The sequence below is a fragment of the Thermococcus prieurii genome (genome assembly GCF_054657655.1).
Genome location: NZ_BAAHYH010000002.1, coordinates 330,575 through 385,356, shown reverse-complemented (window position 1 = coordinate 385,356; position 54,782 = coordinate 330,575). Strand labels below are relative to the sequence as shown.

Annotated in this window: 57 protein-coding genes, 1 tRNA gene and 1 riboswitch (2 of these 59 running past the window's edge); of the genes, 27 read left to right on the top strand and 31 right to left on the bottom strand. The window is 56.1% G+C overall.

Features of this window, described 5'->3' with window-relative positions; all coding sequences use genetic code 11:
* On the bottom strand, positions 1–1,208 hold the start of the coding sequence (locus ACYQ04_RS05305; RefSeq protein WP_460129912.1) for an MMPL family transporter. The gene continues 2,842 nt to the left of window position 1, outside the view; only the first 1,208 of its 4,050 coding nucleotides appear in the window; it begins with the start codon at positions 1,206–1,208; its stop codon lies off the left edge, out of view.
* 100 nt (positions 1,209–1,308) lie between these two features.
* On the opposite strand from ACYQ04_RS05305, the gene ACYQ04_RS05300 reads away from it, so the two are divergent.
* The 8 genes from ACYQ04_RS05300 (at position 1,309) to ACYQ04_RS05265 (ending at position 7,111) form a co-directional block, all read left to right on the top strand.
* Positions 1,309–1,800: a PadR family transcriptional regulator gene (locus ACYQ04_RS05300; RefSeq protein WP_460127899.1), complete on the top strand. Its 492-nt coding sequence runs from the start codon at positions 1,309–1,311 to the stop codon at positions 1,798–1,800.
* A gap of 117 nt (positions 1,801–1,917) precedes the next feature.
* The gene (locus ACYQ04_RS05295; protein ID WP_460127897.1) at positions 1,918–2,328 is read left to right on the top strand and encodes an ArsR/SmtB family transcription factor; all 411 of its coding nucleotides are present in this window, start codon (positions 1,918–1,920) and stop codon (positions 2,326–2,328) included.
* Entirely contained in the window at positions 2,325–3,605 is a 1,281-nt protein-coding gene (locus tag ACYQ04_RS05290) for a hypothetical protein (protein WP_460127894.1), read from the top strand. Before ACYQ04_RS05295 ends, ACYQ04_RS05290 begins: the two co-directional genes overlap by 4 nt.
* Positions 3,606–3,686: 81 nt before the next feature.
* Entirely contained in the window at positions 3,687–4,343 is a 657-nt protein-coding gene (locus tag ACYQ04_RS05285; protein ID WP_460127892.1) for a DUF4097 family beta strand repeat-containing protein, read from the top strand.
* Positions 4,333–4,989 (top strand): DUF4097 family beta strand repeat-containing protein, encoded by a 657-nt coding sequence (locus ACYQ04_RS05280; protein ID WP_460129910.1) that lies wholly within the window; start codon positions 4,333–4,335, stop codon positions 4,987–4,989. The genes ACYQ04_RS05285 and ACYQ04_RS05280 overlap by 11 nt, the downstream gene beginning before the upstream one ends.
* A gap of 61 nt (positions 4,990–5,050) precedes the next feature.
* Positions 5,051–6,319 carry an MFS transporter gene (locus ACYQ04_RS05275; protein ID WP_460127891.1) on the top strand — a complete coding sequence of 423 codons (1,269 nt, stop codon included), beginning with the start codon at positions 5,051–5,053 and terminating at the stop codon, positions 6,317–6,319.
* A 53-nt stretch (positions 6,320–6,372) separates the two neighbouring features.
* Complete coding sequence (locus ACYQ04_RS05270) at positions 6,373–6,741, top strand: roadblock/LC7 domain-containing protein (RefSeq protein WP_460127890.1); 369 nt, start codon at positions 6,373–6,375, stop codon at positions 6,739–6,741.
* A 10-nt stretch (positions 6,742–6,751) separates the two neighbouring features.
* Positions 6,752–7,111 (top strand): hypothetical protein, encoded by a 360-nt coding sequence (locus ACYQ04_RS05265; RefSeq protein WP_460127888.1) that lies wholly within the window; start codon positions 6,752–6,754, stop codon positions 7,109–7,111.
* Here the strand turns inward: ACYQ04_RS05265 and ACYQ04_RS05260 are convergent.
* A complete protein-coding gene (locus tag ACYQ04_RS05260) occupies positions 7,104–7,619 on the bottom strand; it encodes a cob(I)yrinic acid a,c-diamide adenosyltransferase (protein WP_460129908.1) in 516 nt (171 codons plus the stop codon). The two genes, ACYQ04_RS05265 and ACYQ04_RS05260, sit on opposite strands and share 8 nt — an antisense overlap.
* Positions 7,620–7,708: 89 nt before the next feature.
* On the opposite strand from ACYQ04_RS05260, the gene ACYQ04_RS05255 reads away from it, so the two are divergent.
* Positions 7,709–9,562: a DUF4350 domain-containing protein gene (locus ACYQ04_RS05255; protein ID WP_460127886.1), complete on the top strand. Its 1,854-nt coding sequence runs from the start codon at positions 7,709–7,711 to the stop codon at positions 9,560–9,562.
* A 15-nt stretch (positions 9,563–9,577) separates the two neighbouring features.
* On the opposite strand, the gene ACYQ04_RS05250 is transcribed toward ACYQ04_RS05255, so the two are convergent.
* The 3 genes from ACYQ04_RS05250 to ACYQ04_RS05240 all read right to left on the bottom strand — a co-directional run bounded on the left by ACYQ04_RS05250 (position 9,578) and on the right by ACYQ04_RS05240 (position 13,091).
* Positions 9,578–10,405, bottom strand: a complete 828-nt coding sequence (locus ACYQ04_RS05250; protein ID WP_460127884.1) for a translation initiation factor eIF-2B alpha/beta/delta subunit family protein — start codon at positions 10,403–10,405, stop codon at positions 9,578–9,580.
* Between the two features lie 9 nt (positions 10,406–10,414).
* Positions 10,415–11,113 carry an RAD55 family ATPase gene (locus ACYQ04_RS05245; RefSeq protein WP_099210639.1) on the bottom strand — a complete coding sequence of 233 codons (699 nt, stop codon included), beginning with the start codon at positions 11,111–11,113 and terminating at the stop codon, positions 10,415–10,417.
* 130 nt (positions 11,114–11,243) lie between these two features.
* Positions 11,244–13,091, bottom strand: a complete 1,848-nt coding sequence (locus ACYQ04_RS05240) for a prolyl oligopeptidase family serine peptidase (RefSeq protein WP_460129906.1) — start codon at positions 13,089–13,091, stop codon at positions 11,244–11,246.
* A 163-nt stretch (positions 13,092–13,254) separates the two neighbouring features.
* Here ACYQ04_RS05240 and ACYQ04_RS05235 point away from each other — a divergent pair, with 163 nt between their 5' ends.
* The 5 genes from ACYQ04_RS05235 to ACYQ04_RS05215 all read left to right on the top strand — a co-directional run bounded on the left by ACYQ04_RS05235 (position 13,255) and on the right by ACYQ04_RS05215 (position 19,125).
* Positions 13,255–14,517, top strand: a complete 1,263-nt coding sequence (locus ACYQ04_RS05235) for a cytidine/deoxycytidylate deaminase family protein (RefSeq protein ID WP_460127881.1) — start codon at positions 13,255–13,257, stop codon at positions 14,515–14,517.
* On the top strand, positions 14,514–15,143 hold the full coding sequence (locus ACYQ04_RS05230) for a hypothetical protein (RefSeq protein WP_460127879.1): 630 nt from the start codon (positions 14,514–14,516) through the stop codon (positions 15,141–15,143). Before ACYQ04_RS05235 ends, ACYQ04_RS05230 begins: the two co-directional genes overlap by 4 nt.
* A 274-nt stretch (positions 15,144–15,417) precedes the next feature.
* Positions 15,418–16,578, top strand: a complete 1,161-nt coding sequence (locus tag ACYQ04_RS05225; protein ID WP_460129904.1) for a bifunctional 3,4-dihydroxy-2-butanone-4-phosphate synthase/GTP cyclohydrolase II — start codon at positions 15,418–15,420, stop codon at positions 16,576–16,578.
* Between the two features lie 12 nt (positions 16,579–16,590).
* Positions 16,591–17,064, top strand: a complete 474-nt coding sequence (gene ribH / locus ACYQ04_RS05220) for a 6,7-dimethyl-8-ribityllumazine synthase (RefSeq protein WP_460127878.1) — start codon at positions 16,591–16,593, stop codon at positions 17,062–17,064.
* Between the two features lie 213 nt (positions 17,065–17,277).
* Complete coding sequence (locus tag ACYQ04_RS05215; protein WP_460127876.1) at positions 17,278–19,125, top strand: hypothetical protein; 1,848 nt, start codon at positions 17,278–17,280, stop codon at positions 19,123–19,125.
* Here the strand turns inward: ACYQ04_RS05215 and ACYQ04_RS05210 are convergent.
* From ACYQ04_RS05210 to thiC, 4 genes are read right to left on the bottom strand one after another with little or no spacing between them, the layout of a single operon-like run.
* Positions 19,113–19,697, bottom strand: a complete 585-nt coding sequence (locus ACYQ04_RS05210) for an IMP cyclohydrolase (protein ID WP_460127874.1) — start codon at positions 19,695–19,697, stop codon at positions 19,113–19,115. The two genes, ACYQ04_RS05215 and ACYQ04_RS05210, sit on opposite strands and share 13 nt — an antisense overlap.
* Positions 19,694–20,626 carry a formate--phosphoribosylaminoimidazolecarboxamide ligase gene (locus ACYQ04_RS05205; protein ID WP_460127872.1) on the bottom strand — a complete coding sequence of 311 codons (933 nt, stop codon included), beginning with the start codon at positions 20,624–20,626 and terminating at the stop codon, positions 19,694–19,696. The genes ACYQ04_RS05210 and ACYQ04_RS05205 overlap by 4 nt, the downstream gene beginning before the upstream one ends.
* A complete protein-coding gene (locus ACYQ04_RS05200) occupies positions 20,623–21,282 on the bottom strand; it encodes a phosphoribosylaminoimidazolesuccinocarboxamide synthase (RefSeq protein WP_460127870.1) in 660 nt (219 codons plus the stop codon). Before ACYQ04_RS05200 ends, ACYQ04_RS05205 begins: the two co-directional genes overlap by 4 nt.
* 4 nt (positions 21,283–21,286) lie before the next feature.
* Positions 21,287–22,567 (bottom strand): phosphomethylpyrimidine synthase ThiC, encoded by a 1,281-nt coding sequence (thiC, locus tag ACYQ04_RS05195; RefSeq protein ID WP_460129902.1) that lies wholly within the window; start codon positions 22,565–22,567, stop codon positions 21,287–21,289.
* A 94-nt stretch (positions 22,568–22,661) separates the two neighbouring features.
* Between thiC and ACYQ04_RS05190 the strand changes: the two genes are divergently transcribed.
* From ACYQ04_RS05190 to ACYQ04_RS05180, 3 genes are read left to right on the top strand one after another with little or no spacing between them, the layout of a single operon-like run.
* Positions 22,662–23,414 carry a sulfide-dependent adenosine diphosphate thiazole synthase gene (locus tag ACYQ04_RS05190; RefSeq protein ID WP_460127868.1) on the top strand — a complete coding sequence of 251 codons (753 nt, stop codon included), beginning with the start codon at positions 22,662–22,664 and terminating at the stop codon, positions 23,412–23,414.
* Between the two features lie 4 nt (positions 23,415–23,418).
* Positions 23,419–24,702, top strand: a complete 1,284-nt coding sequence (gene thiD / locus ACYQ04_RS05185; RefSeq protein ID WP_460127866.1) for a bifunctional hydroxymethylpyrimidine kinase/phosphomethylpyrimidine kinase — start codon at positions 23,419–23,421, stop codon at positions 24,700–24,702.
* 39 nt (positions 24,703–24,741) lie between these two features.
* Positions 24,742–26,655 (top strand): ATP-binding cassette domain-containing protein, encoded by a 1,914-nt coding sequence (locus ACYQ04_RS05180; protein ID WP_460127864.1) that lies wholly within the window; start codon positions 24,742–24,744, stop codon positions 26,653–26,655.
* Here the strand turns inward: ACYQ04_RS05180 and mrtA are convergent.
* Genes mrtA through ACYQ04_RS05165 form a run of 3 tightly spaced genes read right to left on the bottom strand, consistent with a single transcriptional unit; the run spans position 26,623 to position 29,201 of the window.
* Positions 26,623–27,213: a CPBP family archaeomyxosortase MrtA gene (gene mrtA, locus ACYQ04_RS05175; protein ID WP_460127862.1), complete on the bottom strand. Its 591-nt coding sequence runs from the start codon at positions 27,211–27,213 to the stop codon at positions 26,623–26,625. The genes ACYQ04_RS05180 and mrtA overlap by 33 nt on opposite strands.
* Before the next feature lie 3 nt (positions 27,214–27,216).
* The gene (locus ACYQ04_RS05170) at positions 27,217–28,119 is read right to left on the bottom strand and encodes a hypothetical protein (protein WP_460129900.1); all 903 of its coding nucleotides are present in this window, start codon (positions 28,117–28,119) and stop codon (positions 27,217–27,219) included.
* 41 nt (positions 28,120–28,160) lie between these two features.
* A complete protein-coding gene (locus ACYQ04_RS05165) occupies positions 28,161–29,201 on the bottom strand; it encodes an FKBP-type peptidyl-prolyl cis-trans isomerase (protein WP_460127860.1) in 1,041 nt (346 codons plus the stop codon).
* Between the two features lie 111 nt (positions 29,202–29,312).
* Between ACYQ04_RS05165 and cysS the strand changes: the two genes are divergently transcribed.
* On the top strand, positions 29,313–30,743 hold the full coding sequence (cysS, locus tag ACYQ04_RS05160; RefSeq protein ID WP_460129898.1) for a cysteine--tRNA ligase: 1,431 nt from the start codon (positions 29,313–29,315) through the stop codon (positions 30,741–30,743).
* A gap of 28 nt (positions 30,744–30,771) precedes the next feature.
* Here cysS and ACYQ04_RS05155 read toward each other — a convergent pair whose 3' ends face one another.
* The 7 genes from ACYQ04_RS05155 to ACYQ04_RS05125 form a co-directional block, all read right to left on the bottom strand.
* Entirely contained in the window at positions 30,772–33,246 is a 2,475-nt protein-coding gene (locus tag ACYQ04_RS05155) for a hypothetical protein (protein WP_460127858.1), read from the bottom strand.
* Positions 33,247–33,268: 22 nt separating this feature from the next.
* Positions 33,269–33,535 carry a hypothetical protein gene (locus ACYQ04_RS05150; RefSeq protein ID WP_460127856.1) on the bottom strand — a complete coding sequence of 89 codons (267 nt, stop codon included), beginning with the start codon at positions 33,533–33,535 and terminating at the stop codon, positions 33,269–33,271.
* A 133-nt stretch (positions 33,536–33,668) separates the two neighbouring features.
* Complete coding sequence (locus tag ACYQ04_RS05145; RefSeq protein WP_460127854.1) at positions 33,669–34,247, bottom strand: hypothetical protein; 579 nt, start codon at positions 34,245–34,247, stop codon at positions 33,669–33,671.
* A gap of 121 nt (positions 34,248–34,368) precedes the next feature.
* On the bottom strand, positions 34,369–35,358 hold the full coding sequence (locus ACYQ04_RS05140) for an SPFH domain-containing protein (protein ID WP_460129896.1): 990 nt from the start codon (positions 35,356–35,358) through the stop codon (positions 34,369–34,371).
* Position 35,359: 1 nt separating this feature from the next.
* Complete coding sequence (locus ACYQ04_RS05135; protein ID WP_460127851.1) at positions 35,360–35,854, bottom strand: hypothetical protein; 495 nt, start codon at positions 35,852–35,854, stop codon at positions 35,360–35,362.
* 9 nt (positions 35,855–35,863) lie between these two features.
* On the bottom strand, positions 35,864–36,760 hold the full coding sequence (locus tag ACYQ04_RS05130; protein ID WP_460129894.1) for a hypothetical protein: 897 nt from the start codon (positions 36,758–36,760) through the stop codon (positions 35,864–35,866).
* Position 36,761: 1 nt separating this feature from the next.
* Complete coding sequence (locus tag ACYQ04_RS05125) at positions 36,762–37,754, bottom strand: hypothetical protein (RefSeq protein ID WP_460129892.1); 993 nt, start codon at positions 37,752–37,754, stop codon at positions 36,762–36,764.
* 195 nt (positions 37,755–37,949) lie between these two features.
* Between ACYQ04_RS05125 and ACYQ04_RS05120 the strand changes: the two genes are divergently transcribed.
* From ACYQ04_RS05120 to ACYQ04_RS05110, 3 genes are read left to right on the top strand one after another with little or no spacing between them, the layout of a single operon-like run.
* On the top strand, positions 37,950–38,261 hold the full coding sequence (locus ACYQ04_RS05120) for a hypothetical protein (protein ID WP_460127849.1): 312 nt from the start codon (positions 37,950–37,952) through the stop codon (positions 38,259–38,261).
* Entirely contained in the window at positions 38,258–39,052 is a 795-nt protein-coding gene (locus ACYQ04_RS05115) for a hypothetical protein (RefSeq protein WP_460127847.1), read from the top strand. Before ACYQ04_RS05120 ends, ACYQ04_RS05115 begins: the two co-directional genes overlap by 4 nt.
* A gap of 1 nt (position 39,053) precedes the next feature.
* Entirely contained in the window at positions 39,054–39,827 is a 774-nt protein-coding gene (locus ACYQ04_RS05110) for an oxygen-binding di-iron domain-containing protein (RefSeq protein ID WP_460127845.1), read from the top strand.
* Here the strand turns inward: ACYQ04_RS05110 and ACYQ04_RS05105 are convergent.
* The 3 genes from ACYQ04_RS05105 to serK all read right to left on the bottom strand — a co-directional run bounded on the left by ACYQ04_RS05105 (position 39,815) and on the right by serK (position 41,846).
* The gene (locus ACYQ04_RS05105) at positions 39,815–40,480 is read right to left on the bottom strand and encodes an HAD family hydrolase (RefSeq protein ID WP_460129890.1); all 666 of its coding nucleotides are present in this window, start codon (positions 40,478–40,480) and stop codon (positions 39,815–39,817) included. The genes ACYQ04_RS05110 and ACYQ04_RS05105 overlap by 13 nt on opposite strands.
* A gap of 40 nt (positions 40,481–40,520) precedes the next feature.
* Positions 40,521–40,952, bottom strand: coding sequence for a DUF835 domain-containing protein (locus tag ACYQ04_RS05100; protein WP_460127844.1), 432 nt, complete (start codon positions 40,950–40,952; stop codon positions 40,521–40,523).
* Positions 40,953–41,117: 165 nt separating this feature from the next.
* Complete coding sequence (gene serK, locus ACYQ04_RS05095) at positions 41,118–41,846, bottom strand: L-serine kinase SerK (RefSeq protein ID WP_099210699.1); 729 nt, start codon at positions 41,844–41,846, stop codon at positions 41,118–41,120.
* Positions 41,847–42,009: 163 nt separating this feature from the next.
* On the opposite strand from serK, the gene ACYQ04_RS05090 reads away from it, so the two are divergent.
* From ACYQ04_RS05090 to ACYQ04_RS05075, 4 genes are all read left to right on the top strand, one after another.
* Positions 42,010–43,155: a DUF763 domain-containing protein gene (locus ACYQ04_RS05090; RefSeq protein WP_460127842.1), complete on the top strand. Its 1,146-nt coding sequence runs from the start codon at positions 42,010–42,012 to the stop codon at positions 43,153–43,155.
* 72 nt (positions 43,156–43,227) lie between these two features.
* Entirely contained in the window at positions 43,228–44,355 is a 1,128-nt protein-coding gene (locus ACYQ04_RS05085) for a DUF2079 domain-containing protein (protein ID WP_460127841.1), read from the top strand.
* A gap of 163 nt (positions 44,356–44,518) precedes the next feature.
* On the top strand, positions 44,519–44,719 hold the full coding sequence (locus tag ACYQ04_RS05080) for a t26-17p (protein ID WP_460129888.1): 201 nt from the start codon (positions 44,519–44,521) through the stop codon (positions 44,717–44,719).
* Positions 44,716–45,201: a hypothetical protein gene (locus ACYQ04_RS05075; RefSeq protein WP_460127840.1), complete on the top strand. Its 486-nt coding sequence runs from the start codon at positions 44,716–44,718 to the stop codon at positions 45,199–45,201. The genes ACYQ04_RS05080 and ACYQ04_RS05075 overlap by 4 nt, the downstream gene beginning before the upstream one ends.
* 340 nt (positions 45,202–45,541) lie before the next feature.
* On the opposite strand, the gene ACYQ04_RS05070 is transcribed toward ACYQ04_RS05075, so the two are convergent.
* Positions 45,542–45,619 (bottom strand) — tRNA-Glu (locus tag ACYQ04_RS05070).
* Positions 45,620–45,706: 87 nt separating this feature from the next.
* Between ACYQ04_RS05070 and trm10 the strand changes: the two genes are divergently transcribed.
* Positions 45,707–46,816: a tRNA (guanine(9)-/adenine(9)-N1)-methyltransferase gene (gene trm10, locus ACYQ04_RS05065; RefSeq protein ID WP_460129887.1), complete on the top strand. Its 1,110-nt coding sequence runs from the start codon at positions 45,707–45,709 to the stop codon at positions 46,814–46,816.
* A 33-nt stretch (positions 46,817–46,849) separates the two neighbouring features.
* Here the strand turns inward: trm10 and ACYQ04_RS05060 are convergent, their stop codons facing one another.
* On the bottom strand, positions 46,850–47,437 hold the full coding sequence (locus tag ACYQ04_RS05060) for a ferritin-like domain-containing protein (protein ID WP_460127838.1): 588 nt from the start codon (positions 47,435–47,437) through the stop codon (positions 46,850–46,852).
* A gap of 110 nt (positions 47,438–47,547) precedes the next feature.
* Between ACYQ04_RS05060 and ACYQ04_RS05055 the strand changes: the two genes are divergently transcribed.
* Positions 47,548–47,928, top strand: coding sequence for a hypothetical protein (locus tag ACYQ04_RS05055; RefSeq protein ID WP_099210710.1), 381 nt, complete (start codon positions 47,548–47,550; stop codon positions 47,926–47,928).
* A 48-nt stretch (positions 47,929–47,976) separates the two neighbouring features.
* On the opposite strand, the gene ACYQ04_RS05050 is transcribed toward ACYQ04_RS05055, so the two are convergent.
* The 7 genes from ACYQ04_RS05050 to ACYQ04_RS05020 form a co-directional block, all read right to left on the bottom strand.
* Positions 47,977–49,797, bottom strand: coding sequence for a proton-conducting transporter transmembrane domain-containing protein (locus ACYQ04_RS05050; protein WP_460127836.1), 1,821 nt, complete (start codon positions 49,795–49,797; stop codon positions 47,977–47,979).
* Complete coding sequence (locus tag ACYQ04_RS05045) at positions 49,794–50,399, bottom strand: NADH-quinone oxidoreductase subunit B family protein (RefSeq protein ID WP_460127834.1); 606 nt, start codon at positions 50,397–50,399, stop codon at positions 49,794–49,796. The genes ACYQ04_RS05050 and ACYQ04_RS05045 overlap by 4 nt, the downstream gene beginning before the upstream one ends.
* Positions 50,399–51,604 (bottom strand): NADH-quinone oxidoreductase subunit D-related protein, encoded by a 1,206-nt coding sequence (locus ACYQ04_RS05040; protein WP_460127832.1) that lies wholly within the window; start codon positions 51,602–51,604, stop codon positions 50,399–50,401. The genes ACYQ04_RS05045 and ACYQ04_RS05040 overlap by 1 nt, the downstream gene beginning before the upstream one ends.
* Entirely contained in the window at positions 51,601–52,959 is a 1,359-nt protein-coding gene (locus ACYQ04_RS05035; RefSeq protein ID WP_460127830.1) for a proton-conducting transporter transmembrane domain-containing protein, read from the bottom strand. Before ACYQ04_RS05035 ends, ACYQ04_RS05040 begins: the two co-directional genes overlap by 4 nt.
* A gap of 4 nt (positions 52,960–52,963) precedes the next feature.
* Positions 52,964–53,581: a hypothetical protein gene (locus ACYQ04_RS05030; protein WP_460127828.1), complete on the bottom strand. Its 618-nt coding sequence runs from the start codon at positions 53,579–53,581 to the stop codon at positions 52,964–52,966.
* Positions 53,578–54,537: a respiratory chain complex I subunit 1 family protein gene (locus ACYQ04_RS05025; RefSeq protein WP_460127826.1), complete on the bottom strand. Its 960-nt coding sequence runs from the start codon at positions 54,535–54,537 to the stop codon at positions 53,578–53,580. Before ACYQ04_RS05025 ends, ACYQ04_RS05030 begins: the two co-directional genes overlap by 4 nt.
* Before the next feature lie 21 nt (positions 54,538–54,558).
* A riboswitch (Fluoride riboswitch) is annotated at positions 54,559–54,623 on the bottom strand.
* Positions 54,624–54,675: 52 nt separating this feature from the next.
* Positions 54,676–54,782, bottom strand: the final stretch of a protein-coding gene (locus tag ACYQ04_RS05020) for a hypothetical protein (protein WP_460127824.1). Its footprint extends 136 nt past the window's final position; only the last 107 of its 243 coding nucleotides appear in the window; its start codon lies off the right edge, out of view — the gene reads right to left on this strand; the stop codon is at positions 54,676–54,678.

Below are 54,782 nucleotides of genomic sequence, written 5' to 3'. Positions count from 1 at the left end.
ATCGAGACGTTTACGATGTAAGCAAGGGTCTTTGCGGGAACCTCGCCGAAGCCTGGAACGGTGTAGTTACTTCCTGCCATCTCGATGACCGTTGGCAGGTTCTTGAGCGCGTTGCTCGCTATCTCCTCAACGGGCCTGACCGCGTTCTCGCCAAGCTGAATGAGGGCGTAGTTGCTTCCGGCCTGCTCGTCAAAGGCCAGAACTCCCTGGTAGAACGCAACCGAGTAAGCCTCCGCGAGGTTCTTCTGCATCGGGTCGGTTATTTGGGTCAGAACCATAGCCTTCGTGACGTTGGCCAGGAACGCGTCGGTTATGGCCGTCGCCCCGTAGGCAGTGTAGGCAGGATAGGTCGCGTTGTAGACCGCGTAGACGAATTCAACGGGAATACCGAGTTTGGTCGCTATAGCCTGAGCAGTCATTTCGTTGAGTCCGCTCTGATAGGCTCCCGCCTGAACGAGTGCACCGTAGGTTCCGAGGACGCCAAGGTAGGTCTTCGCGTAGGCGTCGCTCAGGTTGTAGAGGCCAACGTTGAGGCTCGCTATCGTAGAGTTCAGGTTTTTCAGCTGCTCACTCGCCGTTGTGAGGTTCTGGTGAAGCCCGACGTAGGCAAGGTCAGTCTGATTAAGCGCCTTCCTGAGAGCGAGGCTCTGGTTGTAGAGGGTCGTTAAGTTGGTCTCGAGCGCAAGGTACGCCCTCGCCAGGTCTGGAACGGTATCGTTGAGGACCTTCACTTGGTTGGTGAGGTTCTCCACCTGGAGCACGGTCATTCTGTAGGCGTTGCTTGCGTTGAGGGCGGCGTTGTAGAATATTCCGGTGAGGTTGGCGGTTGTCTTCGTTAGGTTGAGTGCTATCTCGTAGGACTTATTGTGGAGCAGGTCGATGGCATCATAGTAGGACGTGAAATTGCTCCCATAGGGCTTCGCCTCGGTCTTAAACCTTTCATAGGCTTCCTTTGCCTTCGGACTGCCAACGTTTATATTGGTCACTATTATGTACGTCATGTTGTCATTCTGCGAGAATCCTGGGAAGTATTTTGTCATGTTGTTCTGAACCTCTATGCTCTCCACGTGCTTGGGCATGAACTGACTCATGCTGTAGTTGGTGACGTTGCTGAGCTTCATCGCCAGCGGTGTCGCGAGCACTATGACAACTATCCACACCGCGACGATGAGCTTTGCGTGCTTCACAACCCAATCGTTCCACGCCATGATAACCACCTATGTTGCCTTTCAACACTTCTTTTTTAAACATGTCTATTTTCGACATGTCATCTGAGGGAATAGTTTATAAAGGTTTTTGGTCATCCACATGTTAGGGGTGGTTACGACGGAGTTTGAGAGGAAAATTATAAAGGGCCTGTTCACAGTTCCGCTGAAGAACATAATCCTCGTCATCGTTGGATTGAAGGGAGAAACCCACGGCTATGAAATACTCAAGGAGTTGGAGAAGTTCACGGTTGGAATTTGGAAGCCGAGCCACAGCAACCTCTACACTCTCCTAAACAAGATGGTTGAAGAGGGCCTTCTCGAGCCGAGGGAGGAGTATCGGGGTAAAGTACGGCGCGTCAAGTACAAGCTCACGGATAAAGGGTGGGAGTACCTGAGGACATCGAACGACTTAGCTCTGCGCTCCCTTTACACCGCGATAAGCTACCATGAGAGGCTCAAAAAGAAAATTGAAAACATGGGGAGGGAGAGGAAAATTGACAAGGAAACACTGAAGGAGTACCTCGAGCTTCTAAAACAGATTAGGGACCTTCTCGACGATGAGATAAAGGCTGTTGAGTCGCGGCTCGAGTGAGTTTCATAATCCGAGCCGCCCAGTCCCTTCTTCGACATAACCGATAAACTTTTATATACCTTCATCGCAAGTTGAGTACAGAAAATTGTACTACAAAAGTCTGTACCTGGTGGTAGCATGGACGAACTGAAGGCCCAGCTTGAGGAACTGAGGAGGAAGCTGGCCCTGCTTGAGGAGAGCGTTGACCCCGTTGATGAGGTCATGCTGTCCATAAAGGAGAGACTCAGGAAGAAGCTGAGCGACGGCCAGCTTCCGGAGCTCGACGAGGAGAAGGCCGCAAAAACCCTCAAAGCACTCGCGAATCCAGACAGGATTAGAATCCTCAAGATGCTATCCAAGAGGCCGATGGGCTTCAAGGAGATTAAAGACGCCCTGGGGGTCGAGAGCCCCACCGTTTCCCATCACCTCAAGCTCCTTTTGAGGACGAGGATGGTCAGGAAAGGTGACAAGTACGAAATCTCGCCGGATGGACGTTTGTTTTTGCGCCTGCTTGAGATTATAACCGCACTTGAGGAGGTGGAAGAATGAGTTATCCGTTTTATGAGGAGAGCCCGCGCTTCAAGGCCGCGGAGTACCTAAAGAAGATAACGGCCGTTCTGCTGATAGTCTGGCTCTTCAAAGGGTATCTTGGACTCGAAAACTACAACCGCTACATTGTCTACTCGATAATCGCGCTGATATTCGCCTTCGAGCTCCTAGGCGTTGGCAAGTGGGTGGGGGTGACCGTTACGGGAATCGTCTTCGCGCTCGCCAAGGGCTTCCTGTGGACGAGTGTTTTTCTCTACTTCGGCGGCTGGCTTGGAATGCCCGGCGACCTGCACCGTTCAGCAGGGAGGGCCTTCGCCTACGCCGTCGTCCTATCGATAGCGGGACTGCTCATCGGGAAGGGTGAGGAAAAGAGGTTCACTTGGAAGGTCGAGAAGAAGGCCTACGAGTTTGGGGGAGCGAACTTCGGAGACGTGAGGCTGAAGGGGCGCGGGAAGGCATATCCCGTCAAATTCGGGAACAAGAGGGTTGGCTGGGCCATAGACGGTGAGGTGGAGGTCGAGGTAGAGACACCCCTCGGGACCATAAAGAAGGCCCTCTCAAGCCCCGTCGTGGTCTGGGGTGAGCTGACCGTCGGGAAGAAGACGAAGGCAGGTGAGGGCTTTGTCGCTGAAGTGAGCAGGCTAATCAACCCGGACAGGCTCTACAAGAACAAAAAGGGCTCAACGGCCGTGGACCTCGGCATCGTCAAGGTCTATGAGGGCGAGGACTTTGAGTATGTCAAGGTTCCCTTCGTGGAGGTCATCGAGACGCCCCACGGAGAAGAAGTGAAGATAGGACCCTTCAGAATCCGCGATGGAAGCCCGAGGAAACCGAGGGATATGCTTACGATAAGGGAGCTCCACAACGGCTTCCAGCTCACCAAGGTTGGAGACCGGCTGAAAATCCAGACCGACGAGTTCTCCATTGAAGTCGACGGGAACAGGGTTGTTTACAGGAGCGGAAACGAAACGCTCAGCCTCGGCGAAGCCGTCTCGCTCCGCTCCGGGGACATCTCAGTTACCGTCGGCAAGGGACGGGCAAAGATACGCATCGAGGACGTCGTAATCTCGGCCAAGAACGGGGTCGTCAAGATTAGGGCCGGCGGCAGAACCCACACTATAGAGAACGACGAAGCTTACCGCCTCGTGGTCAGGAAGGCGAAGGAGATAGTGGACGAGCAGAGCGCCGGCCTCATCGAGGGCCTCGGCGTTGACAGGACCATGCTCACGCGGCGCGTTAAGGAGCTACTCGACGAGCTGATGAACTACGTGGGGTGAGGGCATGGAGCCGGAGAATCGTCACAACGGCGCCGAGGAGGCCCTCTTTGACTTCCAGCCCGGGCCGCTGGAGGGATGGCTGTGAGGTTTGAGAACGTCGAAAGGGTCTGGATGAAGCTCGTCGATGCGGATGTGGAGGTAGGGCCTTCATCCGACGGAGCGGTTCACGTTGAAGCCGCGCCGGAATCGGCGTTTTCCCTGAAGGAACGCTCCGGGAAGCTCAGCATCCTTACATCCACGGAATGGAAGCTCAAAAATCTTCCGAGGAAGGACAAAGAGCGCGCCCGGCTGGTCATGAGGGTCCCAAAGGGCGTGGAAATAGCAGGGGGTATGAAGCGGGTCTCTCTGCACGCTGAGGCGGTGAGCTTCGGCTCCCTCGCGACGGTAGAGGCCGCCGTGGAGCTCAGAAATTGCGCTGTTAGAAAACTCGCAGTCGGCCCCACGAGGCTCAGCGGCTCCATATACGTCCTGGAGAAGACGGAGATAGCGGTCTCCATGGGGAGCCTTGAGCTCAAGGTGCTTGAACTGGAGGCACCAATCGACGCCTCGGTAGTCATGGGCTCCCTCAGACTGTCCCTGCCCGAGGACTGCGATGCAACTGTGGAGGTCGCGGGAAACGCTGACGGGGTCATCCTGAATTCGGGACGGCTCCTCGGGAGTGGTGAGCACAGGATTCGGCTCTCAAGCGCGAAAGGTGTCGTTGTGGTTGATACGTGGGGTGATGAGGATGATGTTTGAAAACGTCCGGGAAGTTGACCTGAAGGCCACGAACGGCCGGGTTGAGATTGAGGGCTGGGAAAACGACTACGTTGAGGTGAACTACACCGTCCACGGCGAGGTGGAGGTGATAATCGAGAACGAAAACGGGAAGCTCGTCATAAGGGAGGAGCCGAAGAGAAGGTTCAGGTTCGCGGGCGTCCTCAAAGCGGAGGAAGGCTGGGCCGAGATAGAGCTTAAAGTGCCAAAGGGCGTCCCGGTGAAGGCCAAAAACGTCAACGGGGAGCTCACGGCCAAGGGAGTTCGCTTCACGGAGGTGACCACGGTAAACGGGGAGATAACGCTCAGAAACTGCGAGGCCGAGCTGATAAAGAGCGTGAACGGCGAGATAGAGGCCCACCTTCCCGTCGCCGGCCCTCTGGAGGTTTCCACTGTGAACGGAGACATAACGGTAACGATTGAGGAGCTCGAAGGGGACGTCTCAGTGAGTTGTGTCAACGGGGATATAACCCTCCGTCTTACCGAATTCTGCGACGCGAGGGTTGAGGTGAAGAAGGTCAACGGCGACGTTGAACTGGTTGGGATTCCCGACGGCGTTATCGGAACCGGGGACTTCCTAATCCGGGTGAAGACCGTGAACGGCGACGTCCGGGTCGAGCTGATTTAATTCTTTAATCCTTTAATCACTTAATTCGACAACTAAAGAGTTAAAGAACACGGTGGTTGGTATGGAAAGCTCCAGAGGCCTCGGCCGGAACTTCTGGCTCTTCGCCATCGGTCGCTTCATCTCCCAGCTCGGCTGGGCGGTTCAGGACGTCGCCTTGCCGCTCTACGTGCTCGACCAGACCCACAGCGGTTCGATGATGACGCTCTTCATCCTCGCCGAGATAATCCCCTCAATCGTCGTCATGCCTTTCGCCGGCGTCGTCGGCGACAGGTATAATAGAAAGTGGCTCATGGTCGGCTTCGACCTGCTCAGGGGAGTTCTCCTCTTCGGCGTCATAGCCTTCAACTTCCTCGGCATCTACCAGCTCCTCGCCGTTCAGGTCGTCATGGCAATCCTCGGCTCGTTCTTCTCCGCTGGAACCGGGGCCATGTTCCCGGATTTGGTGGATAAGGAGCTCCTCGAAAAGGCCAACTCGACGGTTGCCTCTCTGACCATAATAGCGCGCCTCCTCGGTCCCGCTTTGGGCGGTTTAATCTACGGAATCGGTGGTATTAGACTAGCGATGCTGATAAACGCGGTAAGCTTCTTCGGCTCGGGCCTGTTTGAGATGCTCATACGGTACGAATGGAAGGCGAAGCCGATTGAGGACATCGGCCAGGTGTTGAGCGACATAAAGGAGGGTGTCCGCTTCATATTCAGACACAGCTACCTTAAGACCCTGATGACCTTCGCGATATTCATGGGAATCTTCGGGGCGCCCTTCGGTGCCGTCCTGCTTCCCTACGCGATGAGGGAAGTGCTCAAGTTCACGAGCGTCCAGTTCGGCCTCATGGAGAGCTTCTTCATGGGTGGAGCCCTGCTCGGAAACATCTTCATAGCGGTGAAGTTCGGTAAGAACGCCGGAAGGTTCCTGTTCAGGGCGATGTTCATAAACGGCTTCGTCATGGTGGTCTTCATTTGGCTCATATCCCCTGCTTCTGGCCTGGGAAGGAACGAAGCCTTCGCCCTACTGATGGCCGTTGCAATCGTCATGGGAGTTGCCGAGGCCTTCATAGACATTCCGATACAGTCGAAGATTCAGCGCGCCGTTCCGAGTGAGGTTCGCGGCAGGGTCTTCTCAGCCCTGGGAATCCTCACGAACATAGCGACACCCCTCGGCCTAGTCCTCGTCGGCCCCCTTCTGAACATCTACCCGGCGTGGCTCGTGGCGTTCGGGATGTGGTTTGGTATGGCCGTTGTGGTGGTCTACTACTGGGTGAAATACCGGGATGTCCTTCTAAAAGACGTTGGCGGGCCACCCGAGGGGGAAGTGATGAATCCGAGGCCGTAAAACTTTTAAATACTTTTTGTAACTTTTGTTGACGAGCTCGTGGGGGTGGTAGAATGAGCGCGGTGGACCTCGTGATGGGTAAAATACTCACGGACATGCTGGAAATCGACGGGGTCATAGGTGCGATAGTGGTCGACAAGGACGGCCTCGTCATCGAGTCGGCGATGAAGAAGAACCTCGACCGCGAGGCCATCGCCGGGGTCCTTCACGAGCTCGTTTCTGCCATAAAGCTGATGGGCAACCAGTTCGGGGCAGGAGAACTCAAGGAGGCCATTCTCGAGTTCAAGAACGCCAGGATGTTCACAAACCCGATAGGAAGCGATTACTATCTGATAGTCATCGGCGACGCCGACCTCAACCTTGGCAGGATGAAGCTTGAGCTCAGGAAGGTCCTTCCAAAGCTCGAGGAGATGCTCTACTGAGGTGGTCGCCATGCCCATCCGTCTCCTTTCCTTTTTGTGGAAGGACAAGCCAGAAATCTATGAGATGGTCATCACCCAGGACGGCCTCAGCCTCGAGGGCAACGAGAGGCTCGGGGCGCACATAGAGGACGTTCTGCATTACATCGAGAAGAAGGCTGGAGAGCTGGGCCTTGAGGGGAGCGTAGAGGTCTTCATCCGCAACGGGAAGAAGGTGATAGCGATAAAGCGAATCGGCGGGCTCGGAGTTGCCGTTGTCAGCCCGAGCCTTGAAGAGGCCGAGAAGGCATTGAAAGACGTGGAAAGCAGAGCAAACGAGCTCCTTAGCGACCGCTACGAGGAGGCAATGGAGGAGTACCGGCGCTCTATTTGACCTCCTTCAGCTTCCCCTCGCGCTTTTCTATGAGCCTCGCCATCACAAAGAGCAAATCGCTGAGCCTGTTGAGGTAAACCAGAGCCTTCTCCCCTATGCCGACCTCGAGGTAGAGCCTCGCGACCTTCCGCTCGGCCCTTCGCGCTATCGCCCTGCAGACGTCGAGCTTGGCACTCGCCACCGTTGAGCCCGGCAGGACGAAGGCCCTTAGCTGGAGCTCGTCTTCGTACTTCCTCGTGAGCTCCTCAAGCCAGCGAATCTCATTATCCCCGACCTTCGCGTACTTTCCCTTGCTCGCGAGTTCCGCCATCAGGTCATAGAGCTGAACCTGGACCTTCTCGAGAATTTCAACCATTTCATCAGGCACGTAGTGCTTTGCCTCGCCGATGAAGCTGTCGAGTTCGTCAATCGTTCCGTTTGCCTCCATTATCATTGAGTTTTTGATGATTCTCTCGCCGGTGAAGAGGCCGGTCAGGCCTTTGTCACCCGTCTTGGTGGTTATCGGCATGTTACTCACCGGTGTTTTTAACTTTTGGATGTTTATTAGGCTTCCGGAAGACTTTTTAAGGGGACGGCTGAAGACGAGCGGGTGATGCCATGTCGAATAAGGGCCTCTGGTCGCTGGTGATAGTTCTGCTTCTGCTCGGAGGTCTCGTCGTCCATCCCGTCTTTGCCCAGGACACCCAGTACGAGGTTAAGGTACTTAAGCTCCCGCCAAGCGACGATACCTATGTCAAAAACGGCAAATACAGCGAGAGCAACTACGGAACTGCCTACAAGCTCTACGTTGGAAACTACAAGGGAAACGTTGAGAGAATCTACATTAAGTTCGACCTCGGAGAGCTGAAATCAATACTGCCACCTGGGGCAGAAATCGTCAGCGCCACCCTTCACATGTACACTTACTACGGCACGGACGAGAAAACGATTCGTGTCGATGCCTACGAGGTTCTGGATGATTCATGGAGTGAGAACTCGCTCACGTGGGAAAACCAGCCCGCCCACGGTAGTCTCCTCGACAGCGTGGCAGTTGGACCCCAGGGTAAGGAGTGGTCCGTTTGGAACGTCACCTCCTTCGTGCGCTCCAAGCTCAGCGGGGATGGAAAGGTCAGCATTGCCCTCATAGCAGAAAACGAAACCGAGATATCGGACTCGGCTGGCTACACCTCAAAGGAGAGTAAGTTCACGAACGACCACCCGTACCTGGAGATAGTTTACAGGGTGCCAGTTAAGAAGGAAGAACCGCTTCCAAAGCCCAAACTGGGAACGAGGGGACTCGGGCTCAGTTTGTACTACTCCAGGGAATACGCGGTGTATAAGTCAACTTTTGAGGACCTCGTAACGACGGTTTCAACCCTGCTGGGAGAGCTCAATGCCTCAAACGCAACAATCCCCGAGAGCCTCATGGAAGAGATTGAAAGTGTGAACCGCACGATTGCGGAAATCCAGAAGGAGTACTCCCTCTATGAGAACTTCTCCATTGAGGCGCACTCCAAAACTCCTCTCCTATACGTCCCCGCGATGATTCACATACGACGCGCCACGGTTCTCTTAAAGTCCACCCTGCCGGAACTCCGCACACTCGCCGCCGAGCTGAAGGACCTCTACAAAAAGGTTAGCGAAAGCCCCAGTACTCCCGTTTCGAACGAGACCGGCCAGACCTCGACGAATCAGACGACGGAGAACGTGACAGCGCCTTCCAACGTCACCTCCAATCAAACGGCCGTCAGCAACGCGACAACGACCCACGTGACCCGTGTTCTCATAGACCTCTCGCACGGCCAGCACTACTTCACCAAATACGGCTTCAAGGGCCTTGTTGAGGACATAAAGAAGCTCGGCTGGAACGTCAGCGTTACTCACTCTCCGCTCACCTACGATGAGCTGAAGAAGTACGACGTGGTTATACTCGCCAATCCTAGAACGAAGCTGAGCAACGAGGAGATAAGCGCCCTCAGAAAGTACGTTGAGGAAGGAGGAGCACTCTTCGTGGCCGGTGACTGGTACAAGTACCTCAACCCGACCCTCAACGAGCTCCTCGAAGGCACCGGCGTCCAGTTCGAGAAGACCGAGCTCATGGACGACAAGGAGAACAGCGGAAGGCCCTACTATCCGTTCGTTGGAATCTATAACAGGGATTGCCCGGTAACCAAGTTCATTCCCGAGAACTGGAAGATGTACTACAACGGCGATACCCTCAACGTTACCGGCGATGCCGTATGGATAATCCGGGGCTACAAGAGCTCCTACGCGGTTGACGCCAGCAAGAACACAGTTCACGAGAGGGGAAGCGAGCCGGTCGTTGCGGTGGCAGTAACCTTCGGAAAAGGTAAGATAGTAGTTTACGGCTCGAGCAAGGCCCTGAGTGATGCATACTATGGCAAGTACATCAAGAGCAACTGGCCCTTCATCAAGGGCGCTCTCCTCTGGCTCGTCGGCGAGGAGAGCTGATTCTTTCCCCTTTTCTTAAATTTCCCTTGGCGGGACGAGAATCCCGAGTTCCGTTATTATGCCCCTCACGTACCGCCAAGGGGTAACGTCGAAGAGGAAGTTCCTCACGCGGTAGCCCTGCCTCGCGTAAGGTCTCTCGAGTATTTCAACCTCGTCGCTCTTGAGTTCTGGATGGAGCTTGAAGCTCTCGGTTGCGACGTAGAAAGGAACGCCGTTATCGTGGCACGCCAAAGCTAGGAGATATGTGCCGGCTTTGTTCACAACCGCCCCGTCGCGCGTCACGTTGTCGGCACCGACCAGGGCTATCGTGGCGTTCCTCGCGAAGAGGCCGAGCTGGGCGTCGGTGATTACTTCGAAGCTGATTCCTTCCCGTTCGAGGGCGCTCGCCAGCGCTATCCCCTCGTAGTCCGGGGCGCTCTCGGTGAGGATTACATTGAAGTTCACCCCCTTGGCCTTTGCCGTCCTGAGTATCTCAAAGACCGCCGACGAGAAGGAGTGCGTTATAACCGTGTCGCCGTCCTCGATGAGCTCGCTTCCGATGTTGCCGATTGTCTTCTTCGCCTCGTCAATCAGACGGAGGAACTCTTCCGCCCGGGATTTGACGAGAAGGGGGTTATCCGTTACGGGAATGAAACGCGAGAGGTTGTAGAGCGAAGCCATCGTCGGGTTTATCCTTGGAAGCTCGTGCCTGAGCTCGATGAGGGCCTTCCTCAGCTCGTCGCCCTCAAGAAGGTCTGCCAGAATCAGGTAAGCTTCCGCCCCCCGTCTGGCCATCCAGCTCGCACCGCGTATCCTCTCGGCGCGGAGTTCTTCAAGAACGGATTTGACCTCTGGCGGAAGCATTTCGAACCCTCACGGCACGGTTCTGTCGGGGTGAACCACCATGCCGCTCTCCGTTATCTCGTAGGGCCTTATGACGTTGTCGAAGCCGCTTCCGCGGAACTTGGTGATTTTGATGGCCCTCATCAGCTTTCCATCGCGCTCGAGGAGCTTCATCTCGATGACTCCGCTCACGAGGTACTCCTCGATGTCGGTCCTTTCGAGCTCTGAGGTTATAAGGACCGTCGCCTTAAGACGCATCATGCTCTTGACGAACGTCAGAAACGCCCTGCGGTAGTCAATCTCGTCCTTTGTGGCCAGCTTGAGCATCGTTATCGGGTCAACGACCACCCTCGAGTAGCGCCTGACCCTGAACTGCTCCTTTATTGATTCGGTGAGCTTGTTGAGGTTCTTGGCGAAGGTCTCAAAGAAGTCCTCAACAAGGACGTAGTGCTCGGTTGTTGGGGTTGCGTCTATGAGGGTGAAATCCTCGTGGTAGACGTCGAAACCCATTCTCCCGAAGTCCTCCCTTATGTTCTCCGCCGGCTCTTCGAGGGTTATGTAGAGCACGCTCTCCCCGTTCGCCACTCCTGCCATCGCAAAGTGCATTGCTAAGGTCGTCTTTCCGGTTCCGGGTGAACCTTTAACGAGGTAGACCCTTCCTGGAATCAGCCCACCGTGAAGCATCACGTCAAGCCCAGGAACGCCCGTTGAAATTCTCCCCGCAACCATAGTCTCTCAGCCATAATTTTTAACGGCGTTCCCAATATAAGCTTATCTCTTTCCGTGGAGGCCGAATACCTTTCGGAAGAACTTTGAAAAAAGGAAGGGGCGAGAAAGGGAGGACTAACCCACGTGGAAATCATGAGAGAGCCTTGAGCACAAAGGCGAGCAAATCCGTAAGCTCCCTCGCCCTCGTCTCAGGGGAAGCACCCATGTGTCCGCTCTTGGTCTCAACGCGGAGGTAAACCGGCGCTCCAAGCTCCTTCAGCCTCAGGAAGAACTTGATAGCGTGGGCGGGATGCACGCGGTCGTCGTGGAGGCCGGTGTAGATGAGCGTCGGCGGATATTTAGCAGGCCTGACGTTGTGGTAGGGACTGTACTTCAGCAGGAACTCCCTGTCCTTCGGGTCGTCGGGATTGCCGTACTCCGGAACCCAGACGCTACCGATGTAGAGCTTGTGGAAGCGCATCATATCTATGACGGGGTAGCCTATCAGCGCCGAGTCCATTACGTCCGGCCTCTGGACGAGCGTGGCCGAGACCAGAAGACCGCCGTTGCTCCTGCCCCACGCCGCTACCCTGTATCCTTCACTCTTCAGCTTCTCAAGGACGGCTATGAAGTCGTCGAAGACGTTCTGCTTGTTCTCCCTCATTCCCGCCCTGTGCCACTCCTCGCCGTACTCGCTCCCACCGCGCAGGTTGGCCATTCCGAAGGTTCCCCCGCGCTTTATGAATGGAATCGCCTGCGGGAAAAAGCGTGGCGTCAGTGAAATGTTGAAGCCCCCGTACCCGAAGACCCAGGCTTTCTTCTCGTCCCTCTCGCCCTTAACGAGGAAGTAGTGAACCCTCGTCCCATCCTTCGAGACCGCGAAGTCCTCCTCGACCCTGAAGTTCCCCTCGATTTCTTGTCCCTTGATGAGCTTGAGCTCTCCATCGAACTCGTAGAGCCGGTATGGGATTGTGAAACTCTCGTAGCGGAGCAAAACCCTCTTTCCGTCGGCGTCGAGCGGGTAGACGCTCCCCGGGAGGTCGAAGGTTATCTCGTCGAGCTTTTCCCCGTCGAGTGAGTAAACCTCAAGCCCCTGACTCGCGTGCACGAGCCTGCCCGCGAGGATTTTATCCCCGACCAGAACAGCCCACTCAAGAGGGAACTCACCTTCGGGGATTACCTCCTCGACTTTTCCGCCCTTAACCGAGATGAGCTTTCCTAAGCCCTTCCCCTCCCTCGTCAGGAGGTAGAGTTTGCCATCGCGGACATCAACCGGTTCAACCGGAACGTTCGCTGAGTAAACCTTCTCCCACTTCTCCGGCTCGTCTATTGGGCCAACGTAGATTTCCGCGCTGTTCCAGCCGAAGGTTACCGTAACCATCGCCATTCTCTTGTCACTGCTCTTCCTCAGCGAGATGAAGTAGCCAGACCCGAGGCCCTCTCCGAAGACGAGTTTTTCTCCGCTCGCATCCTTCCGGAAGAACCTCTCGGCGGGGGCTTTAACCCCGTCTGGAGTTTTCCCGTGCCTGTAGAAGCGGGCGAAGTAGTAGCCGTCATCGAGGAAGGTGACGTTCCACACCGACGGCCTGAACTCCTCGATTAGCTCGCCGGTCTCGAGGTCGATGATTCTCGTTATCCCCTCGTCGGCACCGCCTATCGAGAAGCTGTAGGCCAAGAGCCTGCCCTTTCCGTCCGCGGTGAAGCCCTGAAGGAGAACCTCGTCGTTAAACTCCCTCTCAAGCTCCTTCGAGTCAACTATAGTTTCTCCGCCGAGCCACCTGATGACTTGCCTGTCCCTCTCGCGGTACATCGCCACAACGCCCTTCTCCGTCAGCTTCGCAGAAACAAGAGTTGGAATCGAGTAGTACTCCCAGACCTCGGGGAAGAGTTCGTCGCTGAGGTCTCCTATGAACTCTCTAAACCTCCTGTTCTCCTCCTCGACGAGCTTTAGAACGCGCTCGTCCCTCAGGTTCTCGGCCCATATGTATGGGTCTTCCATGAAAATCACCGTCTTAACGTTCGGCCCAGACCATAAAAACCTTTCGTTGTTTCGAGTAAGGAACAAAAATTTGAAATTTTGGAACAAACTTCCCGACATGCGCCGGGAGGACGAGCACTTCATGAGAATCGCCCTCGGGCTCGCGAGGCGCGGCGAGGGCTGAGTGAACCCGAACCCGATGGTTGGGGCCGTCATCGTCAGGGACGGGAGCAGCGTCAGCGAGCGCGTGAGCCTCGGGCGCTTAAAACCCTGGGGCAAGAAGGTGGCCGTCTTCTTCAACGTTAGAGAGCCGATTTACGTCAAGCTCCTCATCACCGCGGGAAACGGCGTTTTCATGAGTTCATGGGTGAGGCTTGAGCCCTCTTACGGGCCATACACCGTCCCGGCGGCTTACGGGACCATCAGCAGGGAAGTGAGACCGCAGTTCATTCCCGCTTTGATTGGAGCGATAGTCATCGTGGGGACCACCGTGTGGAACCTGTACGATATGTACAAGGCGTGCACTAAGTACGGCGTCGATTCCGTGGAGTGCAGGCTTCAGGGTGCGTTCGTTGTGGTGGGTCTCGCTCTCTCTGGCGAGGAGGACGGGTTTAAGATTGTCTCGAAGCTCGGCGAGAAGTTCGGAGTGTCCGAGAAAATTTACAGCGTTCTCAAGCGGGTGGGGGTAGTAGATGACGAGGACAACGTTCTTAGGAGGTTCTTCGGAATCTTCGATGACGTAGTCAAGCACGGTGATGACGCCGCGGAAGCCCTCGACGACCTCGCTGAGGCAGGCGTTTCAACGGAGGCAATTGAGGAAGCCGTCAATGAGGGCGTTTCACTAAGTGCACTCAAGGATGTTGTGGAGCACGGCGCTACGCCGAGAGAGGTTGCCGAGGGAATTCAGGAGGCTAAGCGCGTCGTTGCCAACCATGCCTTTGACGAAAGGATTACCAGCAATGGGCTGCTGTACGTAGTAGGGGAAGTCAACGGTTACGCCGTGGGCATAATAGGGGACAGCGAAAGCGAAGGCCTCATCCACATACTCCTGAGGCACGTCTGGGGGTACGAGATGACGAGTCCAAAGAAGCCCGTTACAGATTTCTGGCCTTTGGGTCAGAAAATCATAGTGAACGGTGAGGTTAAGCAGTTGCCCATGGTCTTTGACAGTGAGGAGGAGCTGATGGAGTTCCTTAATGATGTGCTGAAGAGGGCGCTTGAAAATTCCGAGTACAGGGAGGAGTTCCTCAAGCATATAGGAGAAGGCAAGAACTTTAAAATTCTGGTGGACCTTAAGAAGCTTGGAATGCACGTTGATGGGATTGACGTTGTTAGGCTGGAGTTCAAGTTCGAGAAGGGTGAGTTCGTGCTGAAGACGGCGTATCCGGAGAAGGGTAATGCTGTGTGGGAGTATAACAGGTATCTTGGGTGGGGGGTGAAAAAATGATTGAGTATTTTGATTTGCGGGGAAGGCACATGTTTGTAAGGGTCTGGACGGAGTACGTGCCCTCCCCAGACCCCTTCACTTTAGTTTTTATCATCGACAACACAATACTCCTCGGAACCTGCTGGAACAACAAACTAGAAGGAGCTGCTGTGGCTGTTCATGGGGTTTTCCAGGAGTTGTTGATGGCCAGCAGTCACATGTTGAGGCCAGATGACCCGGAGGTTCAGAAGTATTCTCAGTCTGAGAGAAATATCGCCGAGTGGGATAAGTTCCAGCTGGGGGACGAGCCAGTAGTGTTTAGGACGACTCTTAATTCGGAGGCGGCAGGATTATACTACTTCTGTGCCACTGAAGACACTGCAAGGATTTACTACCACAATCACCTCCTCGAATTCACTAATTGTCCTGAATTCAAGGGTAAGCATAAGGGTGTTGTCGAGCTTCCCCTTAAAGAGTTCGTTGAGGATGTTTTGAAAATCAGCAGGGAGTACCTGGAGAAGTACGCTCCGCTCATCGAAGAGGTTCGCTTCAAACACGAAGGGAAAAAAGAGAACTACAACTTCCTCTGGGAGCTCTATCAGGAAGTAGAGGAGCTGTACAAGAAGAAGTTCGGACTAGATTCATGACTTTCTCTGCTGGTGGATGGAAGGATGCTGGACAGGGCATTGTCCGGCCCCAGCTGCAGCGATGTTGGGCCTTCCGGTCCAGCAGTACTGTGATGGACATAATAGTCCATCGGTTTAATGTGTACCTTTTTCTTTTAAAAGCCTCGCCCTAAAGGGTGGGGGAGGTCAGTTTGAGGGCTTCCTCGTCCTGGACCTCGTCGTCCAGCCCGGATGATTTTTCCATTTTTGGAACAAACCTTTAAAAATGATGTTCTTTTTACGGAACATGATACCAATGGACCTTAAAGAAATCCGGAGGGTAATCCTCGACGGAAAACCCGTCGTGCTGGTGGACGATAGAAGGGAGTTCGAGGCCGATTTGGTTTTTCCGGCAGAGCTTGCCTCTGCCGAGGTTGTGAACTTCATGCTTTCCGCTAAGGGCCTCCTCTGCCTCACGATGGACATGGACGAGGCCCTGAGAAAGGGCTTCTTCCGCCTGCCGAGCAAAGAAGGTGAGACGAACTTCCTCGTTCCCCTTGATTACCAAGAAACCTTCACGGGCATAACGGCGGAGGAGAGGGCTTTGACAGCCAGAAAGCTCGCCGAGGGGCTGGGGGTTGAGGCCTTCCGCTACCCCGGTCATCTGCACCTCCTCGGCGGGATTGGGCTCAACAGGCGCCGCGGGCATACGGAGAGCTCGCTCGAGCTCATGGAGTTCCTCGGCTTCAGGCGCTACGCCCTGATAATCGAGCTCCTCGACGAGAGGGGCGACTCCCACAACCGCGGGTACGCGCTGGCCTTCGCTGAGGAGCACGGCCTGCCGGTTATCACGACGGACGACGTCTGGAAGGAGTTCGTGAAAAGGAAGCAGCTGATTAGAGTTTACGCCAACGCGAGACTGCCTACAAGGTACGGAGAGTTCAGGATAATAGCCTTCGAGAACGAGCTCGACTTCAAGGAGCACGTCGCGATAGCCAGGGAGCCCTACGGCGACGTTCCTCTCGTCAGGGTGCACTCGAAGTGCCTCACGGGGGACACGCTCGCCTCCCTCAAGTGCGACTGCGGAAGTCAGCTGGCCAATTCACTGAGGATGATAGTGCAGGAGGGCGGGATTCTGCTCTACCTCGACCAGGAAGGGCGGGGAATCGGCCTGAAGGAGAAGGTTAAGGCCTACGAGCTCCAGGACAGGGGATTGGACACCGTTGAGGCCAACGAAGCGCTCGGCTATAAGGCCGACGAGAGGACCTATGAGGCCGCCTTCCAGATGCTTCGCGCGCTGGGCGTTTCAAGGATACGGCTGATGACCAACAACCCGGCGAAGGCCAGGGCTCTTGAGGAGCTCGGGATGGAGGTCGTCGGGGTAATCCCAGTTCCCGGGGAGGTCACCGAGCACAACAGGCCCTATCTTAGGGTCAAGGCCGAAAAGCTCGGCCACAGGCTTCCTTTTGAGGTTTAGGGGGGTGTTGCTGTGGAGGTGAGGACGTTTGAGGGAAGTTTCAAGGGGGAGGGTCTCAGGATAGGCGTCGTGGTGGCGCGGTTCAACGACCTCCTCACGGAGGAACTCCTTAAAGGTGCCCTCGACTGCTTCGAGAGGCACGGCGTTGAGAGGGTCGACGTCGTCAGGGTTCCCGGTTCCTTCGAGATTCCGCTGATGGCCAAGAAAATGGCCGAGAGTGGAAACTACGACGCGGTCTTGGCTTTGGGGGCGGTCGTAAGGGGCGAAACGATGCACTTTGACCTGGTCGCCGGCGAGGTCTCCAAGGGCGTCGCGAAGGTCTCGCTCGACACGGGCGTCCCAGTCATCTTCGGCGTCATAACGGTTGAAAACGAGCTCCAGGGGCTGAACAGGGCCGGAATAAAGGCCAACAAGGGCTTCGAGTACGCGATGGCAACCCTTGAGATGGCAAATCTGGGGCGCTCGCTGGGCATATTCGGGAAATAATCCTGTATATTGGACATTTTTTATAACTTTGGACATTCTTGTATACATGGAAATTCTTATAAGATTGTGCGAAAATATGCAGATTGCCACATACAAATCCAAGGAGGTGCTTGAGAGTGCGCAGGTTTGCATCCGTTTTGTTGATGGTAGTGATGCTTTTGGCCCCCCGTGCCGCTGTTCCATCCATGGGCGGGGGCCGCTCCAAGTGAGCCCATGAGCGTCCAGCACAGGGACTGGGGCACGGGGGGAGAGTTTGACGTCCAGCTCAACCTCGGGGGCAAGTACGACTGGAGGGTCTACGTGAGGCTTGTGGGCGCCAACGTTTCCGGCCAGTGGAGCGTTGAGAAATCGAGTTGGAGGGACTGGACCGTTTTCACGCCCCTCAGCTGGAACAGGGGACCAACGGCAAGCTTTGGGTTCATAGTTCAGTCGGGTAAGGCGAAATCAATAGTTCTCGTCGTGAACGGCAAAGTTTGGGATGTCTGGCCGAAGGGCGCACCAGTTCCACCCTTAAATCCAGGTAACGGTACGAACCCGTCCCCCTCCCCGGTCACGGGTTCTTGGGTAAACGTCACCAACCCCGATAACTCAACCTCCCTCTACGTCGCGTACAAGGTTGCGAGTGATAACGGGTCGGTCCTGACGGTTGATATTCACATCGCCAACCTCAACCGGAACTACACATGGGATGGCTACTGCTTTGACCTCAGGAACATCAGCTTTGAAACTACCGGGAGGATCCTCTCCATCGGATACGCAGAAGGGGGAAGCCCGAAGTACTACGTCAACGGCAGCCGCGTGACCCTCGATCTCACCTGGAGAAGCGTCTTCCCCCTAAACACCTCAGTCACGGTCGTTGTCAGGATCGCGAAATCCGGCTCTGATCCGGTCCCCCATAATTTTAAGGTCAACTATCTACGTGGTCCCGTCGTTTACCCCAGCATTGGAGCCCTTCCCGCGAGCTGGAGGCCGGGTAACTTCACGCTCTCAGATCTCATTGGCAATCCTTCCGAGTACTACAGCCCGAACTTCACGCCCGAGCTCAACGGCGTAATCGTTTGCCACCCACCCAGCAGGACGCAGATAATTATAGGCCTCGCCAACATAACATATCCTCTCAACCTCGCCCGCGGCGCCAGGATGTGGGTTCCGAACAAGTACTTCGCCATGGGACTTGCACTTGCGTACGCTTGGTTCAGGATAAACCCCAACTATCTTATGGCGCTCGCCGCCAAGGAGAACTGGGGAACCGCGGTTACAAAGGACCCCTCCTTCAAGGGCTTCAACGTCACAATCAACGGCCAGACTTACCACTGGCCTGTTCTCATAGACCATCCGGACGGCATATTCCAGATTGAGAGCGAGAACTTCATCCAGCTCACCAAGTACTACCCGGACCTGTTCCCGACCAACGCCTCCCACAACGCCTACCTTCAGGTCTCCCTCAACCCAAAGAACCCCGCATGGATACGCTCCCCCATAACAGCCGCCATAAGCCTTACCATGGAGAGGGAGCTCCTCTACGCGGCCATTGGAGAGAAGTACAACGAGTTCCTGCGCGAGGCTAAAGACCCATGGGCCGAGACTGAGATACTTGACTACGGCTACAACAGGGGTATGGGTTCTGTCGCCGCACTCAAGGTATTCTCAAGCAACTGGGAGAAGGCCGTAAACGCACCCGTCCTGTGGAAGGCCCTCAACATGGAGGGCTTCGGCGGCCACGTGCCGACTGTCGTCAACATAACTGCAACGATGGACATGGAGACAAGGGACGTCTACGACGCCAACATAACGTGGAGCGACATCGTGTACTTCTTCAACATTGTCCGCACCAGCTTCTTCAGGAAGGGTGCTATAAGCCAGGAACAGTGGAACAGGATGATGGAGAACGTCCACCAGGCCTACGAACTCCTCTCACAGCACTGGGGCGGCGACCACATATCCTACCGCTACGACTTCCTCACAATACTCAGGGTTGCGATGAAGTTCTGGCCGAAGCCCCTCATCCCGAGGCCGACGGGCAACGACTGGTACTACCAGGCCAGCAACTACAGCCCGTGAACCTCCCACCCCCCTTTTCCTTTTACCACCCCGATGGCGAGCACCTTCTTCTCGAAGGGAAGCTCCAGAGCCTTTCTCGCAAGCTCCTCGGCGCTTTCAAATGCCGGGAACTCAAGCTCGGTGAAGCCGAGGCTGTAGGTTGCCGTGACGAAGGCCTTTCCTTCCCTCAGCTTCAGTTCCCTCACCCAGAACTCCTCCCTTCCTGCGAAGCCGAGCCAGCCTTTGCCGTCGGTTCCGGTTATCCCGGCTATCCTCGGCGTGCTGTAATCATCTCTCTCGTAGTCGAGGGCATCAAGAACGTGGATTAGGGCCTTCTTCGGGCTTTCCCACTCGAGGGCCTGGGCTATGAAGTCCGTCTGGAGGCCGTTCGTGACGACGGCGTATTCGCTGAGGAGCCTCACCACCGGGTAGCTCACGTAGGGGTTGTCCGTTTCCGTCAGGTTCTCGATGTAGACGGCGTTTTCCCTCACGATCGCCCTCCTCCTCGGAAAGGAGCGGGAGCAGAGGAGGTAGAAGGCGAAAGGCCTGCCTTTCATCAGCCCGATCCCGAGGGTTCTGCCAGTGTAGGTCACGTTACCACCTCCCCGAGCCGGTCTTCCTCGATGGCCAGCCTGATTTCCCGCGCCATCCTCCTTCCGACGCTCATGGACTCGTCCCAATAGAGCCTTCCGTACCAGTGGAGGGCGTTCGAACCGCCGTCGATGCGCGAGGCGAAGCCTATCGCCCTAAAGCTACCGTCGTAGGCGAAGTGGAGCGCGAAGGGACCGATGATTCCGGGCGGTTCGAGCTTTTTCATGGCTTCCACGAATGCCAGACCGTAGTCGTAGAGCCTCGGAAGGAGCGATTCCCTCAAAGCGACGCCAACGTTCCCCGCTATCATGTAGGGGAGCGGTTTCGCCGGCCAGCGGGCATTTCCGTCGGCGATAACTACCCTCTCGTCGACGCCGAGGAGTTCGAGCCTTCCCAGAATCGGCGAGTAGAAAAAGTGGACGTAGAGGTAAACGCCCGGGACGAACTCCTCTATCCTGTGGGGTTCCTTAAGCTCCCCTACCTTCTCATCAAGCTCCTCCCCGCGCGCTATGAAGTGCCCGCTCCCTCCCCTCGGTCCCTCAAGGCGGACGAAGTAGAGCTTCTCTGGCTCAACCTCATCGGGCGCGATGACCCGGACCCTTGGAATTCCCGCCTCGTCGAGGGCTTTATCCTGGAGTTCAAAGCTGGTTTCCCACTTGAGGAAGCGCCTGTTGCCGAAGAACTTTGCTTTAGCTCTCTCTATTCTCTCAAGGCCGAGGTAGGCCACGAAGGAGCCGTGAGGGATTACTATTCCGTCGTCATCGAGAATCGCGCCCATGTCTTCAGTGACCACAAGCTCGTCCGCGAGCCTCGTGGAGGCGTAGAAAGCTTTTCTTTCGGGCTTCACGTAGAGCTTCGTCCTGAACCCCTCGTCTTTGGCCCCGAGGAGAATCTGAAGGGAGGAATGAGACGCTATCGTCGAGATTATCATCCAACCACCTCCGAGAGTTCCTCGCGCGTCAGAATCCTCCCGTTCCTCGCAACGCGCATGGTATCTCCGCTCAGCTCGTCTATGACGATTAGCCCGCCGTCAAGCCTGCCGAACTCGAGCTTGAAATCAACGAGCTGGAGGCCCTTCGAGGAAAAGAACTCCCGCAGGATTCCCGCGACCTTTCTGGTGGTTTTCTTCATAGCCTCAACCTCTTCTCTGTTCGAGATTCCGAGGGCAATAACGGCTTCCTCCGCTATGAGGGGGTCGTCGAGCGAGTCGTCCTTCAAAGTGAACTCCACTATCCCAAGCCTCTGGAAGGGCTTCACCCAGTCTTTGTAGCGCCGAAGGAAGCTCCCGTAGGCCAGCTCGCGGTAGATGACCTCCAGCGGAATCCTCTCGGCCTTCAGGAAGCGGGCTTTTCTATTGTCAATCCTCTCCACGAAGTGCGTCTTTACGCTGTTCCCCTCAAGCAACCTGAAGAAGAATTCGGTCTGCTTCAAAACGAGGCTTCCCTTTCCGGCTTTCTCGCCGATTACCTCGTTGCCCCCGCTGTCCTCCCTGCCTTCCCTCCCGAGAACCGTGTCCTTGAAGTGGAAGATGAGAAAGAGCCCGTCCTCGTAAACGTCCTTCGTCTTGCCGGAATAGACGAGCCTCAAGCTCTCACCCCTTCCTCAGCATGTCATTGATGAGCTTTATCGCGCAGAGGTCGCCGCACATCGAGCAGGCCTCTGTCTTCGTCGGTCTCTCCTTCCTTATCTCGATGAACTTCTCCTTATCCCAGCTCAGCTCGTACTGCTTCGCCCAGTCGAGCCTTCCCCGCGCGACGCTCATGAGGTAGTCCCGCCTGAAGTCCTCCTCGAAGCGGGTCAAATTGACCGCGTGTGCCGCTATCTTCGCCGCTATAACTCCCTCGCGGACGTGCTCGACCGTCGGCAGTCCGAGGTGCTCGGCTGGAGTAACGTAGCACAGGAAGTCCGCGCCGTTCAAAGCCGCTATCGCTCCCCCTATGGTCGAAGTTATGTGGTCGTAGCCAGGGAAGATGTCGGTAACGATTGGGCCGAGGACGTAGAAGGGTGCGTTGTCAGTTGCAACCTTCGCGAGCTTTATCTGGGCCGGAATCTGGTCAATCGGCACGTGGCCCGGTCCCTCGACCATCGTCTGAACTCCGGCTTCTCTCGCGCGCCTTACGAGCCTTCCGAGGGTGTAAAGCTCGGCAATCTGAAGCTCGTCGCCCGCATCCGGAAGACCGCCGGGCCTAAGCCCATCGCCGAGACTCAGAACAACGTCGTACTCCTTGGCGAGCTCGAGGAGGTAGTCATAGTCCCTGTAGAACGGGTTCTCCTCGCCCCAGTGGAGTATCCACGCCGCGAGGAAGGTTCCCCCACGCGAGACCATGCCGACGACTCTCTTTACCCTTTTCATCTTCTCGACGACTTCTTTCGTAACCCCAACGTGAATCGTCGTGTAGTCAACGCCGTCCCTGAAGTGCTTCTCGACGGCCCTCCACATATCGTCCTCGCTCATCTCGATGATGGCCTTTCCTTTAGCTAACATCTCCTCGGCGGCCTGGTAAATCGGTACCGTTCCGATGGGCACGTCAACGGCGTGCATGATGGCCTTCCTTATCGAGTCAAGGTCTCCACCGGTGGAGAGGTCCATTATCGTGTCGGCGCCGTATTTCACGGCGACCTTAGCCTTCTCTATCTCCGCCTTAACGTCCACTATGTCGCGCGACGTTCCAATGTTGGCGTTGACCTTAACGCGGACGACGTTGCCCACCGCGACCGGCTTAACCCAGTCGTGGCGGACGTTCCTGAATATCACAGTATGCCCCTTTGCCACGCTCCTCCTGAGTTTCTCGGCGCTTATCCCCTCCCGCTCGGCGATAAACTTCATCTCCTCCGTGATTATCCCGCGCCTTGCATCCTCAAGCTGGGTCATGCCAATCACCCGGTTTTAAAACCCATTTATAACAAAGTTTTTAAATTTCAAAACTCAGTTTTGAGCGGGACTTAAAAGGTTTTGGGTGGTCGCGATGCTTAGGGAGATAGAGATAAGCAGGGCGATAATAGAGGCCTACACTTCCGAGCTTCTCGAAAGCCTGAGCCTCGACGTCGCTATTGTGGGTGCCGGCCCCTCGGGGATGGTAGCGGGATACTACCTCGCCAAGAACGGCGCGAAGGTGGCAATCTTCGAGAAGAAGCTCTCAATCGGGGGCGGAATCTGGGGCGGTGCGATGGGCTTCAACAAAATCGTCGTTCAGGAGGAAGCTAGAGAAATCCTCGACGAGTTCGGGATAAACTACAGGCCGTTCCGGGAGAACCTCTACGTTGCCGACGCCATCGAGACGGCTACGACGATAGCGAGCAAAGTAGTAAAGGCCGGCGTGAGGTTCTTCAACATGGTTGAGGTTGAGGATTTGGTTCTCAAGGAGAACCGCGTCGCGGGAATCGTAATCAACTGGACGCCGGTGATGATGACGGGCCTTCACGTGGACCCGCTCACGGTCGAGGCGCGCTTTGTTGTTGATTCGACGGGCCACGGGGCGCAGATAACCCAGCACATCGTCAGGCGCGGTCTCCTCCAGGTTCCGGGGGAGGGGCCGATGTGGGCGGAGAAGGGGGAGGAGCTGACTGTGAAGAACACGAAGGAAATCTTCCCGGGCCTCTACGTCACGGGAATGGCCGCCAATGCAATAGCCGGAGCGCCGAGGATGGGTCCGATATTCGGCGGGATGTTCCTGAGCGGACGGAAAGCGGCCCTCGAAATCCTCGAGAAGCTGAGGTGATGGAATGGCCGTCCTGATTGTAGCTGGCCTCGACACCGGGGGAGGGGCCGGTTTAAAGGCCGACGTCGAGACGGTCTCCGCCCTGGGCGAGCACCCGCTCCCGGTTCTGACCGCTGTCACCTACCAGAACCCCTCGGAGGTGAGGGGCTACCACGCCCTTCCGCCCGAGGTTGTAAGGGAACAGATACGGGCCGTTAAGGACGGCTTTGAGGTTAAAGCGGTTAAAATCGGGATGCTCGGGAGCGGTGAGGTTGCCGGGGTCGTGAGGGAAGAGACTGAAGGCTTTATCCGGGTTTTCGACCCGGTGATTGCCTCAAGCACCGGAAGAAAGCTCATTGACGACGCTGAATCGCTCAAGACCCTCGTTTCCGGCTCGATAGTCACGCCCAACGTCCCGGAGGCCGAGGCGCTCACTGGAGTTAAAATCCGCTCGGTTGAGGATATGGGAAAAGCCGCGAAGGCCCTCGTTGAGGACCTCGGCGCGGAAGGCGCAGTCGTAACGGGGGGACACCTTAACCTCACCGACGTCCTCTACTGGCGCGGGAGGTTCTACGAGTTCCCGGGAGAGAAAGTCGAGGGCTTCACCCACGGAACCGGCTGTGCCTTCTCCTCGGCTTTAGCGACGTTCCTCGCCAAAGGACTTGAGCTTCCGAAAGCCGTCGAGATAGCGAAGCGCTTCGTTGAGAACTCCATCAGGTTTTCAAAGGCGGAAGCTAAGGCCGTAAACCCTCTCTGGGAGCTGGAGAAGGACTCTTACCGCTGGAGGGCCGAGAAGGAACTTGAAAAAGCGGTTGAGGAGCTGGTGGCCTTTGGAGAAAGGCTCAACCCGCACGTTCCGGAGGTGGGAACTAACTTCGCCCTCGCGACGCCCTTTGGAGAAGTCTTCGCCGTCAAGGGCAGAATCGTCCGCTATGGGAATACCGTAAAGCCCGTCGGCCCCGTTGAACTCAACGCCAGCGACCACCTGAGAAGGGCCCTCCTCAAGATGCGCGAGTTCTATCCGGAGCTTAAAGCGGTTCTGAACCTCCGCTACTCGGAGGGGCTGATAGAGAGGGCGAAGGAACTCGGCCTCGTCGTTTCGTTCTACGACCGCAGGGAAGAGCCTGAAGAGGTGAAGAGGGCAGAGAGGGGGACTATGGAGTGGGGCATCGAGACGGCAGTAAAGAGGGCCGGAGAAAGGCCCGACGTGGTTTACCACCTCGGCGACTGGGGCAAGGAGCCGATGGTTCTGGTCTTTGGGAGGGATGCGCGGGAGGTCGTGGAGAGGGTGCGGAAGCTCTTGGGCTAACGTTTTAACTCCCTCTTCCCTATTTATCCCGGTGATTCCATGCTCATAAGGGGAAAAGTTACGGGTAGCGAAATCCCGCGCTTCAAGCACCGCTGGTTCGGAATCCTCGAAGTTGAAGCTGATGGCGAAAAGTACCGCCTCTACATGACGGGCAACGTCGCCCAGTGGTTTCTGAACGGCGATGAGGTTGAAATTGAAGTCCTCCATAAGCCAAAGGAGAAGGACGGCGTCAAGGTTCTCGACTTCGACGATTATAGGCTGTGGAAGTTCTACGAGGGCGATAGAATTCCCGTATGGCCACTCTTCGAGAAGGAAGTCGAGGCCAAGCGCTACTCGCCTTTGACCGGCGAGCTCCTCTACACCTACAAAATCAGGGCGAGGGAGGCGAAATACGAGTCCGACTTCGAGGCGATTGCCGAGCTGGAGCAGTACCACTACGCGAGCCAGAAGGAGAAAGTTGCCCTGTGGCGCTGTGAGAACGGCCACATCTTCGAGGCGAACACCAAGGGGAAGTGCCCAATCTGCGGGGCCGAGAGCCACATACTCGAGATAAAGGGCTCGACCCCGGCGTCGCGCTTCCTCATCTTCGAGCTCGTGGAGAGGGAGGAGTACGAGCCGAGGATTCTCAGCTACGTCCGCGTTGACCCGCCGATACCGCTCATGCACCGCCGGCTTCCGAACGGCGAGGTGGAGAAGAACATCCGCGAGAGGGTCTTTCCCGAGGAGTGGTTCCACCCGGCATTCTGGCCGGAGCGCATAATGAAGGAGCTCTACGAGGAGCTGAAGAGGAAGTACGGAAAGAAGAGAATCGCCCGCTCCTACCTCTGGGAGCAGGCCAAGTGGAGGGCTTTGGCAGAGACCAATACAGCGGGCGCGAGGATAGCGAGGGTCGTCGTTCACCCCGACTACCGCTCCGACGGGCTGGGGCAGTTGAGCGTCAAGTCGGCCCTCGAGTGGATAGCCGAGCGCAGGATTCCCGAGATGCGGAAGAGGAAGCACATTGTTGAGACCATAGCTCAGATGGCCCGCTACAACCCGTTCTTCGAGAAGGTCGGCTTCAAGTTCCTCTGGGAGACCGCGAGCGGAAGACCAGTCCTCTTCTATCCGCTGACTGAAGAGGCAAAAGAGTACATCGAGCGCTTTTTGAAGGAAGACCCCTACGCTCCAAAGGACGGAAGGCTCTGGAAACCCAGCTACGGAAAGGTTGAGCCCTTGGCCGGACCGATAAGGTTTGTCAACGTCAGCAAGGTCTTTGAGAGCGAGCTCGACATAAAGGGCCTGCCCGAGGAGATTCAGGAACTGCTGAAGGCCTTTGGCGTCAGGCACCGCATAATCCAGAGACCCGTTTTACGGAATTTGAACTTCGAAATCCTGCCGGGCGAGCTTATAGCCGTTGTCGGCGCGAGCGGGGCCGGAAAGACAACACTGCTGAGGCTCATCCTCGGCTCGGCCAACGGCTGGTGGGAGGAGCGTTTTAGACCGACGGAGGGTGAGATTGAGGTTCCGGACAACGCCAAGGTCTCGGTGATGATTCCCGGTGAGTTCGAGCCGACCTTCGGAACGGAGAGCATCTTGGAGCACGTTTACAGGAAGATAGGCGACCTCAACGCCGCCGTGGAGATACTCAACAGGGCCGGTTTGAGCGACGCCGTCCTTTACAGGGCAAAGTACGGCGAGTTGAGCACGGGCCAGAAGGAGAGGGCGAGGATAGCTTCGCTTTTGGCAGAAAAGCCCAACCTGCTCCTGATAGATGAGTTCTCGGCCCACCTCGACACGCTGACGGCGATGCGCGTTGCAAAGAAAGTCGCCGAGATAATACGCGAGGCTGGCATAACTGCCCTGATAATCACCCACAGGCCCGAAGTGCTGAAGGCCCTCGACCCGGACAAGGTGCTCTTCGTGGGCTACGGAACGGCCAGGCTAAAGAACGCAAAGGACGTCGAAAAACGCTGAGCCGAGCCAGTGGAGGAGGAAGCTCGGGAGGAAGCTCTCCCCTTCCAAATCCATTTTTGCAAAGATGATTCCGGCCACCAACGCGTAGGGCACCTCTATTCCGGGCTTCCCTATGTGAACGAGCGTGTAGGGAATGTCCTGGAGGACTATCGCCAGCCACTCGTTCTTTCTGGCGAGGGGGAAGAGGAGGAAGCCCCTGTAAAAGGCCTCGTGGGCGAGCATTATCAGCCCCATGCCGAGCTCCCCGAGGAGGAAGCTTCCCGGGCCCGAGTAGGAAAAGACCGGGTAGTAGTTTCGCATCGAGGGAATTGTAGCCCCGTATAGGCTCAGCGGAATCGAAAGGGCGAAGAGCAGGAGGAACAGCTTAACACCCTTGCGGTTTGGGGGTTTGAGTCCCAGCTCCTCTGGTCTGAAGCCGAGGGCCGTTGAGATTGCCAGGGGAACGAGCAGGTAGGCAACGAGAACAATCAGAACGTGCCCCCAGAAAGAGGCCGGGATTAGCCAGGGAACGAAGCTCAGGGGAAAGAGAAGGACGTAGAGAAGCGAAGCTCTGTCCATTCTTCACACCATGAAGCTTATCTGGACGGTGTTGGCATAGCGCCTGACCTCGATTCCGCGGTTTGTGAAGGCTATGCCTATCTCAAGGGGCCTCTTGGGGTTCGCCCTCCTGATGACGCGGATTCCGACCTCGTCGCCGATTCTGTCCTTGTTGAGTCTGTTGATGTAGTCGTAAAGCAGTCTGAGGAAGTTCCGGTAATCCTGCATCTCCTCCAGGAACTCCCTCTGCTCCGGGTTTAGCTTGGGGTATAGGTAGCGGTGGAAGAACCAGTCAAAGGAGCTGTAGGTCTCTGAGGCATGGGCGAAGAGGAGCTTGTAAAAGTCTACGTTCTTGTTGCCGAAGGCCGAGTCCATGTACTCGATGGCCTTGCCGAGGTAGCTCGCGGCCTCGCTAAGCTTCATCCTTATGAGTCTCACGTCGAGGTCGTTTCCCCTAAGCAGGAGCTGGATGTAGCGCCCGCCCCCATAGTCCATGTAAATCGTGTTGTAGAATAGCACCAGACTGGAGGGGCGAACCGTCATGTACTGAGTGAGCCTTCTTATGACGTCCGAGAGCCGGTTCAATCCCCGTGGGTCCCCGATGAGGAGCGCCTCCATTCCATAGAGGTTTTCGTGGATAACAACATCGTTGTCGAGCCAGAACTCAACCTCCCTCCTCCAGCCCGGCATGTTGTAGCGGTTCAGGATTCTGAGGTCAAGTATCGAAACGGGAACCTCCTTCTGAACCCCGCCGAAGCGCTTCTTGAAGATGACGACGGGGTGATAGCCGCTCGTAGGGTTGAGGTACGATACTGGAATCTCCATAACGCGCCTGAGGGCCAAGAGAGCGTCCCTAATCTTCGGAACATCGTCCTTTGTGAACCTGCTTCCCAAGTCCTGAAGGAGAACCTCAAAGCGACTCGCCATGCGCACCCCCAGAAAAGAAATGAGGTTGGGGGTTAAAAACCTCACTCCGACTTCTCTTCCTTCTCCTCTGCGGCCTTGGTCTTCTTCTTGCTGGTGGTCTTCTTGGTGGTCGTCCTCCTGGTCTTCCTGCCCTTGGTGCTCTTCCTGGTTCTCTTCTTGGGCTTCTCTTCATTCTCCTCAGCCTTCTCCGCTTCCTCCTTCGGCCCCTCGCCCTCTTCCTTCTCCTCGGCAGGCTCCTTCGTCTCCTCCAGGGCGGTCTCGGTGGTCTCCTCGGTGGCTTCGGTAGTTTCAGCGGGCTCGGCCTCTTCGGGCTTCTCCTGCCCTTCAACCTTTTCCTCGGTGGCCTCTGCTTCGGCTTCGGCCTCCTCGGGTGGCTTGAGGAGCTCCTCGATGTTGGGCTTGAAGGTTATCTCCTCGTAGCCAAGGAACTTGAGGTCGCTCTCGAGGAGCATCTCGCCGATGGCCAGCGTTCCCCTGTCGACCTCGTCGAGGACCGGGGTGAAGTCAACGACGACGTCCTTCTCGCCGACCTCGATGACGACCTTGTTGGCGTCAATCCTCGGGAGGCGGAGCTCAATCATGGCCTTGACCTTCTCTATCGGGTCCTCAATCTTCTCGACTATCTCGACCTCGTAAACCAGGTGCTTGCCCGCGTAGGGGTGGTTGAAGTCGACCCTGACGCGACCTCCGCTGACGGTGAGAACCCTTCCCTTGAGCTTCCTTCCGCCCTCGGTCTCAATCTCGACCGGCATTCCTGGGAACGGGATTATGCCCTGCCTCCTGAACTGGCCGAGGGTGAAGGTCTTGATGAGCTTCCTGTCGCGCCTTCCAAAGCCCTTCTCAGGCGGAATCTCTATCTCGTACTTCTTGCCGACCTCAAGGCCCTCCAGGGCCTCATCAAGGCCCCTGAGGACGTGGCCGGCACCGACCGCTATCGGGACCGGACCGTAAACGCCGTTCTCCTTGTAAATGCCAGCCTGCTTGGCTATCTCTTCATCAGTAGTGTCGAAAATCTCGCCGGTCTCCTTAATCTTTCCTGTGTAGCGGAGCTTTATGACGTCTCCCTTCTCAACCTTGACCATCTTTACAACCCCCTTTTTCGGGCTCTAACCGGAGTTGTGGAGTTGGTTTTTAAGCTTTCCCGCAACGATAAGCTAATAAAAAGGCCCTCCCAAAAGGCCCCGGTGGTGGGAATGGCGATTAGGATATACAACACCCTCACGAGGCAGAAGGAGGAGTTCAAGCCCCTTCGCGAAGGCGAGGTTAGAATGTACGTCTGCGGTCCGACGGTTTACGATTACCCCCATCTTGGCCACGCGAGAACTTACATTGCCTTCGACGTCGTCAGGCGCTACCTCGAGCACAAGGGCTACACCGTTCTAATGGTCATGAACTTCACCGACATAGACGACAAAATCATCAAGCGTGCCAACGAGACCGACGAGGACCCGAAGGAACTTGCGGAGCGCTTTTTGAGGATTTTCCTTGAGGACATGAAGGCCCTGAAGGTCAAGCCGGCCGACGTTTATCCCCGCGTCACCGAGCACATGGACGACATCATCAACTTCGTGAAGAAGCTGGAAGAGAAGGGCTACGCCTACGAAGGCTCTGACGGCGTTTACTTCGAGGTCAGGAAGTTCAAGGACTACGGAAAGCTGAGCAAGATAAAGCTCGAGGACCTCGTTAAAGGCGCGCGCGTCGAGCCCGGTGAGGGGAAGAAGAACCCCGAGGACTTCGCCCTCTGGAAGAAGGCGAAACCCGGTGAGCCCAAGTGGGAAAGCCCCTGGGGCGAGGGAAGGCCTGGCTGGCACATAGAGTGCTCCACGATGAGCAGTAAGTACCTCGGCGAGAGCTTCGACATCCACGGCGGAGGAAACGACCTCATCTTCCCGCACCACGAGAACGAGATAGCCCAGAGCGAGGCCTGCTTCGGCCACGAGTGGGTTCACTACTGGATGCACACCGGTTTCCTGATGGTGAACGGCGAGAAGATGAGCAAAAGCTTAGGCAACTTCGTAACCGTTAGAGAGCTTCTCAAGCGCTACGACCCGGAGGTTATAAGGCTCTTCGTCCTCCAGAGGCACTACCGCTCGCCCCTCGACTACAGCGAAGAGGGCATAGAGCACGCCAAGAACAACCTCGAGAGGCTCTACAACACTCTCGAAAACATCCGCGTGGCGATGGAGAAGGCGGAGATTTCCTTCCGCTGGGACGAGCCTGAGTTCAGGGCCTACGAGGCCATAAGGGACGCCAGGAGGAAGTTCTATGAGGCGATGGACGACGACTTCAACACGGCCGAGGCTTTGAAGGCGGTCTTCGAGGTCAGCAACGCGGTCAACCGCTACCTCACCGAGGTGGAAAGGCCGAAGGAGAGCATCCTCAGGAAGGCCTGGGAGTTCTTCAAGGACGTCGGCGAGGTTTTCGGTCTGTTTGAGGACTACTTCATGGAGCAGAAGGCCGGAAACGAGGAGGAACTCATAAACCTGCTCGTTGAGGTAAGGAGTCAGCTCAGGAAGGAGAGGAAGTTCGATTTGGCCGACAAAATCAGGGACGAGCTGAGAAAGCTCGGCATCCAGCTGGAGGACACACCGCAGGGGACGGTCTGGAAGAGGATTAAGGTTTGAGCGTTCTTTTTAAAAATTTAAAGGGACGTCACCAGGGATACCTGATGACGTTACCCGGCCTAACCTTCTCCTCTATGAACTGCTGGAGGGGAACCCCCGTCCAGCCGCTCACTCCCTCTCCCGTGAACTTCGCTATCCTCATGCCCGGCGCGAGGCTCTCAAGGTGCTCGAGGAGCTTCAAGAGCCCGTCGAATGTGAAGGTCGTCCTTATCATGCCGTCGTTGTACGGTGGCCAGTCCACGAGCATCGCCCAGCCGTTCTTTGTGATAATCTTCTCAAAGACCGCATGGGGAGTATTCTCAAAGTCGTTGAACTGATTGTTCCACTTTAAGTTGTTAATCGTGCCGTACTCCCTTCCCATGAACACCGGGACGTTTGCATGACCGCCTGGCCTGTCTGTGTGTTGCATGCCTGCGATGTAGTATTCAAGGCCCGGCACGTCAGCCAAGCGGAGTATTCCAGCCGCCATAGCGGACATCATTATGCAAATACCACCGTGACTTAGGAGACCATCGTCTATTGTCATGAAAAATATCTCTGAATTGAACCATAGATAGAGTCCCGCTATGCGTAAGTTCACACCTTTAATAACGTACCACTGCCTGTCCCCGAAGACTATGCTCATCATGGTGTCGAGGCTCTGGTTTTCCAGTTTCCTCATGAGTCCAGCAATCATCGCTGTTCCGGGGGAAAGTTCGTTGCTTATCACTGCTATGTATGTGTCTTTGCAGTGCATTATATTTGGACCATATCCCCAATATATACTGTTATTTGAATTGATACTCCATAGTTGGTACTCATGGGGATATAGTATCTTCATTATCTTTGGATAGTACTGCCACGATGCTACATGAAGTCTCGCGGCAAAGTACAGAGCCCACAGCTCATCAGTTTCGTTGTTGAACTCCGTGTTTTCCTTCAGGACCTTTATAAGGCTCCGCTCCTCCTCCGTTAGGTTGGGGAGGTCGTCTTTGGTTGCGTACATCCTCACGACCTCGGCGAGCCCAGGGTCCTTCGAGGTGTCGTTCCTTCCCATGAGCGGGTACCAGACGTAGCGGTCGTTGAACACCAGCACGACGTTCTTGGGCTTATCGTTCACAACCTTTCCGTCGTAGCGAACGAGTTTGACGGTTCCACCCGATTCGTAGGCGACGAAGGCGCTTCCGTTCCCGGTAACGACGAGGTACGGGTTCACTCCCTCGGACTTGTACTTGAAGTAGAGGAACTCTGCCATCGAAAGCGGCGTCGCCCTCCAGCCGGCGGCCTTCAGCGCCGAGCCGAGGAAGTAGAGGCGGAGGTCAATGAAGGGGAGGAACGCGGAGGTGTTGTAGTAAATCTCGCGGTATCTGATTGGCTTGAACTGGGTTATACTGAACCGCGCCCATGAGAACTTGTCGGCGTAGCCTTCGTTTATCTTCTTCTGTATCTCTTTGTAGAGCCGCTCTTCTTCGTAAAAGTTGTCCGTCCTCACCATGTAGTAGTCCCACATGCCTGGATGTGTCGTGAGGAGTTCGTTGAAGAGCTCGTCCGCCTGGAGGTATATCTCCGGGTGGTCCACTGCGAGGGTTCTCGATTCGTATATCGCGTACTTGTACTGGGGCAGTTCCCCGGCTTTCTCGGCTATATCCATCCACGCGTTGAAGTGCATTGTACGAACGAGTTCCTTCCAGGACTCCGTCGAGCGGAGTTTTTCAAAGGACTGCTTTGTGAAGTAGTCCATCGACAGAACAACGTTGTCCTTCCAGACCTTTGTTTCCTTCGATTTCTTTACGTTTATATCAAAGTATCCGCTTTGCGACGGGCCGTACCTAAGCGTTATAGCCTTCTCAAAGAAAACCTGCAGTTTAAACCTTCCCTGTGAGTCTACAATACCGCTTCCCGCCTTGCCCACCTGGCAGTAGGCCACCTGAACACGATAGCCGACGGCGGGGTTTACAAAATCCAAGGTCAGCACGCCGGAAATCGTTCTGGGCTTGAGGTTTTTCACCTGGAGGGCCCTAGCTTCAAAATGACTCCCATCACTTGCGTTGAACTCGAAATCAACAAGACCTGCCCCCTTTGAGAAGTAGGCAACTCCCCTTCCCCGGAGGTAGTCCCACCTGACGGACGTGCCGTCGATGTTCACCCGTACGCACTCTTTGCAGTGAACGCCGTTGACGGTTACGTTGCCAAGCAGAGTTGCTGTGTACCATGCGGACTGCCAGCTCCAGGATGAGCCGTTTTCGGTCGAGAGGGGCAGATAAATCAGGTACCAGTAAAGGGCAGGAAGCGCTGAAGGACATCCGGCTCTAATGTAGATTGCATTCTTAATAACTCCGCTGATTGCAGAATCCCTAAAATAGCCTGTACCGTTTATCCCCGTGAACGTCAGCAGAAACTCACCCGGGGACGCGTATTGAGAAACGACCTCAACCGTGTAGTTTAGGCCCCTTTTCTCGTCCGTCATGCGGTAGAGGATGTAGTGCCCCGGGTTCGTCGGAAAGTATTCCACGAAGTTTATCATGCCCTCGTTCGACTGCTGTGATTCACTTGGAGTGCTTGTGGCGTTCGAAGTCTGAGACTGGTTCTCGGGGACATTGGAGGACGATGCAGGTGGAGTGGAGGTCGTTGTCTCGTTTTCCGCTATCTGCGGGGTGGTCGTGGTTTGGGTCTGCGAATTCTCCAGATTCTTTGTTGCGGTTGTAGTGGAGGGGGAGGGGCTTGAGGTTGACGAAACCTGAGACGTACTCGACGAAAACGTGTGTGGAGTTGTGGACGTCGTTTCCGTGGCTACCTGACTCTGACTGAGGCACATGGAAACGAAGGTCATGGCAACCACAACTATCAGAATTGCGGCGAGGGTCTTTTTCCCCATTGTTACCACCCGTTGGTAGTCCTTCACTGTAGGGTACTGATGAATAAAAATATTGCTGAGTATCCAATAGGTCACACTGACGTCATGTTTAGGTTAATGGAATCAACGAGGCCGAGAACGATTCCTGCCACTATCAGGACGGCGGTTGCGGTTTTCATGGGTAACCTAAGAGCAACGGCAGGCAGAAGAGTCCGAAGGAGAAACCCGAGCGGGGACGTGAAGTCAACCCACCACAGAGGAGGCTTTTTTAGGCTGGAGAGTGCGTCTTCAACGCTACCCTCGAAAACGTCGGTGTTGATTACCCCTGTGAGGACCCCCATCCTCGTTTCGACTTCACTTGGGTAACTCCCAACGTAAACGAACCTTGGCAGTCCCCTGGAAGGGACTTTGATTGTCCTAAACACCTCCGCAAACCTTTCGTCGTCAGTGAACACGCTCGTCCTCCTAACTTTTACCTCGAAGGGGGCGCTTCTGATGAAGGGCAGAATCCTGACCTCTCGGTAGACTCGATACAAAACGACTCCAAGCCCCATGAAGAGCGCCATCACGAGCGCAAACGTTGGAGAAAGTGGTTCAAAGACCCAGAGAAGGAGGAGCATGAATCCAACGTTGAGGCCGATGAACTCTGGAACCGCCTCCATTTCAACCACCTATTGAACCGCCTAGGGAAGTGATTAAAAAACACTCACGTACGTATTTAAGTGTTTCTCCCAGTTGCTGGGAGTTTTCTATCGGCAATTACTGTTGACATCAAGGGGAAGAAAGAAAGGCTCACTCAATCTTCGCACCGCAGACCGGGCAGAACTTCGCCCCCTCCGGAACTATGTGACCGTTGGGACAGCGCTTGATTTCGTGCCCGCAGTAGGGGCAGAAGCGCGCCCCTGGTGGAATAGGTTTGCCACAATAGGGGCATATCTCCTGTTGCGCTGGCTGGGAGGGAGCCGTTTGCTGTGGTTGCTGGGGAGCTGGAGGTGCGCCGGCATAGGGCTGGGCCGGGGCCTGCTGGGCCGGTTGCTGGAAGAGCTGGGGAACGAGCACCATTCCCGTCCCGACACTCGCGCCGGGGCTCTTGCCAAGTTCCGCCGCAACCTGCTTCACTGTGTCCATCTGCATAACCGCCTGAGCATTGCCCGTCTGCATGAGCCAGAAGAGCCTCTGGCGCCACTCATCGGTAGTGTTAACGCCCTCAATCTTAACATCGACCAGCTCGAGGCCCAACCTGCGGAAGTCCTCCATGAGCTTTATCTTCACCTGAGTGCTGACCATGTCGAGGTTCTGGAAGAGGTCCACTATCGAGTAAGCGCTGAGATGCTTCATCATGCCCTCGTTGAAGTAGGCCCTGATGAACTTGGTAACGTCACTGGCATCATACAAGCTCTGACCGCCGACAACCTCGGTGATGAAGAGGACCGGGTCCGCAACCTTGAACCAGTAGACGCCGTAGTACTTGACCGGCGCTAATTCTTTCGTCTGCGTTTCGCCACCGTAGCGCCCCTGGAACTGCTTCATGCTGACGAAGATTATCGTTGCCTTGAAGGGGCTGTTGCTCCCGCCGACGAGCTTGTATAGGAGTGGCAAATTCTGCGTCGTCAGCGTGTGCCTTCCGGGCCCGAGAACGTCGTAGATTTTGCCGTCGCGCATGAAGACTGCCACTTCGTACTCGTGGACTATGAGCTGGGCACCCCACTTTATGACCTCGTTCGGGTACCTCCAGATTATCTCGTCCTCACCGGGGTTGACCCATTCGATTACCTCAACCATATCACTCACCCACCGCGAAACTCATCCTCTGGTTAAGAACCTCTTCAAAGTTCACGAGCTTGTCATCGAGGTTGAGAACCGCAATGCCAAGGGCCTGGGGATTCGCCACCTGGGCGTTTAACGCTTTGGCCTCGTTAAGTATCTCCTCAGCGAGCTCAATCATCTTGGCGTCGTACTCGATGAGCCTTTCGAGTTCCTTCTCCTTGAACTTGACCCGGTCGAAGTAACCGCGGTAGCCGGCCTCGGCGTGCTTCACCCTGCTCTCGAGCATCATGAGCTTCTTCCTCAGGTTTTCAATGCCCATCAGCTGTTGGCAGTTCACCATGGCGCATCTCTGCAGGGCCCTCTCAAGTTCCCTCTTTGCCTGTCCCAGAAGGTCGGCCACCTTTCCCCTAATCAGCCTGTCGTCTTCCCTGAGGAGTTCTTTCTTCTTGTAGCCGTGGAATCCGGGCACGATAAGTTCAAGCTTCTCCACAATCGAGGTTTCCTTCCCCATCTTATCACCTCAAATCGGCTGGAAGTAGAGGTTTCCGGAGCGACCCTTTATTACACCGCTCACGATTCTCTTCTTCACGGCGCCTTTAGAGCCTATCCCCCACGCGCCGACCGCCCCGGGGATTAGGCCACCCAGCAGGCCGAAGGGCGTTCCGAAGATTGCCGACGCTATGAACCCGAGAACCGCCCCGGCCCCGATTACGCCCATCGCCATCGCACTGGCTTTCTTTCTGGCACCGCTTTCAAGGGGGTATTCTGCCGAGATAACCCTTCCATCGGTTCCGTCAACGTAGCCCCAGTATTCCTTTCCGGCATACTCATAGCGGAGCTCCCAGAGCGGGTAGTGGACGAGACCCAGGTAGCGGACTTCGAGTTCGAGCTCGTCTTCGCTGACGCTCTTGTCTTCCTGCCTCGCCTCTCCAATTAGGGCGTTTATCAGCGCAACCCTCGCGAGCTCTTCGGCCTTCTCCTTCGGAACTTCGGGCTCGTAGTAGTAACCCTTCTTGACGACGTCCTCACTGAAGAAGACCTTGCCCCTAATCGGGAACGGGTAGCCCTCAAGGAGGGTCTTAAAGGGCGAACCCGCGGGAATCCCCATGAACTGAACTTCCTCAACGGTCGGCCAGAGCCTGCTCCTTCCGTGCAGGTAGAAGAAGTAAACCGGAACCCAGTGAAGTTCTTTCTTGGTTATCTTCGCCCCCGTTATGTCGGCCGGAGCGCCGTACTGCCTTGAGAGGAACTTCAGCAGAACACCGCCGGCGTCCTTCTTCATCGGCGGGAAGAAGAAGTGCTCACCGGTTTCCTTCGTATGGACGTGGAAAGTCGTCCCGCAGTAGGGGCAGGTGGCGACCTCAACGGTGTCGGGAACCTTGAAGGTCGCGGAGCACGTGGGACAGGTAACCTCCATTTCAACCACCCCTCTCAACGCGCTGGCCCTCGAGGATCTTGAAGCCGAAGTACCCGCTCAGAACCGAGCCGAGCCCTATCGCTATCCCCGTCAGCGCGTAGGCGCTCGCCGCGGCACCGTAGGCCCCACCGATGGCCCCTATCAGGATTCCGAGGGCGACGCCACCCATGTACTCCGCCCGCCTGAGGGTTGACATCGGTTCCGTCGAGGCGACCCTCTTCCCGTCCCAGCCCGCGAAAACCGAGTGGTATATCGAGTTCTCGAACTTGTAATAAACCGTCCACATCGGCAGGAGAACGAGACGGGTGTTGCTTGGTTCCTCGGCCTTTACGTCAAAGCGGTCTATCCTGTCGGCCTTGGAAGAGTAGCGGTTTCTGATAACGTCTATCGCATCTTCGCGCATCATGAGCTTTGCCTGCTCTTCGTCCATCTCCGTGTTGAGTATCTCCAGCTTGAGCTTTTCCCACTGCCCCTCGTCGAGGTCGAGCAGGCGCTTTTCTTCCGGCCTCGTCTTGGAGTAGTGCTTTATGATGTCGTCAACACCGAAGCTCGCCACCTGCCTTCTGGCCGGGCCTATCAGGTGCAGGGTCTCGCTCACGACGTCGTGGTAGTGCCTCTCAACGGTGTGGCACCGCGTTTCCGTGTTTCCCTCGCTGTCGGTGTAGGTTTCGCACTCCTCCTCGCGGACGGTGTAATCCACATCACCGCTCACGTAGACGTCCCCGACCCAGTACGGTGCGTAGTGACCCTCAACGCCGACAACCTGAATCGAGTCCTTAATCCGCTTGAGGTCGAAGTCCTTCTCGACCATACGCCAAAACGCTTCCGCGATTTGGTTCTTGTTGAGCGAAGGAACAAGGAACATGTCCTCAGTCCTGAGGTTTCCGGTCAGGTGGTTCGGAAAACCGCAGTACGGACAGACGGCAACAATCGTTTCGGGGGTCACCTCAAGGGGTGCCCCGCATCGTTCACATTTGAAGGCCTCCATGGGCATCACTCATCTTAGTTATGTTGAAACTCCTTTTAAGGATGTCTTAAGGGGCTTCGAACCTCACTCAAACATCCGGTTTGAACTTCAAAATTCGAACTTTTTTCTAAGTCTTGGCAAATATAGAAACCAGAAGGTTTAAGAAGCGAACTTCTTGATTTTGGTTATGAATCTACAAGTGCGTTTAGGTGATGGGCAATGATGGTAACAGGAACTAAATCATCTGGAAGGGGCACATTCTTATGGAGAATCAATCCCTTTGAGGTTATAGCTTCAATCTGGAAGGACGTCGTCGAGGGCTCCAGGGTCGCGGTTCCCCATGCCGTAGGCACAATGAAGACGAGCCACGGTTCAGTGGTGGAACTCGAACTCAGCGTGGTTCTATACTCCTCAGAGAGGCGGCTCGTCGTGAAGGACGGTGACGAGGTGCACTTCCTGTTTCCGGTGAGCCCAGCCGACGGCCCAGAGGGACTCTACGTCAAGCTGATAGAGGCGCTGGGGATAGTAGCATGAAGCGCAGGGAGACCTCCGTTAAAATAAATGCTGGCATGGATTCAATCGATTCAATCCTCCACGACCCGGCTCAGTTCATAACGAACTGGCCCTACGTGGTCAAGGTGGGGGGCAGAAACCCGGTCGTGGCCGAGATAATGCTACCCCGCTTCGTCTTCAAGTTCAGGGACACCTACGAGTTCGAGTTCCACGAGGACTACAACAGCCACATCTACGAGGGAAGGGGAAAGAGGGGCAACCTGACGGTCGTGATAACCCTCAAGGAATGGCAGAAGTACGTTTCTGCCAATGTGGAGCTCTCCTACTCGGGCAGGGGGGAGTTCCTCCTCGGGAAGACCCTGGAGATACTCGTCGAGGGGATAGCCAGGAACCTTAAGGAGCTGGCGGAGGCATCAAAACCCGTCGGGGTAAGCCGGAGAACTGAAGAGGCGGTGGTGGGAGTAGATTTCTCCGACCCCATGAGCGTCGCCAATTTCTTAGCCAAGGCCAAGATGGTTCACAGCGGTCTACACGTCATCCCTGAGGGAGGCTTCTTCAACGTTCTCAACGAGATTCTTGAGAAGGCGGGCAGTGAGGTTCTCTACCTCTCGGGGATAACGTCCGACGGGACCAGCGGTTTCAAGGTGCTCGTCAGGGGCAGTCAGGTTCTGGCCGTTGAGTTGAGGAACGGAAGCGAGGTTAAGACCCTCAAGGTTGAGGGAGAGGACGGTGTTAGGGAAGCCGTTGAGCTCCTTTCAAAGGTTTCCGGGGCCTACATGGTGAACGCGTGGGTCCCCGCTGGAGGTGTTTGAGATGATTAGGAACATGAACAGCTACCCGCTCTACGACGACGGTAGCCATAAGGTTTACTGGCTTGGAATTGAGGAGAGCGAGGACGAGAAGGGAATACTGACCAACCAGTACCTCGTCATTGACGGAAACGAGGGCGCGCTTATAGAGCCCGGCGGGTTCTTCGTGTTCTCCCGCGTGCTCAAGAACGTCTCCTCCCTGATTCCGCCGACCCAGATTAAGTACCTCATGTACTCGCACCAGGACCCCGACGTAGTTGCGGGTCTAAACCTCTGGTTCGAGTACGCGCCGCTGGCGAAGGTCGTTATCTCGGAGCTGTGGGTGCGCTTCATTCCGCACCTGGCCGTAATGAGCGCCGGCAGAACCGTCGGAATCCCCGACAGGGGTGCCGAGTTCAAACTGGGAAGCTCGACGATAAGAGCGGTTCCTGCCCACTACCTCCACAGCCCGGGCAACTTCGTCTTCTACGATGAGAAGAGCGGAATCCTGTTCAGCTCGGACATTGGAGCCGCTGCATTCTCGAAGGACGAGTGGTACCTCTTCGTTGAGGACTTCGACGAGCACACAAAGCACATGGAGGGTTTCCACAGGAGATATATGAGCTCAACGAAGGCCCTTAGGGCATGGGTCCGCTCGGTAAGGAAGCTTAAACCCAAGATGATAGCGCCGCAGCACGGGGCGATATTCAGGGACGAGGACGTTGGCAGGTTCCTTGACTGGCTTGATTCGCTTGAGGTCGGGATTGATGCCTTCGAAAATGAGTTCTACGGGGACTGAGTCCCCAGCTTTTTTACGAGCTCAAGCAACTCCCACAGGTTTTCGACGTAGTAGTCGGCCCCCTCAACCCGGCCGAAGCGGGTGACGTTGACGACCCTGGCGCCTGCACGATGACCGGCCAGAACGTCGTGAACGCTGTCCCCCACGACGAGAACTTCCTCCGGCTTCAGTCCGAGCGCTCCAAGGGCCTTGTTTATAAGGTACGGGCTGGGCTTGACGCCGTCGATGTTGGAGTAGTCCTTGCCGACAACGACGTCGAAGAGCCCCCTGAGGTTGAAAAGGTCGAGAACGAACTCGGTGTTCTCCTGCGAGGCGTTGCTGACCGCGGCCATCTTGAGGCCGAGCTTTCTCAGCTCCCCGAGCGCATCAACGTCCGGAAACGCCTTTATCTTCCCCTCCCTGGCCATCGCCTTCCGGTACTCGTTGTTCGCCCTGTCTATGACCTTCCACATCTCGACCGGGTCTATGCCGAGTCTTCTCACGTAGCTCCTCGGGAGCTCGCCGCTGACGGTCTTCCTGTATGCCTCGTAATCGATTTCTATCCCCGCCTTCTCGAGCGCCGGCTTAACCCACTCCTCGAACCACTTCCTGTGGTCGTAGCCCTCGTAGTAGACGAGGGTCTCGTCAACGTCGAAGATTAAACCGCGGAGCATCTCAACCCCCATGGGGAGTTAGAAGAGGGGGTTTAAAGGCCTAATCCTCCAGCCTCTTCAGAAGGGCGAACTCCCTCGGGTCCCAGGCGAGTTCGTCGGTGACGAGGTAAACCCTGCCTCCCAGGAGAATCGCGTAGTCGCGGACGTCGTTGAGGAACTTCACAACTGCAGTAAAACCGTTGTGGAGCGCCAGGTACTCCGGACACGCTATGACGACCGCTTTATCCGGGTCGCTCTTGAGGCTCGCCACGATACCCTCAAGAATCCTGTGGAGCTCCCTCGGGCCGAAGAAGCCCCTCGCGGCGCTCACTGTCACGAGCTCCCACCCTGGCGGGACCCTTGCACCGGCCCTGCCGATGACGACCGCCCTCTCTTCGGGAATCTCCTTGAGGGAGTGAACTATTCTGAAATGCCCCATCCCAGGCTTGTCCACAAGGGCCCCCGCGAGGAGGGGAGCGAACGCCTTCAGCATCTTCCCACCGTCCAGTTTTGGGAGTTGGAGTTTATATCCCTTTTTTGTAAGTGGTTATGTAGGTGCATCCTCGGTCAAGGCCGATTTCATCACACTTCAGCCGGTTAATCCATCGTCATCGGAGCTAATGAATAAAAGACACAAAATTTAAAAACTTGTTGGAACTCAGAAGAGTTCCTCGAGCTTGACGTCAATCTTGTCCGGGTTGAATGGAAGCACGTGCCTCGTGGTTTTCGGTGAGAAGACCTCTCCGCGCTTGACGAGCTCCATAACGTCCTCCTTGGTCGGGGCCTTCCTGATGAAGACGTAGTCAATCTCGCCCTTGGCCATGTCCTCCCTCGCGTCCTCCTTAAGGCCGTAGTAGATGAGCTCTATCCTGCCCTCCTGGTTCATCTCGTCGAGGACCCTGCTGACTACCTTCTGCTCGTCGAGGCCTCCAGGGATTGCAAAGCTCTTCTCCCCGACTATGGCGAAGGCAACCTCACCGCGCTCGGCCTTCTCCTCTGCCTCGGGGTCCTCAACGACCTCAAGGCCCTCCTTCCTGAGCCTTTCTATAACCTCATTGAGGTCGCCCTTGAAGGCCGGATACCAAGTGTAGACCTTGACGTCGTCGCTGAAGTAGTCGAGTATGACCGAGGGAGCGCGTTTGGCGCCGAGCTTCTGAAGGCCGGCCCAGCGGTGGTGGCCATCAACGATGAGGTACTCATCCGTCCCCGGAATCTTCGCGAGGAGCATCGGCTTCCAGAAGATGCCGCTTCCCGTAACGCTCTCGATGAAGTCCTCGAGCTCCTTTTGAACGAGCTGCTCGTGGGGCTTCATCTTGTCAAGCTCGATAAAAACGTAGTCAACCTTAACGGTCGGGATGTCGTACTTCGGAACCTTTTCAACTCCCATGGCAAACCCCCCGTGACTATGCAGATGGAAATCGAACCGCTCAATAAAAAGCCTTTCCGTTGAAAATTCCAACACTTTTATGGAGAATCATTGAGGTTTCTGAGTGTCTCTCGAAAATTCTCCCGCAAAAAAAGTTAAAACCTCGAAGGGTTATCCAACTCAGATGAGGAACGTTGCCGAACTGCCCCTTCACGGTGGCCACGTTCCCGCGTGGCTCGCTCAGAGGATGAGGAAGCTAACGAGACTAGTTCTAATACTCGCCGTTGACGAGTACGGGACGAAAGGCCTCCTCGAGAGGCTCTCCGACCCGGTTTGGTTCCAGGCCTTCAACAACCTCATCGGCATGGACTGGGACTCCTCGGGCTCGACGACGGTGACGGTGGGCATGATAAAGGAGGCCCTCTCGCGGGAGGAGCTCGGGGTTAAGGTCGCCGGGGGGAAGGGAAAGGCAAGCAGGAGAACGCCGGAGGAGCTGAAAACCATAGCGGAGCGCTACGACCTCGACCCGGAACCCTACATCCGAACGTCCCGTCTCGTCGCGAAGGTTGACACCGTTGCCTTTCAGGCAGGTTATCAGCTCTACCACCACGCCTTCCTCCTCGACAGGGAAGGCAACTGGGCGGTGATACAGCAGGGAATGAACGAGAAAGCCAAACTCGCGAGGCGCTATCACTGGTTTGACGCCGAAACCTTCACCTTCGACCCCCACAAGGCGATAGCGGGAATCCGCGCCGAGTTGGCCCTTAACACCGTCTCAAGGGACTCCAGGGAGTTTCAGAAAACACTCCTCGACCTCGTGAGCGAGGGGCCGGAGAAGGTGGCGCGCGAGGTTGAGACGATAAAGGCCATCGCAAAGGGCTATCGACCGCTGGTGTACTACCGTCCGAGAGACGTCGATGAGATGGCCATTTTAAAGCGCTACGAGAGCCTCGGGAAGCTGGAGCTCAACGCGAGGGCCCTTGAATTCGCGAGGGAAATGGGCGTCGGGAACTACGAGGAACTCCTTCTCCTCAAGGGGCTCGGGCCGAGCACGCTGAGGGCCCTCTCGCTCGTGGTCGAGCTGGTCTACGAAACGCCCCCAAGCTGGAGGGACAGGGTGACGCACCCACCGGACCCCTTCAAGTTCACCTACGCAGTTGGCGGAAAGGACCGCGTTCCGTTCCCGGTCGAGAGGGGAACCTACGACGACCTAATCTCCTTCCTTGAGAAGCTCGTCGAGAGGAACCGCGATGAGCGGGCACTCGTTAGAAACGTCGCGAAGATTACCAGAAACTGGAAGTTTCCGGAGGACGAGAAACGGCCAACGTAACGCGGTTGTGGTGGGTTTATAAGGGTCCGACCGCATCCGTCCGTTGGCCGTCTTGGCAGGGGGAGCTGGGTCATGGCTTCGAAGTACGTTAAGGCCCTCTGGGTGTTCGTGGTCGTTTACATCGCGTTCTTCTCTGCTTACTCCGTGTTCAGGCTCTACGCCTTTGAGCACTTCTACGCGCCTGGGTACGTTCTCTGCGATACGCACACGTTTTACAGCGACTTGATAAACACACTCCATGGGAACGGCTTCTTCTACAGTCCCTACGAAGGAACTTCCCACTTCGCGGTTCACAACTCGCCCATCCTCTTCCTCCTCCTTCCAATTGTCGCGCTGTTTCCTCACATCGAGACGATACTCGTTGTGCAGTCTATCTTCATAGGGCTCGGTGCAGTTGGCCTCTTCTATTTTGCCAGAGAGGTGTTAAAAAGCGAAAAATCGGCGCTACTCCTTGCCTTGATGTACCTCATAAACCCCTTCGTTCACGGGATAAACAAGGCAGATTTTCACGCCTGTGCTCTGGCGATTCCCTTTGCCTTTCTGACCGCGTACTTCTACGAAACAGGGAGAACTAAGCCCATGCTCGTGTCGGCGACCCTCGTGCTCTCCGCAAGGGAGGACGCCGGGCTCTTCCTCATCGCCCTCATGTGGATGGGGATTATGCGGAAGGATTCCCCAATGGGTTCACTGAAACCGCGCACTTGGTTGAGGAACCGGCTTGAACTGACGATGGTTCTCCTCGCTGTTCTTTGGATGGCCGCTAGCTTGGTTCTGATATTCTGGTTCAACGGGTGGGTCCCTCCGAGATGGATGGCCCGCTATCACGGAACTCCCAACTTCCTGAGGGAGAGGGGATGGTCCTTTGTGGCGTTGGTTCTTCTCTCCATGGGGTTCCTGCCCCTCCTCCAACCCCGTTTCCTCATCCCATCCGCGCCCCTGTGGGCGGAGCTCCTCCTTGGGGCTTCCTGGGCCATGGTTAGCTACGACTTCTACTATACCTACATGCTCGTGCCGTTTCTCTTCATCGTCTCAGTCTACGCTGTCTCCGAGAACCCACGGATGCTGAGAAAGGGATTCTTAATAGCGCTCGTTTCATCCATTCTGTTCTCGCCTGTCTACGGGGTCACCAGGATTGGGCCCTACGACAGCGTTTACTTTTGGGCGAGATTTCTCGGCAGGATGCTGCATGGGATGGGCTAAAACGCAAACATCCCATGCTCTCTGCGGGACAGCCGTGCTTTGCAAGGACTGCATGCCTTAAGGATGGCGTGAATTCTTAGAGCCGCTATGTTGCTATCATACTAATACTTCTACGGTAGAAGACTTTATAAAGGCTGACATCTACCGTATACTGGTGGGACCGATGCTCAAGGTTCAGGTTCGCAAGCAAATCAAGAGGCAGAAGAAGAAGGGTAAAATCTACAACGTCGAGCAGAGGCTTATTTACATCCCCTCAAAAGCAGAGCTTCCAGAGGAAGTTTACATTCTTACCCCTGAAGAACTCAAGGGACTCGCCGAGCTGATTCCCAAGGAGAAGAGGCCGAGCTGGTTGGTGATGGAATGAAGACGCTTGTAATCTCAGTAGACAGAAGCAGGCAGAAAAGAACCATCTATGCGTTAGTTGAGGCAGAGTACGACAACCTCAGATATATCCGAGAGAAGGGTGGCTGGCTTAAACACCTGGCAGAGCTTCCGAAGCAGGAGCGAAGGAACTACATTGCAAAATTCCCGGACAGATTCGAGAAACTAAAACCATACGTGGAGAAAATCATCATAACTCCCTTCTTGAGCGAGATTAAAGACGAGGTAGTTAACAAATCAGGAAACATTCGCGTTCTGATTCTCGATGATGCTGTGCTCAAAAAGTTCAGCGAGTATTCAGGTCAAAAGAACGTTTTCAAGGAAAGTTTAGCTAAGAGGAGATACGAGTTCCGGCACGTTGTTCTTCTCACAGATAACCTCGCATACATTAGCCGCGAGATTTACGAAAAGAACCCGAATCCAAACGCTCTCAAGAAAGAACTGCGGAAAAGAGGGATACTGTGAAGCCCCTCTCACGGTGCGTCCCCGGCTTCATAAGGGTCTGCCAGGGCCACCACTCGAAGGGCCCGCCAACTCCGTCCCCAACGGGACTTCATGCTCATGCGGCTCATCGCCCAATCATTCTCACGGGCTCAATATCGTATACGCAACGTGCACTTTTAAAGGTTACTGAAATGATACATCATTTCTCCCAAAGTTATAAATAAAGAAAACCTCACTGTCTCCGGCTCAAACTCAAAAAGGGTATCTACCGCGACTTATAACCGGTCTCGTTTCATAGAAGACGCCGTTTTATTGAGGCTCTCGCTTGGAGAAGGTGCAGATAAGGCGGGAGGCAGGATTCTGGTGCCCGGGCCGGGATTTGAACCCGGGGCGCGGGCTCGAAAGGCCCGCATGTTTGACCGGGCTACACCACCCGGGCGCGTCCGTTCTTAGGGGGCCGAGCGGACTTAAAAACCTTTCGGCCGGTAGATTTTTAAACATCCTCCCGAGCCCCCCACCGATGGCCATGAAGACTCTCGCGGACGTTCTCAGGGAGGCACTGAGGGAGAAGGGGATAGAGAGCATAGGAACGCTCTCGAAGCGCTTTCGAAAGTCCAAAAACAAACTCCAGGACATAGCGGTTGAGATAGTCCACGGCAAGGGCGCAATCTTCCGTGTCCCCGAGAAGACTGCAGTCGCGTGGGACCTGAGCGGAAACCGCGTTGAAGGCTCTTACTACGCCTACGCCCCTCTCTGCATGGCGGACAAGTTCGAGATGGTTCTCTCCCCGGAGGAGCTCCGCTCAAAACTGCCCGAGTGGCCCTACTTCATAATCGACCTCCAGCTCTGGGACAAACACACCCAGAAGGAGAAGGGCAAGGTCTGCCTCCAGATTAACCAGAGCTACGGCCTCCTGCGCGACTACTTCACCGGCAGGGAGCTGGCAGTTACATGGGCCAACGAGGAGTTCCGAAAGATGTTCCACGGTCCCCTCGATAGGATTACCGCTTACGAAGGTTCGACCTCCGAGTTTTTGAGGAGGGAGGGAATAGACGAGGTCGTTCTCCTCGACCCCTGGGCCGACGAGGTTTTAAGCGAGGAGGACTTCGGCGTTAAGGCCTTCGTAATCGGCGGAATCGTCGACACCGGCGGAGATAAAAAGCTGACTCCCAAAATCGGCGAGGAGCTTGAAGGAGCTGGAATAAGGGTCAGGCGGAGAAAGATAGTTCTCAGGGGCGACGTGATAGGAGTTCCCGACAGGATAAACAGAATTCTAGGCATACTCCTCAAGATGCTCGTTGAAGGCAAACCGATGGACGAGGCCGTCTACGAGTTCCAGGAGCCGCTCCACGCGCGCTGGAGGCTCAGGAAGGAGCTGCCAAGGAGGGCAATTCGGTACAGAATCGACGGGAAGGACTTCCGCGTCGTCGAGAAGGAGCTCTTCGACGAGTACTCGAAGTGGCTTAAAATCCGTCCGGAGGACTTCGTTAAGGTCCTCAGAGAGCTGGATTTGATTGCTCTCGACAGGAGAAGGATACACCGCCTTAACAAGCTCTCGGTTCCAAGGGTAATCCGCGGCAGGCTCTACCGGGTCATACTCCTCAAGAAGGCTGCGATGCTGTGCTACAACTGTTAAAAGGTGATTTAAACGTGATACCTGATTGGATGCTTAGAGTCTCCGTTTCTTGTCCCTCTTAATTTCCTCAATGAGCTCTTTTAGTGCCTTCTGGCGCTCGACTTTTGAGTAAAACTCATATTCATTCTTTAGAAACTCGTAGTGCTCTCTCTCATCCTCCGCGAGGCGCTCCATGAGCTTTTTGTGCTCTGGATTTTCCAGGAGCTCTGCGAGGAGCATGTAAACCATCTCAGAGAGCCTTTCGGCGTCCATCCCTATCTCAAGAACCCGCAGGTAATCTCCGACAGTTCTAAGTCGGTAGTCTTTTTCTGAGAAGACCCTTGCCCAGCTCTTCAGATGGACCTTCGGAACATCTTCGCCCGGGAACAGACTCTCGAACAGTCGAGAGACTTCCAAATCATGGCCTCTCTCAATCTCTAGGAACTCTCTGAACTTCTCACGCGGGTATCCGTCCGGTAGGTTCTCATAGAGGAATCGGTACAGGTTCGTTGAGTCCACTTCCCCCTTGAGGATGTATGCCATTATCTCCTTCAATGATTTTTGAGACAGCTCCCTAACGGCCTTTCGGATTTCCTCCCTCACGCTGGCTTTTTCCATGAAGAGCTCTAAGGCTCTCCCCATGGCATCACCCTCCTTAGATTAGGCGGAATCGTATAAAACCCTTGTCATATATCGAAGGTTGAGCCAACAGGTTCTTAAGCTCGGACTCCAAACCAAGCCAGGGGATTGCCATGGGAGTCAGTGCCCTTATAATGTTCCGGAACTACAACATAGGAACCCAGCAGGTTATGGGAGGCTCGCCCTCGGATGTCATCCCGAGGATTTACTCGAAGTTCAGGAAGGCCCACTGCCCGGAGCAGGCTATACTCAACCTGATACGGGAGAACGGCAACGTTGTCTTCGGCGAGGGCGACAACAAGATGTTCACAGGCTACGACTTCGTCTACAAGGTGTGGTACACGGGAAAGACGCTGTTCATAGAGGACGAGGACGTCCTAGAAGACGACATGATTCAAGAGGTCCTGGACGAGCTTAAAAAGGAGTTTGGTGACGTTAAAGTTGAAGTCATACAAGAGCATGACGCGACCTTGTTTGAAATCCACTTGAAGTGACTCTCACCTTTCTCCTTTTCTCCTTTAACCTACGCAAAAGAGAAAGGGTCAAAGGACCCTGAGCAGATATACGAGACCAACTATCAACGCCAGCAGGATGTACGCGACGTAAACGCTGTCCGAGCCCTTCATCAGCCCGTGCCTGAACCACTCCGAGAAGTTCAGATAAGCCCCCGAGAGCTTTTCGTAGGCGATGTTCACCCTTTCGCGCCAGTAGAGCCTTCCGTTCTCCTCCCTCGTACCATAGAGCCAGCCCTCGGTTATGAGGAGTATTGCGGAGTGGGCTATCGGCGGGTACTCCGGGTTGCTCAGCCCACCGCTCCAGGCCCTGACGCGCCTGACCCTCTTGAACACGGTCAGCCTTGCTATAACGTAGACGCTGACGCCGAAGACCGTCACGAGGCCGGCCAAGTAGGTCGGCGAGATTCCGCCAAAGTCCTTGGCCACAACAAGAAAGCCGTCCTTTATGCCGAGCGCCCCGCCTATGAAGGACGTCGCTTTTATTCCGGCGAGCGAGCCGACGACGCTATCAACGAGCCTGAAGACCGCCAGCGGAAGAACGCCCACCATTACCAGCACGGCGCCCATGAACGCGTAGGCGATGTCCTCCGCCGAGAGCTCCCTTCTCCCTCCGGCGCGCTGGATTCCGTGGGTGATTATCTTGCTCATCGCAACGCCCGCGACACCCGCCGTTAGCGCAACGAGCGACCCCACGAGGACCATGAGGACCTTGAGCTTGGCGTCAGGTATCTTGAAGCTCTGGAGGAGCGTCTCTATGCCCATCCACTCGCCGAGAAAGCCCGGGAACGGGGCGACGCCGGCTAGGCTGAGGGCTGAAACGTAGCCCGCGACGACGCCGACGGTGGTAAGCCTGCCTGCCCTGACCTCCGGGAAGCGCCCGGTTCCGTTCTCGAGCCTTCCCGCGAGCAGGAAGAGCAGTCCCTTTGCGACGCTGTGGGCGAAGGCGTAGAAGAGAAGCGCCAGCAACGCGAACGAGGCAAGGGTTTTGTTGCCGGCGTTCAGGGCTACAACGGTCCCGCCGAAGAGCGCGAGGAGGACGCCGTCGTTCTCGACGGTGCTGTAACCTGGCAACTTCTTGACGTGCTCGGTGCCGGCCGCGTAGGCCGCCCCAAGTATGGCCGTTAAGCCACCGAGCAGGAGGAAGAACGAACCCACCCACGTGGCGGGACTCTCGATGAGGAGCAGCCTGACGAACCCGTAGACTCCCATGAGCGTCAGAACCGCGCTCAGGAGCGAGGAGAGGTTCGCCGGAGCCTTGCCGTGTGCATCTGGAAGCCAGACGTGGAACGGGAACATGGCCATCTTAACCGCGAAGCCGAGGCCGGCCAGGAAGAACGCAAGGCTCCAGAGTTCAGAGCCTTTCCAGGCCGAAAACACTGTGGAGCCGGTCTCAACGGAGAGCAGGCCGAAGCCGGCCAGGATTAGGAGGGCGCTCAGCTCGCCGAAGGCGAGGAACTTGTAGGCTTCCCTCCTCGAGTTTTCCCTCGCGGTTATCCCGAAGTAGCTCGCTATCGTCATGACCTCCCAGCCGACGAGGAAACCAACGGCCCCCTTTGCGATTAGTATCACGAGCATTCCTGCTATGCTCATCGCGAACGAACCGGCTAACAGCCTCGGGTAGTGGTTGTCGTAGCTCAGGCTGAACAGCGAGGCCCCTAGCCATACTATCCCGGAGACCACGAGGAAGTAGCGGGAAACGTCGTCTATTCCCTCCGGCCGGACGAGGGCAAGGACCAGCAGGCCGGCCGAGAGAAGGGCCGAGAGCGCGTAGCTGGCCTTTTTCGAAATCATCGCGAGCAGGGAAGCAACGATGAAGCCTACGGTTATCGCGTAGAACGGGTTAATCATTCGACATCCCTCCCGGCGGCCTTGAGGAGGCCCTCTATAATCTGAACGGGACTTGGAGGACAGCCCGGAACGTAGCCGTCAACTGGAACGAAGTCCTCAACTTTCCTACCACACAGCGCGCCGTTGGCGCAGGCTCCCAAAACCAAGACCCGCTTGGGTTCGGGCATCAGCTCGTAGGCCTCCTTCAGGACCGGAATCATCCCGTCGGTCGGACAGCCGGCGACGAGGAGAACGTCCGCGTGCTTCGGTGTCGGCGTGAAGAATATCTTGAGCCTGTGAACGTCGTAGTTCGGGCTGTGGAGGAGCGCAACCTCCCTGTTGCAGGCGTGGCAGGTTCCGACGTCAAGGAAGAAGACGTGGAGCGACTTCCTGAAGGGGAGAGGATTTTTAACCTCACTCAGCCCTGTTTTCTGGCCGAAGGGAACGCTACAGAGACGGCAGTTGATGCACTTCCTGTAATCAAGCCATCCATCCTCAACGGCCCCGAACGGACACTCCGCCGGAGCCTCGAGCGGGAAGCTGAAGGGAAGCTCCTCCTCGCTCACCCTCTTTGGATACTCGCTCGTCAGAACGCCCTTCCTGAGCCCCCTGATAATCCACATCACTCCTCACCTCCCTGCCAGAGGTCTGCATCCGCGAAGTTCAGGCCGAAGCTGTGCAGTCCGAAGGGGAAGTCCGTGAATATGTTTCCTGTTATGCCCCTGCAGAAGGCCACGTAGTTTATCCTCGACGCCCCCCTGAGGCCAATCCACGAAACTCTGCCGTCCCTCAGCTCCACGAGCGTAAGAACGTCACCGTGCGGGGCCTCCGCCAGTCCGATGTTGAGGCCCTCTTTAACCTCTGGGTCTGACTTTAAAGCCCTGAAGTCTATTCCCTCGATAATCTCGAAGGAGCGCTCTATTTCCTCCATGCGGACCATGAGCCTCGCGAGGGTGTCCCCGTCCTCGCACGTCACCGGTTTGTAGGAGTAGAACCTGTCGAAGGCCCGAACGTCCCTTCCGACTCCAGAACCCCTCGCCGCTATCCCAACGGCGTCGAGCTCGATTACGTCCTCTTTGCTCAGCCGGCAGGTGTTGTGGAGACGGTCGATGAATATCTTGCTCTCGAGTAACTCCTCCCTCAGCTCGCGGAACTCCTCCTTGAGCTTCTCTAATCTCTCAACGGCCCTTCCGTCGAGGATTCTAACTCCACCCGGAACGTTCGCGCCGAAGCCGTAGCGGTGGCCGGTCAGCCTGTTGAGGACCCTGAGCGTTTCCTCCTCGAGCCAGTGGAAGTGCATCGTTGCGACCTTCTGGGATGCATCTCCAGCGAGCTTGTGGATGACGTTGAAGTGGTTGTAGAGCCTCTCAATCTCGAGGAGGCCCTTCCTTACCTCCCAGACGTCCTCGTCGGGGTTGGCCTCAACCGCCCTCAGGAAGGCGTAGGTGTAAGCCAAGGCGAAGTTCCCGACGGCCCTCTCAAGGATTGCTATGGTCTCCTCCAGCGGGCGGTTTATCAGCCTCTCCTCGATTCCCCGTCTCTTGTAGCCGTAGACGGGCCTTATAGAGACTATCCTCTCGCCGTAGGTGAGTATCTCGAAGGCCCCTGCCTGTCCCAAGCCACCGGAGGCAGGACCGAAGGTTAAAGGAACAGCGTTGCTTCCCGGCGGGATTTTCATGTAAGGCGTGGTCTCACCTATCAGAGCGGGCGCAATCTTCCTGTCCGGCAGTCTCTCCTCTTCCCTGATGAGGGCCTCGCCCGTGTCGTAGTCGAGCCAGACCGTTAGGTAGTTTCCGTTCCTCCTGAAAACGGCCGAGAGAGCCATCATATTACCAGACCCCCGGTGAGTGCAAGGTAGACCGCGTAGAGGCTTACCCCGAGAGCTACGAGCGTCATTATCAGGGGTATCAGCTCCTCACCGCGCTGGAACTCCGCTCCTTTCCCCTCGCCGAAGAGCATCTTGGCCGAGTGCCAGTTGAGGGCCAGGAACGATAGGAGCAGTCCCGTTCCGATGAGGATGGCCCACCAGCGGTTTATCGAGAGGGCCACCCCGAGTATCGACAGCTCCGCGAGGAAGGTTCCGAAAGGCGGTGCACCGGTCACCGCCAAGGCCGATAATCCGAAGGAGTAGCCGAGCGCCGGGCTGTCCTTCAGCAGGCCGTTGATTTCCCCAATCTCGTGGCCGTACCTGCTAACCGCGCTTCCGGCTGAGATGAAGAGGGCGCCCTTGGCGAAGGCGTGAACCGCGACGAGGACGAATACGAGCTTGAGCAGGCTCGGCCTGTAGTAGCTCAGCGTGAGGCCTATGGTAGCCACGCCCATCATGTCCATGCTCGAGTAAGCTAAGAGCCTCTTGACGAACCTCTGCGAGGCCATAAGGATTGACGCCACTAGGACCGTCAGGATTCCGACGGTTAGGGCTATGTAGACGGCCTCCTTTCCGAGACCCGTCGATGCCTTGAAGAGGCGGTAGTAGACGAGGAGCGCCGTTGGGAGGAGCGTTCCCGAGAGCATAGCGCTGACCGGCGAGGGGGCGCTTCCGTGGGCGTCAGGAAGCCAGCCGTGCATCGGGAAGAGGCCGACCTTTGTTCCGAAGCCTACTATGGCAAGCAGTCCGACCACGGCGCCGGCCTTCTCGGAGAGAACGAGGTGCCTGACGTCGAGGGTTCCCGCGAAGCTGTAGGTTATGACCACTGAGAGGAAGGCTATTCCAAGGCCTGCTGAGGCGATAATCATGTAGCGCCAGGCCCCCTCAACGTTCCGCTTCTTGCCGTCTGTGATTATGAGTATCGCGCTGACGACGGTCGTTGCCTCGAGCCCAATCCACATCCAGCCGAGGTTCGAGACGACGGCGGTGAAAATCATCGAGAGCGCGAAGAGCGAGAGGAAGCTCCAGTAGAGCCTGAGCGGGTAGAAGGGCCTCTCGACCCTCTCGACGTAGTAGAGCGATGCCAGGGAGGCGAAGAAGTAAATCCAGGCTATCGTCGTTGCCAGGACCATTGAGTACCAGTCGGCGTAGAAGTAGTGGCTCGAGACGGTGTAGCCCCTGATGAGCATGTCGGTTGCTATTGATGCCGTTATGAACGCCAGCCCCGGGACGATTGCCCTGCCGAGCCTCTCGGAGAGGAGCGGAACGAGCGTCGCTATGAGCGGTATTGCGAGCAGGTAAACCACTGCCTCCATGCTATCACCCCACCAGCTCCTCGACTTCCAATGGCCCGTAGCGCTTCTCGGCACCGAGAACGACCGCGAGCAGGACGAAGGCTATCATGTCGAGCAGTATTCCGAACTCAAGGACCATAGGCATTGGCGAGAGCATCACCGCGAGGTAGAGGAGCGCGTTCTCCTCGCTGAGGTAGCCGACTATCTGGGCCAGGGCGTTCCGCCTCGAGGCTATGATGAGCATGCTGAGGAAGAGCAGGACGAAGGCTATGACCCCTCTCCAGTCGTTTGTGGCTTTGTAGACCGGGATGTAGAGGAAGTAAGCCAGGACCGCCACGATGAGGCCGAGAACTATCGCGTGGTGCGTAGTCTTAATCTCCCTTCCGCGCCAGATTCTCTCCTTCCTGACGTCCCTCTGGAGGAGCCAGGGTATCAGGAGTGCCCTGAACGCTATCGTGATTCCGCCGAGGATTATGAGCTCGGGAATCCGCTTTTCCCAGCCGACGAGCCCGATTATTAAGCCGATTAGGACGGACTGGAACGCAACCGCGTCAATCAGGGAGTGCATGTAGGACTCGGTGAGCATGAAGAAGGCCGTGAGGAGGACCACCGAGCCGAGCAGGTTGAGGATTTCGTTAATCACGGAGCACCACCCCCGAGGAGGAAGCTGATGACGCCCATTATCGCCAGGAGGAAGCTGGCGGAAAGGTAGTCGATGATGCGGAAGAGCCTTATCTTTGCCAGGGTCTCCTCAACGACGACAAAGGCCAAGATGAGGCCGAGCATCTTGACGAAGAGCGTCGCGATTCCCTTGGCGATCTCAGCCAAACTTGCGCTCGTCGCGAGGCCCCATGGAACCGCGAAGACGTTGAGGAAGACCGCCATCAGGATGAAGGACTTCATATAGCCCGCCCAAGTGTTGAGGGCGTAGAGCGGGCCGGTGTACTCAAGGCCCTTCGCCTGGTCGAGCATTCCGAGCTCGTTGCTTCCGTGGGACTCGATTGGGAGCTTTCCAGTATCGAAGAGCAGGAGCATAAAGAACGCGGCCGTGATGAGGATGTGTGTCGGGCTGAGGTACCAGCCTTCGGCAGTTATCCTGTGGTTCATCAGGAAGGGGTTGTTGGTTCCCGTCAGTATGGCCACGCCGAAGAAGACCATTATGAGGACCGGCTCCGCGAAGGCCCCGAAGTTAACCGAACGGGTCGCACCTATTCCGGTGTAGTAGCTTCCGGTCCTCTCGGTGGCTAAAATCGAGGCCATCGCGGCGAGACCGAATATGAAGGTCCCGCCGAAGAAGTCCACAGTCGGGGCGAACCAGCTCGGGAAGTTGCCGACTATCGGGAGCATCCAAGGCAACGTCAGCATTGCACCGAAGGCTATGAACGGCGCGATGACGAAGAACGGTCCGACTCCCTCTGGAATCAGCGTCTCCTTCCTGAAGAACTTCGCGAGGTCGTAGTAGGGCTGGAAGATGCTTATTCCCTTCCTCGACTCGATGCGCGCCTCTATCTTCTTGAGGATTCCGACCATGAGGGGTGAGAGCAGGAGCACCACTATAACCTGAACTAGACCGATAACCACCCTGTCTTCCGGGTTCAAAGGCGTCACCTCCCCGATGTGGAGAGAACAGGCGTCATTAGCCCCTGTTCGGGGCAGTTAGGGCGGACGCCATCGCCCGGAAATTTGCCCGGCGGTTTTATGAGGCTGGGTTTTTAAAGGTTTTGAGGACTCGGGAGTTCACTGATGGACGTCTTTGGGGTGATGCTCTTCTTTTCTTCCTGCCTTTAGGTACTTGTCCATGACATTAATCGCTTCCTCGTCGCTCCATTTTCCTCCGAGCATTC

Coding starts and splice junctions, on each gene's coding strand:
- ACYQ04_RS05300 (WP_460127899.1), top strand. CDS start 1,309: ATGTTAGGGGTGGTTACGACGGAGTTTGAGAGGAAAATTATAAAGGGC.
- ACYQ04_RS05295 (WP_460127897.1), top strand. CDS start 1,918: ATGGACGAACTGAAGGCCCAGCTTGAGGAACTGAGGAGGAAGCTGGCC.
- ACYQ04_RS05290 (WP_460127894.1), top strand. CDS start 2,325: ATGAGTTATCCGTTTTATGAGGAGAGCCCGCGCTTCAAGGCCGCGGAG.
- ACYQ04_RS05280 (WP_460129910.1), top strand. CDS start 4,333: ATGATGTTTGAAAACGTCCGGGAAGTTGACCTGAAGGCCACGAACGGC.
- ACYQ04_RS05275 (WP_460127891.1), top strand. CDS start 5,051: ATGGAAAGCTCCAGAGGCCTCGGCCGGAACTTCTGGCTCTTCGCCATC.
- ACYQ04_RS05270 (WP_460127890.1), top strand. CDS start 6,373: ATGAGCGCGGTGGACCTCGTGATGGGTAAAATACTCACGGACATGCTG.
- ACYQ04_RS05265 (WP_460127888.1), top strand. CDS start 6,752: ATGCCCATCCGTCTCCTTTCCTTTTTGTGGAAGGACAAGCCAGAAATC.
- ACYQ04_RS05260 (WP_460129908.1), bottom strand. CDS start 7,619: ATGCCGATAACCACCAAGACGGGTGACAAAGGCCTGACCGGCCTCTTC.
- ACYQ04_RS05255 (WP_460127886.1), top strand. CDS start 7,709: ATGTCGAATAAGGGCCTCTGGTCGCTGGTGATAGTTCTGCTTCTGCTC.
- ACYQ04_RS05250 (WP_460127884.1), bottom strand. CDS start 10,405: ATGCTTCCGCCAGAGGTCAAATCCGTTCTTGAAGAACTCCGCGCCGAG.
- ACYQ04_RS05245 (WP_099210639.1), bottom strand. CDS start 11,113: ATGGTTGCGGGGAGAATTTCAACGGGCGTTCCTGGGCTTGACGTGATG.
- ACYQ04_RS05240 (WP_460129906.1), bottom strand. CDS start 13,091: ATGGAAGACCCATACATATGGGCCGAGAACCTGAGGGACGAGCGCGTT.
- ACYQ04_RS05230 (WP_460127879.1), top strand. CDS start 14,514: ATGATTGAGTATTTTGATTTGCGGGGAAGGCACATGTTTGTAAGGGTC.
- ACYQ04_RS05225 (WP_460129904.1), top strand. CDS start 15,418: ATGGACCTTAAAGAAATCCGGAGGGTAATCCTCGACGGAAAACCCGTC.
- ACYQ04_RS05215 (WP_460127876.1), top strand. CDS start 17,278: ATGAGCGTCCAGCACAGGGACTGGGGCACGGGGGGAGAGTTTGACGTC.
- ACYQ04_RS05205 (WP_460127872.1), bottom strand. CDS start 20,626: ATGATAATCTCGACGATAGCGTCTCATTCCTCCCTTCAGATTCTCCTC.
- thiC (WP_460129902.1), bottom strand. CDS start 22,567: ATGACCCAGCTTGAGGATGCAAGGCGCGGGATAATCACGGAGGAGATG.
- ACYQ04_RS05190 (WP_460127868.1), top strand. CDS start 22,662: ATGCTTAGGGAGATAGAGATAAGCAGGGCGATAATAGAGGCCTACACT.
- thiD (WP_460127866.1), top strand. CDS start 23,419: ATGGCCGTCCTGATTGTAGCTGGCCTCGACACCGGGGGAGGGGCCGGT.
- ACYQ04_RS05180 (WP_460127864.1), top strand. CDS start 24,742: ATGCTCATAAGGGGAAAAGTTACGGGTAGCGAAATCCCGCGCTTCAAG.
- mrtA (WP_460127862.1), bottom strand. CDS start 27,213: ATGGACAGAGCTTCGCTTCTCTACGTCCTTCTCTTTCCCCTGAGCTTC.
- ACYQ04_RS05170 (WP_460129900.1), bottom strand. CDS start 28,119: ATGGCGAGTCGCTTTGAGGTTCTCCTTCAGGACTTGGGAAGCAGGTTC.
- ACYQ04_RS05165 (WP_460127860.1), bottom strand. CDS start 29,201: ATGGTCAAGGTTGAGAAGGGAGACGTCATAAAGCTCCGCTACACAGGA.
- cysS (WP_460129898.1), top strand. CDS start 29,313: ATGGCGATTAGGATATACAACACCCTCACGAGGCAGAAGGAGGAGTTC.
- ACYQ04_RS05155 (WP_460127858.1), bottom strand. CDS start 33,246: ATGATAAACTTCGTGGAATACTTTCCGACGAACCCGGGGCACTACATC.
- ACYQ04_RS05140 (WP_460129896.1), bottom strand. CDS start 35,358: ATGGTTGAGGTAATCGAATGGGTCAACCCCGGTGAGGACGAGATAATC.
- ACYQ04_RS05135 (WP_460127851.1), bottom strand. CDS start 35,854: ATGGGGAAGGAAACCTCGATTGTGGAGAAGCTTGAACTTATCGTGCCC.
- ACYQ04_RS05130 (WP_460129894.1), bottom strand. CDS start 36,760: ATGGAGGTTACCTGTCCCACGTGCTCCGCGACCTTCAAGGTTCCCGAC.
- ACYQ04_RS05125 (WP_460129892.1), bottom strand. CDS start 37,754: ATGCCCATGGAGGCCTTCAAATGTGAACGATGCGGGGCACCCCTTGAG.
- ACYQ04_RS05120 (WP_460127849.1), top strand. CDS start 37,950: ATGGTAACAGGAACTAAATCATCTGGAAGGGGCACATTCTTATGGAGA.
- ACYQ04_RS05115 (WP_460127847.1), top strand. CDS start 38,258: ATGAAGCGCAGGGAGACCTCCGTTAAAATAAATGCTGGCATGGATTCA.
- ACYQ04_RS05110 (WP_460127845.1), top strand. CDS start 39,054: ATGATTAGGAACATGAACAGCTACCCGCTCTACGACGACGGTAGCCAT.
- ACYQ04_RS05105 (WP_460129890.1), bottom strand. CDS start 40,480: ATGCTCCGCGGTTTAATCTTCGACGTTGACGAGACCCTCGTCTACTAC.
- ACYQ04_RS05100 (WP_460127844.1), bottom strand. CDS start 40,952: ATGCTGAAGGCGTTCGCTCCCCTCCTCGCGGGGGCCCTTGTGGACAAG.
- serK (WP_099210699.1), bottom strand. CDS start 41,846: ATGGGAGTTGAAAAGGTTCCGAAGTACGACATCCCGACCGTTAAGGTT.
- ACYQ04_RS05090 (WP_460127842.1), top strand. CDS start 42,010: ATGAGGAACGTTGCCGAACTGCCCCTTCACGGTGGCCACGTTCCCGCG.
- ACYQ04_RS05085 (WP_460127841.1), top strand. CDS start 43,228: ATGGCTTCGAAGTACGTTAAGGCCCTCTGGGTGTTCGTGGTCGTTTAC.
- ACYQ04_RS05080 (WP_460129888.1), top strand. CDS start 44,519: ATGCTCAAGGTTCAGGTTCGCAAGCAAATCAAGAGGCAGAAGAAGAAG.
- ACYQ04_RS05075 (WP_460127840.1), top strand. CDS start 44,716: ATGAAGACGCTTGTAATCTCAGTAGACAGAAGCAGGCAGAAAAGAACC.
- trm10 (WP_460129887.1), top strand. CDS start 45,707: ATGAAGACTCTCGCGGACGTTCTCAGGGAGGCACTGAGGGAGAAGGGG.
- ACYQ04_RS05060 (WP_460127838.1), bottom strand. CDS start 47,437: ATGGGGAGAGCCTTAGAGCTCTTCATGGAAAAAGCCAGCGTGAGGGAG.
- ACYQ04_RS05055 (WP_099210710.1), top strand. CDS start 47,548: ATGGGAGTCAGTGCCCTTATAATGTTCCGGAACTACAACATAGGAACC.
- ACYQ04_RS05050 (WP_460127836.1), bottom strand. CDS start 49,797: ATGATTAACCCGTTCTACGCGATAACCGTAGGCTTCATCGTTGCTTCC.
- ACYQ04_RS05045 (WP_460127834.1), bottom strand. CDS start 50,399: ATGTGGATTATCAGGGGGCTCAGGAAGGGCGTTCTGACGAGCGAGTAT.
- ACYQ04_RS05040 (WP_460127832.1), bottom strand. CDS start 51,604: ATGATGGCTCTCTCGGCCGTTTTCAGGAGGAACGGAAACTACCTAACG.
- ACYQ04_RS05035 (WP_460127830.1), bottom strand. CDS start 52,959: ATGGAGGCAGTGGTTTACCTGCTCGCAATACCGCTCATAGCGACGCTC.